At 68.0% G+C, this 55,670-nt stretch carries 51 protein-coding genes and 1 tRNA gene (2 of these 52 cut by a window edge); 29 read left to right on the forward strand and 23 right to left on the reverse strand.

The window, feature by feature from the left end; translation table 11 throughout:
- The 4 genes from JNO53_RS04995 to nadB form a co-directional block, all read right to left on the reverse strand.
- A protein-coding gene (locus JNO53_RS04995; RefSeq protein ID WP_203108302.1) for a hypothetical protein crosses the window boundary here: on the reverse strand, positions 1–490 show its 5' portion. Its footprint begins 452 nt before the window's first position; 490 of the gene's 942 nt are visible here — the first part of the coding sequence; the start codon lies at positions 488–490; its stop codon lies off the left edge, out of view.
- A gap of 247 nt (positions 491–737) precedes the next feature.
- A complete protein-coding gene (locus JNO53_RS05000) occupies positions 738–2,780 on the reverse strand; it encodes a ribonucleoside-diphosphate reductase subunit alpha (protein ID WP_203108304.1) in 2,043 nt (680 codons plus the stop codon).
- Positions 2,781–3,269: 489 nt separating this feature from the next.
- A complete protein-coding gene (locus tag JNO53_RS05005; RefSeq protein ID WP_203108306.1) occupies positions 3,270–4,163 on the reverse strand; it encodes an alpha/beta fold hydrolase in 894 nt (297 codons plus the stop codon).
- A gap of 179 nt (positions 4,164–4,342) precedes the next feature.
- The gene (gene nadB / locus JNO53_RS05010; protein WP_203108308.1) at positions 4,343–5,920 is read right to left on the reverse strand and encodes an L-aspartate oxidase; all 1,578 of its coding nucleotides are present in this window, start codon (positions 5,918–5,920) and stop codon (positions 4,343–4,345) included.
- A 74-nt stretch (positions 5,921–5,994) separates the two neighbouring features.
- Between nadB and JNO53_RS05015 the strand changes: the two genes are divergently transcribed.
- Genes JNO53_RS05015 through JNO53_RS05025 form a run of 3 tightly spaced genes read left to right on the forward strand, consistent with a single transcriptional unit; the run spans position 5,995 to position 7,971 of the window.
- Positions 5,995–6,819 carry an endonuclease/exonuclease/phosphatase family protein gene (locus JNO53_RS05015; RefSeq protein WP_203108310.1) on the forward strand — a complete coding sequence of 275 codons (825 nt, stop codon included), beginning with the start codon at positions 5,995–5,997 and terminating at the stop codon, positions 6,817–6,819.
- A 4-nt stretch (positions 6,820–6,823) separates the two neighbouring features.
- Positions 6,824–7,738 (forward strand): alpha/beta hydrolase family esterase, encoded by a 915-nt coding sequence (locus JNO53_RS05020; RefSeq protein WP_203108312.1) that lies wholly within the window; start codon positions 6,824–6,826, stop codon positions 7,736–7,738.
- A 35-nt stretch (positions 7,739–7,773) separates the two neighbouring features.
- Positions 7,774–7,971 carry a hypothetical protein gene (locus JNO53_RS05025; RefSeq protein ID WP_203108314.1) on the forward strand — a complete coding sequence of 66 codons (198 nt, stop codon included), beginning with the start codon at positions 7,774–7,776 and terminating at the stop codon, positions 7,969–7,971.
- 6 nt (positions 7,972–7,977) lie between these two features.
- Here JNO53_RS05025 and JNO53_RS05030 read toward each other — a convergent pair whose 3' ends face one another.
- Positions 7,978–8,925: an ABC transporter ATP-binding protein gene (locus tag JNO53_RS05030; protein WP_203108315.1), complete on the reverse strand. Its 948-nt coding sequence runs from the start codon at positions 8,923–8,925 to the stop codon at positions 7,978–7,980.
- Positions 8,926–9,021: 96 nt separating this feature from the next.
- Here JNO53_RS05030 and JNO53_RS05035 point away from each other — a divergent pair, with 96 nt between their 5' ends.
- The 5 genes from JNO53_RS05035 to JNO53_RS05055 are packed head-to-tail and all read left to right on the forward strand — an operon-like array spanning position 9,022 to position 12,197.
- Positions 9,022–9,282 (forward strand): zinc-finger domain-containing protein, encoded by a 261-nt coding sequence (locus JNO53_RS05035; protein WP_119514741.1) that lies wholly within the window; start codon positions 9,022–9,024, stop codon positions 9,280–9,282.
- 45 nt (positions 9,283–9,327) lie between these two features.
- Complete coding sequence (gene tldD / locus JNO53_RS05040) at positions 9,328–10,752, forward strand: metalloprotease TldD (protein WP_203108317.1); 1,425 nt, start codon at positions 9,328–9,330, stop codon at positions 10,750–10,752.
- A 56-nt stretch (positions 10,753–10,808) separates the two neighbouring features.
- Positions 10,809–11,237: a hypothetical protein gene (locus tag JNO53_RS05045; RefSeq protein WP_203108319.1), complete on the forward strand. Its 429-nt coding sequence runs from the start codon at positions 10,809–10,811 to the stop codon at positions 11,235–11,237.
- 3 nt (positions 11,238–11,240) lie between these two features.
- Positions 11,241–11,639 carry a hypothetical protein gene (locus tag JNO53_RS05050; RefSeq protein ID WP_203108321.1) on the forward strand — a complete coding sequence of 133 codons (399 nt, stop codon included), beginning with the start codon at positions 11,241–11,243 and terminating at the stop codon, positions 11,637–11,639.
- A 9-nt stretch (positions 11,640–11,648) separates the two neighbouring features.
- Entirely contained in the window at positions 11,649–12,197 is a 549-nt protein-coding gene (locus tag JNO53_RS05055) for a DUF924 family protein (protein WP_203108323.1), read from the forward strand.
- A 4-nt stretch (positions 12,198–12,201) separates the two neighbouring features.
- Here the strand turns inward: JNO53_RS05055 and JNO53_RS05060 are convergent, their stop codons facing one another.
- The 4 genes from JNO53_RS05060 to recQ all read right to left on the reverse strand — a co-directional run bounded on the left by JNO53_RS05060 (position 12,202) and on the right by recQ (position 17,691).
- Positions 12,202–13,176: an NAD(P)H-dependent flavin oxidoreductase gene (locus JNO53_RS05060; protein ID WP_203108325.1), complete on the reverse strand. Its 975-nt coding sequence runs from the start codon at positions 13,174–13,176 to the stop codon at positions 12,202–12,204.
- 59 nt (positions 13,177–13,235) lie between these two features.
- Complete coding sequence (locus JNO53_RS05065; RefSeq protein WP_203108327.1) at positions 13,236–14,660, reverse strand: Na+/H+ antiporter NhaC family protein; 1,425 nt, start codon at positions 14,658–14,660, stop codon at positions 13,236–13,238.
- Positions 14,657–15,808 (reverse strand): trans-sulfuration enzyme family protein, encoded by a 1,152-nt coding sequence (locus JNO53_RS05070; RefSeq protein ID WP_203108329.1) that lies wholly within the window; start codon positions 15,806–15,808, stop codon positions 14,657–14,659. The genes JNO53_RS05065 and JNO53_RS05070 overlap by 4 nt, the downstream gene beginning before the upstream one ends.
- A gap of 89 nt (positions 15,809–15,897) precedes the next feature.
- Complete coding sequence (gene recQ, locus JNO53_RS05075; RefSeq protein WP_203108331.1) at positions 15,898–17,691, reverse strand: DNA helicase RecQ; 1,794 nt, start codon at positions 17,689–17,691, stop codon at positions 15,898–15,900.
- Between the two features lie 137 nt (positions 17,692–17,828).
- Between recQ and JNO53_RS05080 the strand changes: the two genes are divergently transcribed.
- The 5 genes from JNO53_RS05080 to JNO53_RS05100 all read left to right on the forward strand — a co-directional run bounded on the left by JNO53_RS05080 (position 17,829) and on the right by JNO53_RS05100 (position 22,050).
- Positions 17,829–18,128, forward strand: a complete 300-nt coding sequence (locus tag JNO53_RS05080) for a hypothetical protein (RefSeq protein WP_203108333.1) — start codon at positions 17,829–17,831, stop codon at positions 18,126–18,128.
- A 111-nt stretch (positions 18,129–18,239) separates the two neighbouring features.
- Positions 18,240–18,467 (forward strand): hypothetical protein, encoded by a 228-nt coding sequence (locus JNO53_RS05085; protein ID WP_203109077.1) that lies wholly within the window; start codon positions 18,240–18,242, stop codon positions 18,465–18,467.
- A 38-nt stretch (positions 18,468–18,505) separates the two neighbouring features.
- Positions 18,506–19,681 (forward strand): acyl-CoA dehydrogenase family protein, encoded by a 1,176-nt coding sequence (locus JNO53_RS05090; RefSeq protein WP_203108335.1) that lies wholly within the window; start codon positions 18,506–18,508, stop codon positions 19,679–19,681.
- Between the two features lie 187 nt (positions 19,682–19,868).
- Complete coding sequence (locus JNO53_RS05095; RefSeq protein ID WP_203108337.1) at positions 19,869–21,083, forward strand: acetyl-CoA C-acetyltransferase; 1,215 nt, start codon at positions 19,869–19,871, stop codon at positions 21,081–21,083.
- 115 nt (positions 21,084–21,198) lie between these two features.
- Complete coding sequence (locus JNO53_RS05100) at positions 21,199–22,050, forward strand: FAS1-like dehydratase domain-containing protein (protein WP_203108339.1); 852 nt, start codon at positions 21,199–21,201, stop codon at positions 22,048–22,050.
- A 51-nt stretch (positions 22,051–22,101) separates the two neighbouring features.
- Here JNO53_RS05100 and JNO53_RS05105 read toward each other — a convergent pair whose 3' ends face one another.
- The gene (locus JNO53_RS05105; protein ID WP_203108341.1) at positions 22,102–22,395 is read right to left on the reverse strand and encodes a hypothetical protein; all 294 of its coding nucleotides are present in this window, start codon (positions 22,393–22,395) and stop codon (positions 22,102–22,104) included.
- Between the two features lie 210 nt (positions 22,396–22,605).
- Here JNO53_RS05105 and argB point away from each other — a divergent pair, with 210 nt between their 5' ends.
- From argB to JNO53_RS05130, 5 genes are all read left to right on the forward strand, one after another.
- Positions 22,606–23,505, forward strand: a complete 900-nt coding sequence (gene argB, locus JNO53_RS05110; RefSeq protein WP_203108343.1) for an acetylglutamate kinase — start codon at positions 22,606–22,608, stop codon at positions 23,503–23,505.
- 109 nt (positions 23,506–23,614) lie between these two features.
- Positions 23,615–23,872: a YggT family protein gene (locus JNO53_RS05115; protein ID WP_203109027.1), complete on the forward strand. Its 258-nt coding sequence runs from the start codon at positions 23,615–23,617 to the stop codon at positions 23,870–23,872.
- Positions 23,872–24,768, forward strand: a complete 897-nt coding sequence (gene folD / locus JNO53_RS05120) for a bifunctional methylenetetrahydrofolate dehydrogenase/methenyltetrahydrofolate cyclohydrolase FolD (RefSeq protein ID WP_203108345.1) — start codon at positions 23,872–23,874, stop codon at positions 24,766–24,768. Before JNO53_RS05115 ends, folD begins: the two co-directional genes overlap by 1 nt.
- A complete protein-coding gene (locus JNO53_RS05125; protein ID WP_203108347.1) occupies positions 24,765–25,463 on the forward strand; it encodes a hypothetical protein in 699 nt (232 codons plus the stop codon). Before folD ends, JNO53_RS05125 begins: the two co-directional genes overlap by 4 nt.
- A complete protein-coding gene (locus JNO53_RS05130) occupies positions 25,464–26,096 on the forward strand; it encodes a MarC family protein (RefSeq protein ID WP_203108349.1) in 633 nt (210 codons plus the stop codon). It abuts the gene before it with no gap.
- Between the two features lie 117 nt (positions 26,097–26,213).
- Here JNO53_RS05130 and JNO53_RS05135 read toward each other — a convergent pair whose 3' ends face one another.
- Both JNO53_RS05135 and trxA read right to left on the reverse strand, forming a co-directional pair.
- A complete protein-coding gene (locus JNO53_RS05135) occupies positions 26,214–26,861 on the reverse strand; it encodes an LON peptidase substrate-binding domain-containing protein (RefSeq protein WP_238401652.1) in 648 nt (215 codons plus the stop codon).
- Positions 26,862–26,865: 4 nt separating this feature from the next.
- Complete coding sequence (gene trxA, locus JNO53_RS05140) at positions 26,866–27,780, reverse strand: thioredoxin (protein ID WP_203109031.1); 915 nt, start codon at positions 27,778–27,780, stop codon at positions 26,866–26,868.
- A gap of 174 nt (positions 27,781–27,954) precedes the next feature.
- Here trxA and JNO53_RS05145 point away from each other — a divergent pair.
- Positions 27,955–28,029 (forward strand) — tRNA-Gly (locus tag JNO53_RS05145).
- Positions 28,030–28,187: 158 nt separating this feature from the next.
- On the opposite strand, the gene JNO53_RS05150 is transcribed toward JNO53_RS05145, so the two are convergent.
- Genes JNO53_RS05150 through JNO53_RS05170 form a run of 5 tightly spaced genes read right to left on the reverse strand, consistent with a single transcriptional unit; the run spans position 28,188 to position 37,171 of the window.
- Positions 28,188–30,080 (reverse strand): family 43 glycosylhydrolase, encoded by a 1,893-nt coding sequence (locus JNO53_RS05150; RefSeq protein WP_203108351.1) that lies wholly within the window; start codon positions 30,078–30,080, stop codon positions 28,188–28,190.
- Entirely contained in the window at positions 30,080–31,219 is a 1,140-nt protein-coding gene (locus JNO53_RS05155) for a hypothetical protein (RefSeq protein ID WP_203108353.1), read from the reverse strand. Before JNO53_RS05155 ends, JNO53_RS05150 begins: the two co-directional genes overlap by 1 nt.
- Complete coding sequence (locus JNO53_RS05160) at positions 31,216–32,790, reverse strand: sulfatase (protein WP_203108355.1); 1,575 nt, start codon at positions 32,788–32,790, stop codon at positions 31,216–31,218. Before JNO53_RS05160 ends, JNO53_RS05155 begins: the two co-directional genes overlap by 4 nt.
- 52 nt (positions 32,791–32,842) lie before the next feature.
- Positions 32,843–34,414 (reverse strand): sulfatase family protein, encoded by a 1,572-nt coding sequence (locus JNO53_RS05165; RefSeq protein WP_203108357.1) that lies wholly within the window; start codon positions 34,412–34,414, stop codon positions 32,843–32,845.
- A gap of 45 nt (positions 34,415–34,459) precedes the next feature.
- Complete coding sequence (locus tag JNO53_RS05170; RefSeq protein ID WP_203108359.1) at positions 34,460–37,171, reverse strand: TonB-dependent receptor; 2,712 nt, start codon at positions 37,169–37,171, stop codon at positions 34,460–34,462.
- A 374-nt stretch (positions 37,172–37,545) separates the two neighbouring features.
- On the opposite strand from JNO53_RS05170, the gene JNO53_RS05175 reads away from it, so the two are divergent.
- The 7 genes from JNO53_RS05175 to JNO53_RS05205 all read left to right on the forward strand — a co-directional run bounded on the left by JNO53_RS05175 (position 37,546) and on the right by JNO53_RS05205 (position 46,367).
- On the forward strand, positions 37,546–39,252 hold the full coding sequence (locus JNO53_RS05175; RefSeq protein ID WP_203108361.1) for an arylsulfatase: 1,707 nt from the start codon (positions 37,546–37,548) through the stop codon (positions 39,250–39,252).
- 87 nt (positions 39,253–39,339) lie between these two features.
- Positions 39,340–40,758 carry a sulfatase family protein gene (locus tag JNO53_RS05180; RefSeq protein WP_203108363.1) on the forward strand — a complete coding sequence of 473 codons (1,419 nt, stop codon included), beginning with the start codon at positions 39,340–39,342 and terminating at the stop codon, positions 40,756–40,758.
- 1 nt (position 40,759) lies between these two features.
- Entirely contained in the window at positions 40,760–42,274 is a 1,515-nt protein-coding gene (locus JNO53_RS05185) for a sulfatase-like hydrolase/transferase (RefSeq protein ID WP_203108365.1), read from the forward strand.
- A 97-nt stretch (positions 42,275–42,371) separates the two neighbouring features.
- Positions 42,372–43,307 carry a formylglycine-generating enzyme family protein gene (locus tag JNO53_RS05190; protein WP_203109033.1) on the forward strand — a complete coding sequence of 312 codons (936 nt, stop codon included), beginning with the start codon at positions 42,372–42,374 and terminating at the stop codon, positions 43,305–43,307.
- Positions 43,308–43,473: 166 nt separating this feature from the next.
- A complete protein-coding gene (locus JNO53_RS05195) occupies positions 43,474–43,926 on the forward strand; it encodes a hypothetical protein (RefSeq protein WP_203108367.1) in 453 nt (150 codons plus the stop codon).
- A 12-nt stretch (positions 43,927–43,938) separates the two neighbouring features.
- Positions 43,939–44,088, forward strand: a complete 150-nt coding sequence (locus tag JNO53_RS05200; RefSeq protein WP_203108369.1) for a hypothetical protein — start codon at positions 43,939–43,941, stop codon at positions 44,086–44,088.
- Between the two features lie 80 nt (positions 44,089–44,168).
- Entirely contained in the window at positions 44,169–46,367 is a 2,199-nt protein-coding gene (locus JNO53_RS05205; RefSeq protein ID WP_203108371.1) for a TonB-dependent receptor, read from the forward strand.
- 24 nt (positions 46,368–46,391) lie between these two features.
- Here the strand turns inward: JNO53_RS05205 and JNO53_RS05210 are convergent, their stop codons facing one another.
- From JNO53_RS05210 to glpD, 6 genes are all read right to left on the reverse strand, one after another.
- Positions 46,392–46,853, reverse strand: a complete 462-nt coding sequence (locus JNO53_RS05210; protein WP_203108373.1) for a DoxX family protein — start codon at positions 46,851–46,853, stop codon at positions 46,392–46,394.
- Between the two features lie 87 nt (positions 46,854–46,940).
- Entirely contained in the window at positions 46,941–48,116 is a 1,176-nt protein-coding gene (locus JNO53_RS05215; RefSeq protein ID WP_203108375.1) for a saccharopine dehydrogenase family protein, read from the reverse strand.
- Between the two features lie 68 nt (positions 48,117–48,184).
- Positions 48,185–48,739 (reverse strand): dCTP deaminase, encoded by a 555-nt coding sequence (gene dcd, locus JNO53_RS05220; protein ID WP_203108377.1) that lies wholly within the window; start codon positions 48,737–48,739, stop codon positions 48,185–48,187.
- Positions 48,740–48,941: 202 nt separating this feature from the next.
- Complete coding sequence (locus tag JNO53_RS05225; RefSeq protein WP_203108379.1) at positions 48,942–49,472, reverse strand: hypothetical protein; 531 nt, start codon at positions 49,470–49,472, stop codon at positions 48,942–48,944.
- Between the two features lie 52 nt (positions 49,473–49,524).
- Complete coding sequence (gene putA, locus JNO53_RS05230) at positions 49,525–52,653, reverse strand: bifunctional proline dehydrogenase/L-glutamate gamma-semialdehyde dehydrogenase PutA (RefSeq protein WP_203108381.1); 3,129 nt, start codon at positions 52,651–52,653, stop codon at positions 49,525–49,527.
- A gap of 79 nt (positions 52,654–52,732) precedes the next feature.
- The gene (gene glpD, locus JNO53_RS05235; RefSeq protein ID WP_203108383.1) at positions 52,733–54,211 is read right to left on the reverse strand and encodes a glycerol-3-phosphate dehydrogenase; all 1,479 of its coding nucleotides are present in this window, start codon (positions 54,209–54,211) and stop codon (positions 52,733–52,735) included.
- A gap of 114 nt (positions 54,212–54,325) precedes the next feature.
- On the opposite strand from glpD, the gene JNO53_RS05240 reads away from it, so the two are divergent.
- From JNO53_RS05240 to JNO53_RS05250, 3 genes are all read left to right on the forward strand, one after another.
- A complete protein-coding gene (locus JNO53_RS05240) occupies positions 54,326–54,778 on the forward strand; it encodes a MaoC family dehydratase (protein WP_203108385.1) in 453 nt (150 codons plus the stop codon).
- 48 nt (positions 54,779–54,826) lie between these two features.
- Positions 54,827–55,429, forward strand: coding sequence for an exopolysaccharide biosynthesis protein (locus JNO53_RS05245; RefSeq protein WP_203108387.1), 603 nt, complete (start codon positions 54,827–54,829; stop codon positions 55,427–55,429).
- A gap of 83 nt (positions 55,430–55,512) precedes the next feature.
- Positions 55,513–55,670: the beginning of a DUF3604 domain-containing protein gene (locus JNO53_RS05250; protein WP_203108389.1), read on the forward strand. It continues 1,807 nt past the right edge of the window; 158 of the gene's 1,965 nt are visible here — the first part of the coding sequence; the start codon lies at positions 55,513–55,515; its stop codon lies off the right edge, out of view.

Raw genomic sequence — 55,670 nt, forward strand, 5'->3', positions numbered from 1 at the left:
GAAACAACTCTGCTTGGTTTCCAATGGCCTCAAACGCCCATGTACGGGGCGATATTGTCTCTTCAAACGGTAATGCCACCAGAAGGTGTACTTGTGGGCCGCCTCGACCTAGCGGTCGGGTTTTTACGGCGACCCACAAGCCATTTGGATCTTCGAAAGCTAGCGCTTCGTAATGGTGTGCCAGAATTCGAAACTGATCTCCGAAAGCGGTCTCGTGGGCAACGGAGCGGAGGGACTCGGCTTGACGGGCCGGCCCTGGCCGTGTCCGTGCTCGTTGTCCTTTCCGCGGTCCGGCTTCGGATCGGTGCCCGGCGTATGATTGGGAGGCATCCTTCACTTTACCTTTCTGGCCATTGTCTCGGCCGACGAAGCCACCGTCAAAGACGAGCGGTTGCCGCTCAGCATCGATATCGATGCCAAGGTCGCGCAAATGATTGAAAGCACTCTGGGAAAATTTAGTTTTTCCACAGGCTTTGCCCATCTTGCGCACGGCTCCATCCACCCCGCTTGGGGTGGCTTTCGGTTGACCCGAACATCAGCGCGTGCGAGGCAAAGAGTGCACCGTGAGCCTCGAACGCACCAACGTTCAGCTTACGAGGGGGCCAGCCATCGGCTGGTCCCCATTTTTCACATCACACGCGATTCGCATGATGCGATTCATGTAAATAATCGTTCACCTGAACGAATCCGAATCACAGAGCATCGCCGCAGGCGTTTATCCACATTTTCCGCCTTCCTCACTGGCAGGCCAGGCATTCCTCGTAGTCGGTCTGCTCGCCGCCGGCGGTGAGTTCGTACTTGGCCGCGTCGGGGGTGTTGTCGGCCTCGACGCCGCCGGCGAAGCCGGCGCGCTGCACGGACTTCGACCGCAGGTAGTAGAGCGACTTGATGCCCTTCTCCCACGCCTGGAAGTGGAGCATCATCAGGTCCCACTTGTCGACGTCGGCCGGGATGAACAGGTTCAGGCTCTGCGCCTGGTCGATATAGGGCGTGCGGTCGGCCGCGAATTCGAGCAGCCAGCGCTGGTCGATCTCGAAACTGGTCTTGAAGGTCGCTTTCTCCTCCGCCGTCAGGAAGTCGAGGTGCTGGACCGAGCCGCCGCGCTCGAGGATCGAGTTCCACACGTTGGTCGAATCCTTCGACTTCTCGCGCAGAACCTTCTCGAGGTAAGGGTTCTTGACCACGAACGAGCCCGACAGGGTCTTGTGCGTGTAGATGTTCGCCGGGATCGGCTCGATGCACGCGCTGGTGCCGCCGCAGATGATCGAGATCGACGCGGTCGGCGCGATCGCCATCTTGCAGGAGAAGCGCTCCATCGCGCCCATGTCCTCGGCATCGGGGCAGGGGCCGCGCTCTTTCGCCAGCATCATCGAGGCCTCGTTGGCCTTGGCGTTGACGTGCTTGAACATCTTGAGGTTCCACACTTTCGCCATCGGGCTTTCGAAGCCGATGCCCTTCGACTGAAGGAAGGAGTGGAAGCCCATCACGCCCATGCCGACGCTGCGTTCGCGCATGGCCGAATACTTCGCCCGCGCCATTTCCGGCGGCGCGCGGTCGATATAGTCCTGCAGCACGTTGTCGAGGAAGCGCATCACGTCCTCGATGAACAGCTTGTCGCCTTCCCACTCTTCCCACTTTTCCAAGTTGAGCGAGGACAGGCAGCAGACCGCCGTGCGATCGTTGCCGAGGTGGTCGCGGCCGGTCGGCAGGGTGATTTCCGAGCACAGGTTCGAGGTCGAGACCTTGAGACCCAGATCGCGGTGATGCTTGGGCATCATCCGGTTCACCGTGTCGGAGAAAACGATGTAGGGCTCGCCGGTGGCAAGCCGCGTCTCGACCAGCTTCTGGAACAGGCTGCGCGCGTCGATCGTCTTGCGCACACTGCCGTCGCGCGGGGAGACGAGATCGAAGGTCTCGCCGGCGCGCACCGCTTCCATGAAGGTGTCGCTCACCAGCACGCCGTGGTGCAGGTTGAGCGCCTTGCGGTTGAAGTCGCCCGAAGGTTTGCGGATCTCGAGGAATTCCTCGATCTCGGGGTGCGAGATGTCGATGTAGCAGGCGGCCGAGCCGCGCCGCAGCGAGCCCTGGCTGATCGCCAGCGTCAGGCTGTCCATCACGCGCACGAAGGGGATGATGCCGCTGGTCTTGCCGTTGAGGCCGACGGGTTCCCCGATCCCGCGCACCTGGCCCCAGTAGGTGCCGATGCCGCCGCCGCGGCTGGCGAGCCAGACGTTCTCGTTCCAGGTGCCGACGATCCCTTCGAGGCTGTCCTCGACCGAGTTGAGGTAGCAGGAGATCGGCAGGCCGCGGTTGGTGCCGCCATTCGACAGCACCGGCGTCGCGGGCATGAACCACAGCTTGGAGATATAGTCGTAGAGCCGCTGCGCGTGGTCCTGGTCGTCGGCATAGGCGTCGGCGACGCGGGCGAAGAGGTCCTGGAACTTCTCGCCGGGCAGCAGGTAGCGGTCGACCAGGGTTTCCTTGCCGAATTCGGTCAGCAGCGCGTCGCGCGATTCGTCGATCGCGATGTCGAACCGGCGGTCGAGGATCTTCTTCGAATCATGCTGCTCGGCAGACGCCTTGGCCGCTTCGGCCATGGCGCCGGCGATCGCCTCGCCCGCCTTTTCCGCGACGAGCTGCTCGCTGCCCTTGTCCGTCTTGTCCATCTTCATCGCCGCCTTCCCGGGCTTGGCGTCCGCCAGGGTTTCATCACCCTCGAGCGTCATGCCATCCGTCTGATCGAGTCCCATCGCCGCATCGTCCCCGGTTCTGAAATCCATGTTCGCCCCACCCGTTCTCGCGCTATTCGGACAACCGCGCCGCCGGCACGATGTTCCGTTTCCGTTCGATTCGGCGGAAGCCTGCTCCCGCCTAGCATTTCCCGGCGGAAGGGGGGCAATTACTTATCCCCCGATCCGCCCCGGCCCGGCTCTTGCGAGGGTGTTTCCGAGACCGCTCGTCGCCTGCGCCCCAGAGAGACATTGGCTCGGCGGCAACACGATCTAGTGGGTCCCCCCGCGTTCCAGACCACTAGATACTGAATCACCGGCGAGTCGGGTGCAAGGGGGTAAATGCCCCGAAACCGCTACCGGGCGAGGTGTTCTATCCGCCTGCCACACCGCGACGCGTGGGAACTCCTTGGGTCTGCGCGGGTGCAAGCCCCAAAATGAATCCGTGAAAAAATTTATATGCGGAAAGTGGGTATCGCCGGCCTTTGAATCAATCGAATCGGGCCGCGCAATTTCGTGGCGCTGCGCGGCCCTCCGGCGTCATGCCGCGGCGGCCATGCGGGTATGTCCGGCGATGGCGTCTGCGATCGGCTCGACCAGTTCGAGCGGCAGGTCGTGGCCCATGCCGGGGAAGCTCCGCAGCGTCGCACCGGCGATCGATGCCGCGGTGTCCCGCCCGCCCGGGAAGGGGACCAGCGGATCGTCCTCCCCGTGTATCACCAGGGTCGGGGCGGTCACGCCTTTGAGTCGCGCGCGCCGGTCGCCATCGGCGAGGATTGCCGCGAGCTGCCGCGACAGCCCCTCGGGATAATAGCTGCGCCGCACGCCGGCGGTGACATTCGCGCGCAGCCGCGCCTCGTCGGCCGGGTAGCCGGGGCTGCCGATCGTGCGTGCGATCGTCATACCGTGCGCGACCAGCACTTCCTCGTCGCCCGACACGGGGCGCTTGGTCAGGACCTCGATCGCCTGCTTCTGCGCGGACGGCAGACGGCGGTTGCCGGTGGTCGACATGATCGAGGTGAGCGAGAGCACGCGTTCGGGATGGGTGAAGGCGATGTGCTGCGCGATCATCCCGCCCATGCTCGCGCCGACCACGTGCGCCTTGCCGATCCCGAGCGCATCGAGCAGCCCGACGCCGTCCGCCGCCATGTCGGCCAGCGTATAGGGCACGCGCGGGGTCAGGCCGAGGCGGCCGAGCAGCATGAGCTTGAGAATACCGGGCGCCTTCACCCCGTGGAACTTGTGGCTGAGACCGATGTCGCGGTTGTCGTAGCGGATCACCCGGAAACCCCGCGCCACCAGAGCCTCGACCAGCTCCATCGGCCACAAGGTCAATTGCGCGCCGAGCCCCATGACCAGCAGCACCGGCGGATCGCCTGGGTTGCCGTAATCCTCGTATTCCAGCGTGATGCCGTTGGCGGTGATCTGTGTCATTTGTCCCCCTCCTCCCCTTCCGTTCGCGGAAGGTGTGAGGGGGACATAGCGCGCCGGCGCCGAGCTTCAAACTGTGGCGTGGCGCGAGCCCACCCCGCTGCGACTAGGTTCGCTGCGCTCACCAAGTCTCGCTCCCCTCCCGCTTGCGGGAGGGGTTGGCGGTGGGTCTGGAACGTTAGTTACGGCACCAGCACCGTGTCGCGCGCCTCCGTCAGTGTCTCCGGGTAGTCCAGCGTGAAGTGCAGGCCGCGGCTTTCGTGGCGCTTGAGGGCGCTGCGGACGATCAGGTCGGCGCACTGGTGGAGGTTGCGCAGCTCGATCAGGTCGGTCGTGACGCGGAAGGAGCCGTAATAGTCCTCGATCTCCTGCGCGAGCAGTTCGATCCGGTGCTGCGCGCGCTCGAGGCGCTTGGTGGTGCGCACGATGCCGACGTAGTTCCACATCATCCGCCGGATCTCGGTCCAGTTCTGCTTGATGACGACTTCCTCGTCGGAATCGGTCACGCGGCTCTCGTCCCACTCGCGGATCGGTGGCGGGTCGTCGAGCCGGTCCCAGCAGTCCGCGATGTCGCGCGCGGCCGCCTCGCCGAAGACGAAGCATTCGAGCAGGCTGTTGGAGGCGAGGCGATTGGCGCCGTGGAGGCCGGATTCGGTGCATTCGCCCGCGGCCCACAGGCCCGGCAGGTCGGTGCGCGCGTCGAGGCCGACCGGAATGCCGCCGCAAGTGTAGTGCTGCGCGGGCACGACCGGGATCGGCTCCTTCGTCATGTCGATGCCGAGGCCGAGCAGCTTCTCGTGGATCGTCGGGAAGTGCTGGCGGACGAATTCGGGCGGCTTGTGGCTGATGTCGAGGTGCACGCAGTCGAGGCCGTAGCGCTTGATCTGGTCGTCGTTGGCGCGGGCGACGATGTCGCGCGGGGCGAGCTCGGCACGCGGGTCGTAGTCCGGCATGTAGCGGTGGCCGGTCTCCGGGTGGAGCAGATGCCCGCCTTCACCGCGCACGGCCTCGGTGATGAGGAAGTTCTTGACCTCGAGATTGTAGAGGCAGGTCGGGTGGAACTGCATCATCTCCATGTTGGCGACCCGGCACCCCGCGCGCCAGGCCATGGCGATGCCGTCGCCGGTCGCGCCGCGCGGGGCGGTCGAGAACTGGTAGACGCGGCCCGCCCCGCCGGTCGCGAGCACGGTCGCGCGGGCGACATGGGCGACGACCTTGCCGCTGGCCTCGTCCAGCGCGTAGGCGCCCCAGACGCGGCCCGAGCCGGAAAAGGTCTGCTGGTTGCGACCGGTGATCAGGTCGATGCAGGCCTGGCCGGGCACGAGCGTGATGTTGGGATGCGCCTCGGCCGCCTTGAGCAGAGCTTCCTGCACCGCCCAGCCGGTCGCGTCGTCGACGTGGACGATGCGGCGGTGCGAGTGGCCGCCCTCGCGGGTCAGGTGCAGGTCCCCGCTCTCGCGGTTGAAGGGGACGCCCAGTTCGACCAGCCGGTCGATCGCGTGCGGCGCGCGTTCGATCACGAACTCGACCGTCTCGCGCCGGTTGAGGCCAGCACCGGCGACCATCGTGTCGTGGATGTGGTTCTCGAAAGTGTCGCCCGCGTCGAGCACTGCGGCGATCCCGCCCTGCGCCCAGGCGGTGCTGCCGCCGGTCAGCGAACCCTTGGCGAGCACGCGCACTTTCCTGGTTTCCGCCAGCGCGAGTGCGGCGCTGAGCCCGGCCGCGCCCGAGCCGATGACGAGGATATCGGTATCGTTCATGGCACTTCTGTTGCACAGCGCGCCGCGGGGCGACAGAGAGGATTCGATGAGGGTCGCGAAGAGGAATCATCGCCATGGGTGACGCAGGATACGGCCGCCGCGCGGTGCTCGCCGGGATGGCCGCGCTTCCGCTCGCCGCCTGCGCGTCGGGTCTCGCGGCCGGAGCGAAGGGGACCCTGCGCGCCGCGACCTTCAACATCTGGCACGACGCGGGCGGCAACTGGCGGGTACGGCTGGGGCTGCTCGCCGATGCCCTGCGCGCGGCCGATCCCGACGTGATCGCGCTGCAGGAAGTGCTCGAGGATGCAGGCAAGGGGCTGCCCAATCAGGCCGACGCGATCGCAGCGGAACTCGGCTATCCCGAAGTGCATTTCGTCGCCGTCGAGCCCGAGGGGGCGCCCAAGCGCTACGGCAATGCGATCCTCACGCGCTTGCCGGTGATCGAGGTCGCGCGGCGCAAGCTGGAGCCGCTGTCCGACTACCGCACTGCGATCCGCGTCCGGGTGCAGACCGGCGCCGGGCCGGTCGACGTGGTCGGCACGCATCTGGCGTGGAAGCCGGATCAGGGCCCGGTGCGCGCGCAGCAGCTTGCCGACCTGCTCGCCTGGTTGCCCGACGACGGCGTGCCGCTGATCGTGATGGGCGATTTCAACGCGCCGCTCGACGATCCGGGGCTGAAGGCGATGGGGCCGCCGCGGTTCGAGACGGCGCTCCCGCCGGGCGCGGCCGAGACGACGCTGAATCCGGCGCGCGGGCACGAGCCGCGGGTGATCGACCATATTTTCGCCGAACGCGCCGCCTTCGCCGTTGCCGACGCCCATGTGATCGGCGCCCAGCCGGTGGACGGCGAGTATCCTTCCGACCACTTCGGCGTTGCCGCCACCCTGACGAGGCGCTGATCCGATGACGCTTGTCCGCTTTACCGCCTGCCTCGCCTTCCTCCTCGGCCTCGCCGCTCTTGCGCAGCCCGCCGCCGCCGCGCCCGTGTGCGCGATCGGTGCGCCGGGCACGACCCAGCGCGTCGCGATAGGCGAGACGGGCCGGTCCATGCTGATCCACATCCCCGTCGGCGTGGAGCGCGTACGCGAGCTGCCGCTGGTGTTCCTGCTCCACGGCAGCGGCGGCACGGGCGCGGCGATGCTCGACAGTTCGGGGCTGGCCGCGACCTCCGACCATCATGGCTTCCTGCTCGCCGCGCCCGACGCGGGCATTCCGGTGGGCGAGGGCTTCGTATGGAACATCCCCGGCGTGCCGACGATCACCGGCGAAATCCCGACCGCGGAGGATCCCGACGACGTCGCTTTCCTCACCGCCGCGATCGACTGGCTCGCGGAAAGCGGCTGCATCGATCCCGAGCGGGTCTACGCGACCGGTCTTTCGGGCGGCGGGCGGATGACGTCGTGGCTGGGCTGCGTCGCGTCGGATCGTTTCGCGGCGATCGCGCCGGTCGTGGGCCTGCGCGCGGGCAATCCGCTCGCCTCCGATCCGCAGCGCCCCGATCCGGCGACGTGCCAGCCCGAACACCCGATGCCGGTGCTGGCGTTTGCGGGTGAGACCGACACGGTCAATCCGGTCGCCGGCGGCGGCGCGGGATACTGGCAGTATTCGATGGACGCGGCGCTCACCCGCTGGGCCGAGCTCGGCGATTGCCGCGCCGGGCCCGAGACGGCTGCCCTGTCGGAAACGGTCGAGGAGCAGCGCTACGGCCGATGCCGCGACCGAGTGCGGGTGATCGGCCGGGTGACCGAGGGACGGGGCCACGAATGGGTCGCCGACAACGAGGCGATGTGGTATTTCTTCTGGCGTCATCGCCGCTGAGGCACGGCCCGAATCGCGGCAAAGGGGCAGGGGACATGGAAAATTCGAATTCGAAGGCGGAACGGCTTCGCAAGGAACGCGATGAGGCCGAGCATGACAAGGCGATCATGCAGCGCCTGCTGAATCGTGCCGCAGCGGAAATCGAGGAGCTCGCCGACGCCGATTGCGACGAGGATGCGAAGGATCAGGCGCTGGCGGCCGCCAAGCGCTTCCGCCGCGCGGCGACGCCCTGACCGCCCTCAGGGCGCGGCGGTGAGCTGGACGAACACGTCCTCCAGGTCCGGCTCGCGCGTGGTCACGTCCTCGATCGCATAGCCGTGCGACTGGATGCGCGCGAGCACTTGCCCGGCGCTCGCCTTGTCGCGGTCGTAAGTGATCTCCAGCGTGCGCGGATCGAGCGCCTCGGCCTTGACGAAGCCCTCCTCCATCGGCGGTCCGGCGAGATCCTTGTCGAGCGTCACCCGCACGATCTTCTCGCGCGCCATGCCGACCAGTTCGCGAGTCGGCTTGTTGGCGATCAGCTTGCCGCGGTTGATGATCGCGATCCGGTCGCAAAGCTGCTCGGCTTCCTCGAGGTAGTGGGTCGTCAGCACCACGGTGACGCCCTGGCGGTTCAGATCGGTGACGAGTTCCCACAACTGCCGCCGCAGTTCCACGTCGACCCCGGCAGTCGGCTCGTCGAGCACCAGGATCGGCGGCGAATGGACCATCGCCTTGGCGATCAGCAGGCGCCGCTTCATTCCGCCCGACAGGGTGCGCGCATAGGCGTCGCGCTTGTCCGCCAGGTGCACCGCGGCGAGCAGTTCCTCGCTGCGCCGGTCGCGCTTGCCGATGCCGTAGAAGCCGCCCTGGTTCTCGAGCACCTCGAACGGGGTAAAGAACGGGTCGAAGACGATTTCCTGCGGGACGATGCCGATCATCCGCTTGGCGTTGCGCGGATTGCGGTCGATGTCGAAGCCCCAGATCTCGGCGCTGCCACCGGTCTTGGTCACCAGCCCGGCGAGGATGTTGATCAGCGTCGACTTGCCCGCCCCGTTGGGGCCGAGAAGGCCGAAGATCTGCCCCTGCGGCACGTCGAAGCTGACTCCGTCGAGCGCGAGCTTGCCCGGTTTGCCCTTCTCCCCGGCGTAGCGCTTGGTCAGGTCGCGGATGGCGATTGCGGGTTCGGCAGCGGGGGAGGTCGTCATGGCGCCTCACTTGGCGTCCGGCGGGCGATCCGTAAAGGGTGTGACGCTGTGCAGGCCCAGTTGCACGCGGGCGCGCTTCGGATTATCGGCGGGCCCATGGACATTCCACCGCCCGAAGTGACCCTGGTCGACCATCGCCGCGTCAAGTGCGACGGCGCGCAAGCGATCCGCGGCGGCGACCGCTATCGCCCCTCCGCCCTCGGCCATCCCCGCGTCTGGCTCGAGATCGACGAGCACGGCTACGTCGACTGCGGCTATTGCGACCGCCGCTTCGTGCTGCGCGGCGGACCGGCCGACGGCGCGGCGCAGGCCGCGCTGGAGGACATCTCCGCCGGCAGCGATCCCGGGCATCGCTGACGGGTCACGGCTGACATTCGCGCGGGCATGCCTATATCGCATGCCATGACCCCATCGGATCCCCGCGCCTTCCTCTACGGTGAAGGCAAGCTCGACCCCGAACGCGCGCCCGCGCTCGCGGCCGAGATGCTCAAGCGCTGCGACGACGGCGAGCTCTACCTGCAATATACCGCGCGCGAGGCGCTCGCGTTCGAGGACGGCCGGCTCAGGACCGCCGACTACGCGCGCGATTCGGGCTTCGGCCTGCGCGGCGTTTCGGGCGAGACGACCGGCTTCGCCCATGCCAACGAGATCAGCGACGCGGCGATCCGCCGCGCGGGCGAGACGCTGCAACTGCTCGACCCGGCGGCCCGCGCGCTTGCCGCGCCGCCGCGCCGGAGCAACCGCCACCTCTACACCGCCGACAATCCGCTCGATGCAGTGCCCTTCGCGGAAAAGGTCCGGCTGCTGCAGGCGATCGACGCCGCCGCCCGCGCGCGCGATCCGCGAGTCGTGCAGGTCAACGTCAGCCTGCTGGCGAGCTGGAGCGTGGTCGAGATCGTGCGGCCCGACGGCTTCATCGCCACCGACGTGCGGCCGCTGGTGCGGCTCAACGTCGGCGTGGTCGCCGAAGCAAACGGCCGGCGCGAGCGCGGCAGCTTCGGCTTCGGTGGGCGCTACCTCTACGATCCGCTGTTCGAGCCTGCCGGTTGGAGCCGCGCGGTCGACGAAGCGGTGCGCCAGGCGCTGGTCAACCTCGACAGCGTGGACGCCCCGGCGGGCGAGATGACCGTGCTGCTCGGCCCCGGCTGGCCCGGCGTGCTGCTGCACGAGGCGGTCGGCCACGGGCTCGAGGGCGATTTCAATCGCAAGGGCACCAGCGCCTTTTCCGGCCGGATCGGCGAGCGCGTCGCCGCGCCCGGCGTGACGGTGGTCGACGACGGATCGATCCGCGATCGGCGCGGGTCGCTCTCCATCGACGACGAGGGCACGCCGACGGCCGAGACGGTGCTGATCGAGGACGGCATCCTCAAGGGCTACATGCAGGATCGGCTCAACGCGCGGCTGATGGGCGTTGAGGCGACCGGCAACGGCCGCCGCGAAAGCTATCAGCACGCGCCGATGCCGCGCATGACCAATACGTTCATGCGCGCGGGGAACGACGATCCGGCCGAACTGCTCGGGCGGGTGAAGAACGGCATCTACGCCAAGAGCTTCGGTGGCGGACAGGTCGATATCGTCTCGGGCAAGTTCGTGTTCTCGTGCACCGAGGCCTACAAGGTCGAGAACGGCGTGATCGGCGCGCCGATCAAGGGTGCAACGCTGATCGGCGACGGGCCGAGCGTGCTGACGCGCGTCTCGGGCATCGGCAACGATCTCGCGCTCGACGAAGGTGTGGGCGTGTGCGGCAAGGCCGGGCAGAGCGTGCCCGCCGGTGTGGGCCAGCCCACGCTGCTGGTCGACCGGCTTACCGTGGGCGGAACGGCCTGACGCGGCTGCGCCGCCGCTCATCGCGCATTCACCCCCGTTGTGCTATAGGGGCGGGCATGATCGGTACGAAGTCCATCTCTGTCCTGCTGGCCTCGCTCACGCTCGCCGGCGCGGTGTCCGCTTCCGCGGAGGAGCCGCCGCGCGGCGAGGCGAAGCTCGCCGAAATGCTGGAAGGGCGCGTGGCCGGCGAGCCGGCCGAATGCCTGAGCGAGTCGCAGCGCGATTCGATCCAGATCGTCGACGGCACCGCGATCGTGTTCCGCGACGGCGGCACGCTGTGGGTGAACCGCCCGGCCGGCGCGCAGTTTCTCTCGCGCGGCGACCTGCCGGTGTTCCACCAGTTCAGCTCGCAGCTTTGCCGCCTCGATCAGGTCGAACTGCGCGATCGGATCGGCAGCGGCACGATGCCCGGACCAAGGCTGGCGCTCGGTGACTTCGTCCCATACACGAAGGCGGACCATCAGGAGGCCGCCGAAGGAGGCTGACCGATGAAAACAGCAACCCTCATTGCCGCAATCGCCGCGGGCGCCGTGTTCGCAGCGCCGGCCGCGGCCGAGGAAGCCAAGCCCAAGGGTGAGGCCGAGCTCGCCAAGCTGCTCGAAGGCCGCGTCGCCGGCGAACCGCAGAGCTGCGTCCCGACTTTTCCGAACACGCACATGCGCATCATCGACGGCACGGCGCTCGTGATCGAGCGGGGCAGCACGCTCTACGTGAACATCCCGCAGGATCCCGAATCGCTCGACGAGAGCGACGCGATGACGATCCGCCGGACCAGCAACCAGCTCTGCCGGACCGATATCGTGACGACCTTCGATCGCACGGGCGGGTTCTACACCGGCAATATCTTCCTCGGCGATTTCGTCCCGTACAAGAAGGTCGAAGGCTAAGACCGAAGCATGACCGCCGCCCCGCGCCGCTGGGCGGCGGACCTGCTGCATCTCTGGTTCCACACGCTCGGCCCGGCCGACTGGTTCGGCGGCGGCGCCGAAGTCGACGCACTGCTGCGCCGCCGCTTCGCGCGTGGATGGCAGGCGTTGCGGCACCGGCATGCGCGTGAGTTCCTGAGCGACCCGTTGACGGCCCAGGCGGCGGTGCTGCTGTTCGACCAGGTGCCGCGCAATCTCTTCCGCGGCGATCCGCGCGCTTTCGCCTCAGACCGGCTCGCGCTCGCCATCGCCAAAGGCATGATCGCGCGCGGCTGGCACGAGCGACTGCCGCGGCGGATGCGCGCCTTCGCCGGCATGCCGCTGATGCACAGCGAGGCGATCGCGGATCAGCTCGCCTCGCTCGCATTCTTCGCGCGCGAGCCGGGAAATCGCGCTTTCGCGGTGAGCCACCACCGAATGATCGCCCGCTTCGGCCGCTTCCCGCACCGTAATCCGGTGCTCGGCCGGCGCTCGACCCCGGCGGAGGAGCGCGCAGTGGCGCAGGGCTTCGCCTGGTAGCGCCTCAGGCGCGGCGCAGCGTGTCCATCCGGTCGATGATCTCGCTCGCCTGGCGCATGATCCTCTCGATCAGCTCCCGGCAGGTCGGGATATCGTAGACCAGCCCGGCGACCATGCCGCAGCTCCATGCGCCGCGGTCCATCTCGCCCTCGCGCATGATCGAGGGATAGACGCCGGCGACTTCCTCGATGATGTCCTCGAACTTGAGGTCCGCGCCGAGTTCCCGCTCCTTCTCCAGCAGGCGCTCGACCGCAGCGTTGTTGAGCACGCGTTCGGTGTTGCGCAGCGGGCGCATGACGAGCCGCGTGTCGAGCTCGCTCGCGGCGAGGATCGCCTGCTTCACGTTGTCGTGCACCGGCGCTTCCTTCGTGGCGATGAAGCGCGTGCCCATGTTCATGCCCGCCGCGCCGAACGCCAGGCTGGCGACGAGGCTGCGCCCGTCGGCCATGCCGCCGCTGGAGACGAACGGGATCTCAAGCTCGTCCGCCGCGCGGGGCAGGAGGATGAAGTTCGGCACGTCGTCCTCGCCCGGATGGCCGCCGCATTCGAACCCGTCGACCGAGACCGCGTCGCAGCCGATCGACTGTGCCTTCAGCGCGTGGCGCACGCTGGTGCACTTGTGGATCACCCTGATCCCCGCGTCCTTCAGATATGGAAGCACCGCCTGCGGATTGTTGCCGGCGGTCTCGACCACCTTGACCCCGCCCTCGATGATCGCGCGGACGTAGCCCGGATAGTCGGGCGCGTTGACCGTGGGCAGGAAGGTCAGGTTCACGCCGAAGGGCTTGTCGGTCATGTCCCGGCAGCGCGCGATCTCGTTGGCAAGGTCGCCCGGCGTCTTCTGCGTGAGCCCGGTGATGATCCCCAGTCCGCCCGCGTTCGACACCGCCGCGGCCATTTCGGCCAGTCCGACGAAGTGCATCCCGCCCTGGATGATCGGATGCTCGATCCCGAACATTTCGGTAATCGCGGTCTTCATGGTGTCCCTTCCTGCGGATCGTGCCGAGGGGACTGTCGCAATTCGCCGCGGGTGGCAAGTCAGGCGGCGGGCTTCAGCCCCTTGCCGGTCAGGCGGTGACGCAGGGCCATCAGGAGGCCGAACACGGGGCCGAGCCAGCAGAACACCGCCCATGGTGCGTAGGCGAGGGTCGCGACGCCGAGGGTGGAGGCCATGAACAGGCCGGAGACGGTCCACGGCATCAGCGGCTCGGTGATCGTGACCGAATCGGCCAGCGCGCGGCCGAGGTTTTCGGGGGCGAGATCGCGTTCGGCATAGGACGGGCGAAACAGGCCGCCGACGACTAGCGAGGTGACGCCGCCGTGGCTCGTCATCCCGACCATCGTCGCGCCCGCGGCCATGGTCGCGGCCACCAGCCCGAAGGCACCGCGCACCGCGCCCAGCAGCCGCGCCAGCAGCGTGTCGAGCGCACCCGAGACTTCCATGCCGGCGGCCAGCAGGAAGGCGGCGAGGATGAAGACCAGCGTCGGCGCCATGGCATAGAGGCCGCCTCGCTCGACGAGGCCGGTCAGTTGCTCGCTCACGGCCCCGCCCGGCGCCACCTGATCGAGCGTGAAGCCGGCAACGAAGGCGTGGACCGCGGCGGTGGCGGGAAAGCCGTTGACGGTCACCCCGATGACCAGTGCCACCAGCGCGGAGCCGATGATCACCGGCGCCGGCGGCCAGCGCAGCGCGATCCCGCCGATGGCGACGGCGAGCGGCAGCGCGGCCCAGAGGCCCGGCGCGAAGAGGCCGACGAGCTCGGCCCGGATCGCGTCCGCCGGGTTCGCCCCGGTCAGCGCCGCGCCAGGCGCGAGCAGCGCGAAGGCGGCGAGCGCGAGCAGCGCGGGCGGCAGGCTGGTCGGCAGCATGTGGCGGATATGCGCATAGAGCTCCGCCCCCGCGCCGATCGCGGTGATATTGGTCATGTCGGAGATCGGCGAAAGCTTGTCCCCGAAATAGGCGCCCGAAACGACTGCGCCGGCGATCGGCGCGAGCGGCAGGCCCATGGCCTCGGCCGCACCCATCAGCGCCACGCCGATCGTGCCCGCCGAGCCCCACGAGGTGCCCGAGACGACCGACATCACCGCCGTCGCGAGAAAGGCGGTCAGCGCCATCCACTGCGGGCTGATGAGGTCGATCCCGAGCACGACCAGCAGCGGGATGGTGCCCGCGAACATCCAGCTCCCCAGCAGCGCGCCGATGCTGAGCAGGATCAGCACCGCCGGCAGCGCCTCGGCCAGCAGCCGCCCGGCCGCGACCTGGACCTCTGCCCAGCCGTGCCCGCGCATGCGCGCGATCCCGGCAGCGACCGCCGCCGCGAAGAGCAGCGCGAGCAGCAGGGGCTCACCCCCGAAGCCGAAGACGGCCGCGGAGGCGACCACGCCGAGGAACAGCGCGGCGATCGGCGCCAGCGCGAGCAGGAGCGGCAGCGGCGCGCGTTCGGTCTGTTCGATCTCACTCATGCCAGGGCCTGCTCCAGATCGGCGATCAGGGCGTCCGCGCCTTCGAGCCCGACTGAGAAGCGCAACAGCGTGCGCGGCATGCGGCCGTCGTGATCCGGCCCGGGATCGGTCCGGTGCGCGCTCGACACGAGGCTTTCAACGCCGCCCCAGCTTATCGCCTTGCCAAACAGACGCAGGCGGTTGCCGAACGTGAGCGCCGCGGCATGGTCGGGAAAGTCGAACTCGGCGGAGAGGAGCCCGGAATGGCCGCGCATCTGCTTCGCGAACAAGGCCGCCTGCTCCCCTTCGGCCAGCGCCGGATGGAACACGCGGCAGACCTTGGGGTGATCGGCGAGGAAACGCGCCACGGCGAGCGCGTCGGCCTGCTGCCGTGCAAGCCGCGCGGGCAAGGTCGCCAGCCCGCGCAGCAGCAGCCAGGCGTCGAACGGCGCCATCGCCGCGCCCATCAGCATGTAGCCGCGCCGGAACACGCGCTCGACCAGCTCGGCCGAGCCCATGACCGCGCCGCCGAGCGTGTCCGAATGGCCACCGATATACTTGGTCAGCGAATGGAGCACGAGATCGCAGCCCATCGCGAGCGGCTTCTGCAGCAGCGGCGTCGCCACCGTGTTGTCGACCGCGGTCAGAATGCCGCGCCGCTTGGCGAGCGTGCAGATCTCCGCGATCGGCAGAAGCTCGAACCGCATCGAGCCGGGGCTCTCGAAGTAGATCATCTTCGTAGTGGGCGTCAGCGCCGCCTCGATCTCCTCGATACTGGCGGCAAAGCAGCGGCTGTGCGTGACGCCGTAATCCTCCAGCCGCTGGGCGAACTCGATCGTGGGGCCGTAGATGTCGCCGCAGAACAGCAGGTGATCGCCCTGGGCCAGCAGCGCGAAGAGCGTCGCGGAGATCGCGCCCATGCCGCTGGCGAAGCACTTGGCGGCTTCGGCACATTCGAGCCGCGCCAGCGTCTCCTCCAGCTCGCGCACGGTCGGGTTGGTGCCGCGCGAATAGACGCAGATCTCGTTCTCGCGCGCCTGCGCGCCGTGCAGCTCCTCGAGCGTTTCGAAGCGGAACAGCGAGGCCTGCACGATCGGCGGCATGACCGGCCCCGCGGCATCGCCGGCGCGCAGGCAGGTCAGCGCATCCTCCGCATCGATCGGATTCATCGGCGCCAAACTCCCCCTCACCTCGTGCAACGTCGGTCGCGCGACATCGACGAGATCGCGCCGCCATGCAACCCCGACCCGCGGGTCCGTCAATGCCGCCTGATCGCGTCGAGGAAGCGTTCGCCGTAAGCCTGGAGCTTCTTCGCGCCGACGCCGCCGATCTCGCCCAGTTCTGCGAGGGAGGACGGGCGCCGCGCCGCCATCTCGCGCAAGGTCGCATCGTGGAAGATGACGTAGGGGGGCACCTGCGCCTCTATCGCGAGCTCGCGGCGCAGTTCGCGCAGCGCGTCGAACAGCGGATCGCCGACCGGGTTCGGTCCACTGTCGCGGCGGCGACGCTGGCGTTCGCTGCGGGGAGGAACGACGATCTCGACCGTCTGCTCGCCTTTCAGGATTGCGCGTGCATCGCCGGCGAGCGCGAGTCCGCCGTGCTCGGTCGAGACCAGGGCTCCGCGCGCCTGCAACGCGCGGGAAAGCGGCTGGAGCAGGCGCGCCTCCTCGCCATCGACGATCCCGAACACGCTCAACCGGTCGTGGCCCCGCTGGAGCACGCGCTCGTCCTCCGCGCCGGTGAGCACTTTCTGCAAGTGGCCGAAGCCGAAGCTCTGCCCGGTGCGGTAGGCGGCCGAGAGCAGCTTGCGTGCGGTTTCGGTGGCATCGGTGACGCCAGGCGGGGAGAGACAGTTATCGCAGTTGCCGCAGCTCTCGGGCGGGCTTTCGCCGAAGTGGCGCAGCAAAACCGCGCGGCGGCAGCCGGCGGTCTCGACCAGGCCGGCGAGTGCATCGAGCCGTGCGCGTTCGCCGGCGCGCCTCGCCTCGTCCACTTCGCTCAGCCGCTGGCGCGCCTGCGCGAAGTCGCCCGCACCCCACAGCATGACCGCGCGTGCCGGATCGCCGTCGCGCCCGGCGCGGCCGGTTTCCTGATAATAGCCCTCGATCGACTTGGGGATGCCCGCATGGGCGACGAAACGGACATCGGGCTTGTCGATCCCCATGCCGAAAGCGACCGTGGCGACGATCACCATGTCCTCGCTGGCGACGAAAGCGGCCTGGTTGGCGGACCGCACGGCGGGATCGAGACCGGCGTGGTAGGGCAGCACCGCCCGCCCGGTCGTCGCCGCCAGCTTGTCGGCCAGGTCCTCCACTTTGCGGCGGGTCGGGGCGTAGACGATCCCGGGGCCCTGCTCCTCCGCCATCAGCGCGGCGAGCTGGCGCACGGAATTGTCGCGGTGGCGCATCACGTAGCGGATGTTGGGCCGGTCGAACCCGGCCAGCACCAGCCCCTCGGCCGGAATGCCGAGCTGTTCGAGGATATCCGCTCGCGTATGCGCGTCCGCCGTCGCGGTGAGCGCGAGGCGCGGCACCTGCGGAAAGGCGTCCATCAGGGAGCGCAACTGGCGGTAATCGGGGCGGAAATCGTGACCCCATTCGGACACGCAGTGCGCCTCGTCCACCGCGAACAGCGCGAGGCGGGCGGAGGCAAGCAGCTCGCGGAAACCGGGCTGGCTGGCGCGTTCGGGCGCGACGTAGAGCAGGTCGAGTGCACCGGCCCGGAAGCGGTCGAGGGTCTCGCGCCAGTCGGCATCGACGCTGGTGAGCGTCGCCGCCTCGATCCCGTTCGCGCGCGCGGCGCGGAGCTGGTCGTGCATCAGCGCGATCAGCGGCGAGACGACGACGCAAGTGCCCGGCAGCATCGTCGCGGGGAGCTGATAGGTCAGCGACTTGCCCGCGCCGGTCGGCATCACGGCCAGCGTCGATTCGCCGCCGAGCACGCGTTCGACCACGCGCGCCTGAACGCCGCGGAAGTCGTCGTGCCCGAACAGACGGCGCAGTTCCGCGCGCGCCGTGTCGAGCGGCTGAATCCTGTCGTGCCCCGCGTCCATCGCCAAAGGGCATGGCAGATGCGGCGCGGCAGGTGAACGGCCAATCGGATCAATTGCCGTTTGCCGGAGGACTTGTGCGCCGCTAGCGTGCGCGCGCCCTGGCCGTGCCGGGGCGGAAATTCACAGGAGAACAATCGATGAGGAAGATCCTTGCCAGCGCGTTCGCGGCCTCGGCGGCGCTTGCGCTCGCCGCTTGCGGCAGCACCGAAGATGCGTCGGCCGATGCCGAGGCGGACACGGTCGAAATGCCGGCCGACGAGGCGCTCGCGCCCGTGACCGAAGAGCCGGTCGAAGCGCCGGTGGCCGAGCCGACCGCCGAGGAAACGGCGGCCGTCGACGCCAACGCCGCCGCCGACGAAGCGGGTGAAGCCGCCGCCGCCGCGGCCGCCGACGTTGCAGCCGAAGCTGCCGCCGCTTCGGCAGAGACGACCGAGTAAGCCTGTTTGCGCGCCCCTTCGCGGGGTCCCGCAGCAACCGGTGAAGCGGGCGGATCGTTCAGGCGATTCGCCCGCTTTTCCTTTGTCCGCCGTTCGCTATGGTGCGCGGCGATGACGCGCCTCGCCTTTCTCGCCTTCCCGCTCCTGCTCGCCGCCTGCGAGCCGGCCGACAACGAGCCCGGCCCGGGCGGGGTCACGGTGGGCGAGGCCAGGGCGCTCGACGACGCGGCCGAGATGCTCGATCAGCAGCGACTGCGGCCCGCCGCGCTCGACGAGAGCGCCGAAACCCCATCCTCCCCAGCCGCGACCCCGCGGGCGGAGCCGGCACCCGCCGGATAACTCCGCCCGATTCATCACAGCGAGAGGACAAGACACAGATGGTTCAAAGCGGCATGGATGCGGAACTCTTCGAGCAGTTCATCGACCAACTCGAACGCTACGTCCGCGAACGGCTGATCCCGGCCGAACTCGAGGTGATCGAGAACGATTCCATTCCCGAGCCGATCCTGACCGAGATGCGCGACATGGGGTTGTTCGGCCTCACAGTGCCGGAGGAGTACGGCGGCGCCGGCCTCAACACCAGCCAATATGCCCGTGTCGTCAGGACGATGGCCTATGCCGCGCCCGCCTTCCGCTCGATCTTCTCGATCAACGTCGGCATGTTCAATTCGGCGATCAAGAACGGCGCGACCGAGGCGCAGAAGGCGGAATGGTGGCCGCGCATCGCCGCCGGCGAGATCGCCTGTTTCGGCCTGACCGAGCCCGGTTCGGGCAGCGACAGCGCCGCCATGCAGACGACCGCCCGGCCCGATCCCGAGGGCAACGGCTGGATACTCAACGGCACCAAGCGCTACATAACCAATGCACCGCAGGCCAATGTCGGCCTTATCATGGCCCGCACCGAGAAGGAGGCGCTGCCCAAGAACGCGCACGTCTCCGCCTTCATCGTGCCGATGGATGCACCCGGGGTCTCGGTCGGCAGCGCGGACAGGAAGATGGGTCAGTCGGGGGCCCAGATCGCCGACATCATTCTGGAGGATGTGCACGTGCCGGGCGACGCGCTGCTCGGCGGGGAGACCGGCAAGGGCTTCGTGTTCGCGATGAAGAGCCTCGACAACGGGCGTATCTCGGTCGGCGCGGCGTCGACCGGCTACGCGCGGCGGGCGCTCGATTCGGCGCTGCGCTATGCGACCGAGCGCAAGGCGTTCGGCGAGCCGATCGCCAACTTCCAGCTCATCCAGCAGATGCTCGCCGAAAGCGAGACCGAGATCTATGCCGCCGAATGCATGATGGCCGACGTCACCGCGCGCGCCGACCGCGGCGAGAACATCCTGAGGAAAGCGGCCGCGTTCAAGGTCTTCGCGAGCGAGATGTGCGGCCGGGTGGTCGACCGCGTGGTGCAGATCCACGGCGGCGCGGGCTACCTCGCCGAATACGACGCCGAGCGCTTCTTCCGCGATGCGCGGATCTACCGCATCTACGAGGGGACCACGCAGATCCTCCAGCTCCAGATCGCCAAGCACATGCTGCGCGATTTCGCAGCGGGGGTGTGACGAGAGTGCGGGGCAGACCCACCCCATTGCAGCCAGGCTCGCCTGCGGCTCGCCAAGCTTCTTTCCCCTCCCGCATGCGGGAGGGGAGCGAGACTTGCCGCCGGCCGGCTAGTCGCAGCGGGGTGGGCACAGCGCCCGACCTGACTTTATTCGGTTGCTAGACCGACCGGGATTCGGAGATTTGCAGATGACCAAACGCCGCGCCGCCATCGTCAGTCCCTTGCGTACGCCGGTCGGACGCTTTCTCGGCACGCTTGCGCCGCTGACGGCGGGAGATCTCGGGGCGGCGATTCTGAAGGCGCTGATCGAACGCAGCGGGATCGATCCGGCGCGGGTGGACGATGTCGTGTTCAGCCAAGGCTACGGCAACGGCGAGGCGCCGGCGATCGGGCACTGGGCGTGGCTCGCAGCGGGGCTGCCTCTGGAGGTTCCCGGCTATCAGCTCGACCGGCGCTGCGGGTCGGGGCTGCAGGCGGTGGTCAATGCGGCGATGATGATCGAGGCTGGACATGCCGACGTGGTGGTGGCGGGTGGGTGCGAATCGATGTCCAACGTCGAGCATTACACCACGGCGCTGCGCGGCGGGGTCAAGGCGGGCAATGTCGAGCTGTGGGACCGGCTGACGCGCGGGCGGCTGATGAGCCAGCCGGTCGAGCGCTTCGGCGTGATCAGCGGGATGATCGAGACCGCGGAGAACCTCGCAAAAGATTACGGGATCACGCGCGAGGCGGCCGATGCCTTCGCGGTTCGCTCGCACGGGAATGCGGCGGCGGCGTGGGATGCGGGGCGGTTCGACGCGCAGCTCGTTCCGCTCGAGGTGCCGCAGCGCAAGGGTGACCCGATCGTGTTCGACCGCGACGAGGGTTTCCGCGCCGATGCGAGCATGGAGACGCTGGCCAAGCTGCGGCCGATCGAAGGCGGCGTGGTCACCGCCGGCAATGCCAGCCAGCAGAACGACGCGGCGGCCGCGTGCCTGGTCGTGGCCGAGGACAAGCTGGAGGAACTGGGGCTCGAACCGATGCTGTGGTTCGCCGGCTATGCCGCGGCGGGCTGCGACCCGAGCCGGATGGGCATCGGCCCGGTTCCAGCGGTCGAACGCCTGTTCGCGCGCACCGGCAAAGGCTGGGACGACGTCGGCCTGGTCGAACTCAACGAGGCGTTCGCACCGCAAGTGCTGGCCGTGCTCAAGGGCTGGGGCTGGTCGGAGGACGACAGCCGGCGGGAGATTCTCAACGTCAACGGCTCGGGCATCTCGCTCGGCCACCCGATCGGCGCGACGGGCGGGCGTATCCTGGCCGACATGGCCCACGAGATGCACCGGCGCGAGGCGCGCTACGGACTCGAGACCATGTGCGTCGGCGGCGGCCAGGGCCTCGCGGCGCTGTTCGAGCGGGCGGCGTGAGGCGCACGGGCCTTCGTCCGTCATCCCGGCGAAAGCCGGGATCGCGCGCCGCACCGTACGACCTAGCGGACGGCGATCCCAGCTTTCGCTGGGATGACGAATGCAGGAGTGCAGCATGACCGAATGGAACGCCTGGATCGGCCGCGAGCAGCGGAGCACCGACCGGCTCGATCCCTCGTTGGCGGCGCGGTGGTGCGCGACGTTCGACCTGCCGGCGCCCTCGGACGAGGCCATGCCGCAGGGGATTCACTTCTGCCTCTGCACGCCAGAGGCGCCGACGGCGCAGCTCGGCGAGGACGGGCATCCGCGGCGCGATGACAGTGCCGCGAGTTTCCTGCCGCCCGTGTCGCTGCCGCGCCGGATGTGGGCCGCGAGCGAGATCGAGTTTCTCGGCCCCATCGCGGTCGGGGCGGCGGTCGAGCGCGTCTCGCGCGTGGCCGCGATCGCGGCGAAGGACGGGCGCAGCGGGCCGATGACCTTCGTCGAGGTCGTTCATGAGACGTCGGCAGACGGCGCGCTTGCCGTGCGCGAGACGCAGACGCTGGTCTACCGCGAGGCGGCGGCTGGGGACGCGCCGCTCGCGCCGCCGCCCGTCGGTGAAAGCAGGTTCGCCCCGGCGGGCTGGGATGCGCACCGCGTCGTCCACCCCGATCCGCGGCTGCTGTTCCGCTACTCGGCCGTGACCTTCAACACGCACCGCATTCACTACGACGCGCCGTACGCGCGCGAGGTCGAGCGCTATCGCGGGCTGGTGGTCCACGGGCCGCTGACCGCGAGCCTGCTGCTGCAGCTCGCCGCTCGCGAACTCGGCGACAACGTGCTGAAACGTTTCGCCTTCCGCGGCCTTAGCCCGGCGATCGCCGGCGAGCCGCTGCATCTTGTCATGCGCGGAACGGGCGACGCAATCGAGCTTGCCGCCTTCGCGGACGACGGGCGGCAGGTGACCGGGGCCAGCGCGGCCGCATAAGAAAAGGGCGGCAAAATCGCCGCCCTTCCCTTTATTCCAGATCCTGAAACCTTACGCTTCGGGATCGGCGTCCGCGTTGGGATCCGCCTCTACTTCGGCATCCGCCGAGGCATCGGCATCGGCGCTTGCGTCGGCCGCGTCGTCGGCAGCATGCTCGGTGTGGTCGATCGTCTCGTCCACTGCGTCACTGGCCGTGTTCACCGGACCGGTCACGTCGGTCTGCGCTTCGACGCTGGCGTCGACTTCGCCGGTCACCGGGTCGGCCGGATCGGCCGATTGGGCGTAGGCCGCCGAACCGGCAGCACCAAGCGCGAGAGCGAGCGAAAGCGAAATCATCTTCTTCATCGAGTCCATCCTTAATCCCGTTGGCTGGGACCCCTAGGACGCGCTAGCTCTCGCGAAGCTCCCGAATTTGCGGCAATCCGCGCCGCAGGGCCGCCGAGGTGAGCCCGTTAATCGGAGGTTTAGCTTCCGCGGCTCCCCGTCGATCACGCTTTCCAGCGCGCGGCGCAGCGGCTAAGCGTGCCGGGCTTGCGCCAGGCAGGAGGTTTTCGAATGAGCGGCAGCGACGAGACGGCGACGATCGCCAAGGCCCAGGTGCTGATCGAGGCGCTGCCCTATTTCCAGCGATATGCCGGGCGGACCTTCGTGGTCAAATACGGCGGACACGCGATGGGCGATCCCGCTGCCGCGCGCGATTTCGCGGAAGACATCGTGCTGCTGAAGGCGGTCGGGATCAACCCGGTGGTGGTCCATGGCGGCGGGCCGCAGATCGGGGCCATGCTCAAGAAGCTCGGGGTCGAGAGCACTTTCGTCGACGGCCTGCGGGTGACCGACGCGCAGACGGCGCAAGTCGCCGAAATGGTCCTGTCGGGCGCGATCAACAAGGAACTGGTCGGCTGGATCAACCAGGCCGGCGGCAAGGGGCTGGGCATCTCGGGCAAGGACGGGCGGCTCGTCACCGCGAGGAAGGTCCAGCGCACGGTCAAGGATCCGGACAGCAACATCGAGCAGGCGATCGATCTCGGCTTCGTCGGCGAGCCCTCGGCGGTCGACACCGGCGTGATCGACACCGCGGTCGCGGCCGGGATGATCCCGATCGTCGCCCCGATCGGCGCGGGCGAGGACGGGCAGACCTACAACATCAATGCCGACACCATGGCCGGCGCGATCGCCGCCGCGCTGGGCGCGGCCCGCCTGCTGCTGCTGACCGACGTTCCCGGCGTGCTCGACAAGCAGGGCGAACTGCTGACCGACCTCAAGCCGAGCGACATCGAGCGGCTGCGCGAGGACGGGACGATCGGCGGCGGGATGATCCCCAAGCTGGAGACCTGCGTCCACGCGGTCGAGGCGGGCTGCGAAGCGGCGGTCGTGCTCGACGGGCGCGTGCCGCATGCCATGCTGCTCGAATTTTTCACCGCGCGTGGGGCAGGCACGCTGATCCATGCGGAATGAGCCGTCTTAGGCGGTTGATACAGCCGCCACGAAGCGGGTAGGAAGGCGGCCGAACCGCAACGCGGCCAGGAAAGGACAATACGTGGGTCTCATCATCGACATCCTCGGCATGCTGATCAACGTGATCGTGATGCTGGTGATCATCCAGTTCATCATCGGCCTGCTGTTCGCGTTCAACGTGATCAACCAGCGCAACGAGTTCCTCTGGCAGGTCTACAACTCGATCAACTCGCTGCTGGAGCCGGTGCTGGCGCCGATCCGCCGCATCCTGCCGCGGACCGGGACGATCGACTTCTCGCCGCTGGTGCTGATCATCGGCCTGCAGATCTTCATGCGCATCCTGATCTACGTGGTCTACGGCCAGTAATGGCGGCCGAGATCATCGACGGGAAGGCGTTCGCCGCCACCCTGCGCGAGAAAGTCGGCGCACTGGCGGCCGTGTTCGAGGCGCAGGCCGGGCGCAAGGCGGGCCTCGCGGTCGTGCTGGTGGGCGAGGACCCGGCGAGCCAGGTCTATGTCGGCAGCAAGGGCAAGGCGACGCTCGCCGCCAACATGGCGAGCTTCGAGCACCGCCTTCCGGCCGAGACGAGCGCGGCGGAACTGCTGGCGCTGGTCGACCGGCTGAACCGCGATCCGGCCGTCGACGGCATCCTGGTGCAGCTTCCGCTGCCCGGCCACCTCGACGAACAGGCGGTGATCGCGGCGATCGATCCGAGCAAGGACGTCGACGGCTTCCACGTCATCAATGCCGGTCGGCTCGCGGTCGGCCAGCCGGGGTTCGTGCCCTGCACGCCGCTCGGCTGCATCATGCTGCTCGCCGATCGGCTGGGCGATCTCTCGGGGCTTGAGGCGGTCGTGATCGGCCGCTCGAACATCGTCGGCAAGCCGATGGCGCAGCTCCTGCTGGGCGCCAACGCGACCGTTACCATGGCGCACAGCCGCACGAAGAACCTGGCCGATGTGGTGCGGCGGGCGGACATCGTCGTCGCAGCGGTCGGGCGCGCGGAAATGGTGAAGGGCGACTGGCTCAAGCCCGGCGCGACCGTGATCGATGTGGGCATCAACCGGCTGGAGCCGGAGCCGGGCGCGGCGAAAGGCCGCCTGGTGGGCGACGTTGCGTTCGGCGAAGCGAGCCAAGTCGCCGGCGCGATCACCCCGGTGCCCGGCGGGGTCGGGCCGATGACGATCGCGGTCCTGCTCAGGAACACGCTCGTCGCCGCGCACCGCAATGCGGGAATCGCGCTGGCGGAGGACGCGATATGAAGCGCGCGATCGGCGCTGTGCTCCTCGCCAGCCTGCTCGCCTCGTGCGCATCGGGCAGCAGCGATCCGCGCGAACGCTTCTACCGCTCGCTCGCGCCGCGGGCGAACCCGAGCGCGGTGATCGCCACCGAGCTAGCCTTCGCGCGCGAGGCGCGGGAGGAAGGGCAGTGGACCGCCTTCCGCGAATTCGCCGCCGAGGACGCGGTGATGTTCGTCCCCGAAGCGGTGGAGGCGCGCGCCTGGCTGGCGAACCGCGCCGATCCGCCGCAGCCGGTGCAGTGGCAGCCCCATCAGGTCTGGTCGAGCTGCGACGGTTCGCTCTCGGTCACCAGGGGGGCTTGGCAGGGGGCCGATGGCAGCTCCGGCTATTTCACGACCGTGTGGCGCCGCGAGGGCCGCCGGGGCGACGAGGAGTACCGCTGGGTGCTCGACCAGGGGGATACGCTGGCCGAGCCGCTGGCGGAGCCGGACATCATCCGGACGACGGTGGCGGACTGCGGTGGCGACGCGCTGCCGGTCGCAGCCGCAGCCGGGGCCGGCGCCACTGCCGGATCCGGCAGCTCCCGTGACCGCACGCTCACTTATGCATGGGATGTCGCGCCCGATCTCTCGCGGACCATTACCGTGACCATGCTGATCGACGGCGAGGCCGAGGATGTCCTGACGGTCGCGGTCGCCGCGCCGGGCGGTGGCTGAATGGTCGAACTCTTCGTCTCCGCCTTCGTCACGCTGTTCGTGGTGATCGACCCGCCGGGATGCGCGCCGATCTACGCCGGGCTGACCAAGGACGCGAGCGCTGCGCAGCGCCGCAACATGGCGATCCGCGCCACGCTGATCGCGGGCGCGATCCTGCTGTCCTTCGCCTTCTTCGGCGAGGCGCTGCTCGGCGCGTTGCACATCGATCTCGACAGCTTCCGCATCGCGGGCGGCATCATGCTGTTCCTGATCGCGCTCGAAATGGTGTTCGAGAAACGCACCCAGCGGCGCGAGGACCGGGCCGAGAAGATCATCGCGCAGAACGAGGCCACGCCCGAGATCGAGGACGTCTCGGTCTTCCCCATGGCCATGCCGATGCTCGCGGGGCCGGGCGCGATCGCCTCGATCATGCTGCTTACCAGCGGCACCGACATCGACGGCACGCTGACCGTGCTCGCCGCGCTTCTCAGCGTGCTGCTGCTGACGATGCTGGCGCTGATCGCTGCGGGGCCGCTGATGCGGCTGTTCGGCGACCGGGTTGAGGCGGTCATCACGCGCCTGCTCGGCGTGCTCCTCGCCGCCCTGGCATCACAATACGTGATCGACGGGCTGCGCGGCAGCTTCGGGTTCTAGATTTCGCCACCTTGGCAGGCCGCTCGGCATAGCTGAGCGCAAGCGCGACCGCACGCCCGAGCTTATGCGAGGATAGCCAAGCGGGCCGGACGGCCCGCGCCCGGCGCTTGAGGGCCCCTACTGGAGCGTCACCCGGTCCTCATCGCCGTCGCGGCGGCCATAGAACTGCATCAACTGGATCAGCAGCTCGCAGCGTTCGCGCAGCGTATCGACTTCGAGCAGGGCCTGCTTCGATGCGGGATCGAATGGCGCGATCTGCGACACGCCGTTGATCAGCGACATGTCGTCGAGCCGCGCGACCGATTCCCAGTCGACGCTATAGCCCTGGGCGTCGGCGAAGCGGCGCGCCTCGCGCTCGAAACCGGCACGTTCGATGCTGCTCAACACCTCGTCGGCATCGTCGCCGATCAGTTCGGCCTCGACCTTGCGGAACGGCGTGGCGCTCTCGACTTCGCGCACGACGCGAAACCGGGCCTCGCCGTCGAGCACGATGTTGTAACGCCCGTCCTCCAGCGCCTCGACCTCGCCGATCCGGCCGATGCAGCCGATGGCGAACAGCGGTGCGCCTTCCGCGGCGCGATGCGGCTGGATCATCCCGATCCGCCGGTCGCGCGCCAGCGCGTCGCTGACCAGCGCGCGGTAGCGCGGCTCGAAGATGTGGAGCGGCAGTTGCAGCCCCGGGAACAGGATCACGCCCGGCAGCGGGAAGATCGAAAGGCGGGTGGTCATCGGCTCGACCGTTCCGCGCTCCACCGGGCCCGGCATCGCCTCATCCGAACAGGATCCTCGACAATCGCCGCCGCACCACGACGACCCAGGGATCCTCCAGCCCGACCGCCTCGAAGATTTGCAGCAGCTTGGCACGCGCGGCACCATCGTTCCATTCGCGGTCGTGTTCGATCATCGCCAGCAGCGTGTCCACCGCCTCGTCGCGCTGGTTTGCCGCGAATGCCGCCTCGGCGAAGGCGAGCTGCTTGTCCATGTCCGCCGGCGCCTCGGCCGCCGCGGCGCGCAGCGCCTGCAGCTCGCCCTCGTCGACCTGCGTTCCGGCAAGCTCGAGCGCGCTCTTCGCGGTGCGGATCACCGGATCCTCGGCCAGCACCGGATCGAGCGCATCGAGCGTCGCCTGCGCTTCGTCCGGCCGCCCGGCGGCGACCAGCGCGCGGATCAGCCCGGCCTGCGCTGCGGCGTTGTCCGGCATCATCTCGGTCACCTGGGCGAAGATGCCCGCAGCGCGTTCCCCGTCGCCGTCGGCGAGGATCTGCTCGCCCATGGCGACGAACTGCGCGACGTCCTGCTCCTGCCGCTGCGCAGCGCCGCCATCCCCGCCGCTGACCGGAAGCTGCTCCAGCAACTGGTCGAGCATCTGCTTCAGCTGCGATTCGCTGCGGGCATTGGTGAGGTCCGCCACCGGCTGACCCTGGAACATCGCATAGACCGTCGGGATCGAGCGGACCTGGAACTGGCTCGCGATGAACTGCTCCTCGTCGACGTTGAGCTTGGCGAGCACCACGCCCTTGTCCGCATATTCGGCCGCGACTTTCTCCAGCACCGGCGCAAGCGCCTTGCACGGCCCGCACCACTCGGCCCAGAAATCGAGGATGACGAGGTTGGACATCGAGGGTTCGACGACGTCCTTGCGGAACCGGTCGACCGCCTTCTGCTCGTCGAGATTGAGGCCCATGCTAGCCAAGGCGCGCTCCCATTCGTTAGGTGTTCGAACAAGCCGCCAATGTGGGTGTTTTGCCCGAATTGTGAAGGAAAAAGCGCCGCGCGATTTTCCCCTTGCGGCCCCCGGTCACCACTGCTAATCGCGCCGCCTCCAGCCGGAACGCGAGGCGTCCGGCAGCGCCAGTGAGCGGGCGTAGCTCAGGGGTAGAGCACAACCTTGCCAAGGTTGGGGTCGAGAGTTCGAATCTCTTCGCCCGCTCCATTTTCAGCATTCGCGAACCAGATGTAGGGCAGGCTGCGCGCGCGACCCGTCGCCGATCAAGGACGCCACTTCGCGTTCAGCCCGAAGGCCGAACGGTCGGCGGCGCGCGAAGGGGCTCACGCACGGCTAAACGAGGCGAGTCAGCCTCCGCCGGGCCCTCAATCTCGAGCTATGCTGTCGATTCGCGGTATTCCGATCGAGGCCGGATCGCCGATGTCGATCGGGATCAGGCCGAAGTGCATGCGCCAGGGCGCCGTCGGATCGTTGCCGAACATTGTGTACCAGTAGCGCCCTTCCTTGTCCCGGAACGGCGTGCCGTGGCCGCCATGGGGGGCGCCCATCCGCCGCTGGCTGTAGGGGCCGAACAGGGTCTTCGACGTGCCGTACATCATGTCGTAGGTGCCGTGCGTGCGCAGCGGGCCATGCCATTCGGCGCCGGTGAGAAAGTAGACGCCGTTCACCTTGATCAGCGCGTTGCCTTCGTAGCCGACGTGGTCGCCGTCGGTGTCCACCAGCTTCCGCACCGGGCCCTCGAAACCGTCGCGTGCGGCATTGAGCTTGCCGATGCTGCCCCCGCCCCAGAGGAAATAGAGGCCGTCGTCGTCCTCGAACGGGAAGCCGTCGATACCCTCGACGAAATGGCCGTCGGTCACGTTCTCGTACGGACCGGCGGCGGTGCCGCTGGTGGAGCGGTAGAGCCAGGTCTTGCCCCCGACCCCGCGCTCCATGACCGAGAACGCGAGGTAGTAGGTCCGGTCGGCCTCGACCCAGCGGATCTCGGGCGCCCAGAGCTCGGCGACGCGGCCGCCGAAGTCGTAGCCCATGTCCTGCCACTGCCAGACGAAGCCGCGATCCTCCCAGGTTTCCAGGTCGCGCGACCGCCACAGCTTCACCCCGCCCTCGGGCCGGTGATAGCCGTAGCCGTCGAGCGTGCCGACGAGGTAGTAATAGCCGTCGTGGCCCAGCGTGACCGAGGGGTCGCGCATCGTCTCGCTGGTGACGAGCGGGCTGCGTGCCGCGACGGCGCTGTCCTCGGTCAGGATCGATGCTGCCTGACGCAACCGCCCGTCGGGCGCCGTTTCGAGCGGGATGAGACCGACCTGTTCGCAGAACAGCGCGAAGGCGTCGTCGCAATCGGGGTTGTAGCTGGCCGCGAGGCGCCCGTCGGCAAGAGTTACGATCGAACTCTGCCCGGCATGGGGCACCGCCAGCATCCGCATGGAGAACGGCCCGTAGGGCGTCGGGGCGGAGGCGAGGAAGAGGTCGTCGGTCGCGGTCCGCAGCCGGCCGGTGACGTCGCTGGCGGCGAGCCAGTAACGGCCGTCGTGCTTGAACATCGCCGCGCCGCTGCGCCCGACGTGGGTGCGCACCGGCCAGTCCTTGCCGATCGGCGGCGATTTGGCGAACAGTGCCTGATCGGGTTTCAGGAAGCGCGGGGCTTCGGCCAGGCGCGACAGGTCGGGCGCCAGCTTGGCGATCCAGCCGCCGCCCCACAGCAGGTAGCGGGCACCGCCATCGACGAACAGCGAGACGTCGCTTGCGCCGTCGATCAGGCATGGGCTCGCGGCGAAGGCGCCGCCCGGCGATGCGGCCTTGCCCACCGCGACGCGCGCGCAGCCCGTCTTGTCGGAGAATGCGAGGTAGAGCGTGTCGCCCGCCACTGTGACCGAGGGTGCCAGGTAGCGTTCGGATGTGTCGCCGACGCGGATGCCATGGCCCGAGATCTTCGCCGGTCCGTGCGCGGTCCAGTCGCGCCCGTCACTGGACGTCCATAACGAAACGCCGTGCCGCTGGCCGGTGCGGAGCGTCGTGCCGGTCAGGAACCAGCGGCCGTCCTCGGCCCTGGCGAGCGCGGCATCACCGAGCGCGCGGCCGGCGAAGACCGGCGCCACGGGCTGCGCCTCCGGCCGGGGCATGACCGTGGCATTGCGGTCCATCGAGGGGTGGTCGAGGAAGATGTCGTCGGCAACGGTGGGCTTCGCCGCGTCCTGCGCGGCGAGCGGCGCCGCCGCGGCGGTCAGCAACAACGTGGCAAGGGCGGTGCGGCGCATCAGTCTTTCTCCGCCTGGGTCTGCAGGGCACGGAAGGAGTCGATCCAGGCATAATTCGCGGCGGCCGACCCGTCGGGGTTGGGGCGTATGGTGGCCGGGGCGAACACGCTGTTGAGCAGCCACGGCGTCTTGTCCGGGCCGAAACGGCTGCTCATCGAGCTGCCCTGCTTGAAGCCGTAAGTCGCGACGGCCAGCCGCCCGGTGTCGCGGAAGCGCTGCATCTGGTTGGCGACATAGCCCTTGCGGGTTTCGAACCACGGGCTCGACCGCAGGAAATCGTCCCAATGCTCCTTCGCGAATGGCTCCTCGATCGCGGCGCGGATCACCTGCCAGTTGCGGGCGCCGCGCGGCAGGCCGTAGCGCTCGGCGAAAGCAGGAGCCACAGGCTCCCGCATGTGCTGCTTCCACCAGTGGACCAGCGAGAATTCCGTCGCCAGGAACGTCTGATCGGGCCGCAGGCGCGGGAGGACGTAGTCGAGGAACGGCTGCGACGCCTCGATCGAGGGCAGGTGCGGATGGATGTCCACGCCGTCCAGTTCCGGCGTTTCCTGCACGAAGGCCATCCAGCGATCGGTGGACTCGGTGATGTTACGCTTGAGGTCCAGGCGGTTGAGCGCGCCCATGTACAGCCGCGTCGGGCATTCGGCGCCGCAATGCTCGCGCCGCCAGTCTATGACGTGGCGTGCCATCCCCTCGTAGAACCGGTTGAGGTCGAGATCGCGGTCGCGCTCGCGGCTTTCGATGTAGGGCTCGTTGCCGATCACGAGGATGTCGACTTTACCCATGACCGCCGGCAGGAGCTCGTCGAGACGGGCGATCTCGCGCGCGTATGCCGCGCTGCCGGCCTCGGGGAAGTCGCTGTCGTGGTAGGGCCATTTGAGCGACAGGATCGTGCGATAGCCACGCGCCTTTGCCTCGAGCAGCGTTCGCGTGGCGCCGTGCCCCGCGGCGGTATCGCGGTCGATCTGCGGCATGGGCAGGAAGATGCGCAGCCATTCGGCATCCGCTTTTTCGAGATCGCGGTAATCGACGTCCTCGAAATGCTCGTTGAAGTTCGCCCCGAGCGCGCCCTGCGCCGCAAGCGGTGCGGGCAGGATCGCAGCGGCCAGCGCGGCCGGCGTCAGCAGTCGTCCGATCATTGCCCGTTCCCCTTGTGCTGGTGCCGCAGGTCGACCGACTTCGGCTCCGGCTGTGCATCGAGAATCGCCGCCAGCCGCGCCTCCACCTCGGGCATGGTCCCGGCCAGATTGCGCGTCTCGCCCGGATCGGCCTCCAGATCGTAGAATTCGGTGTCGACCTTGCCGGTCTTCTCGTGCGTCCAGCGGACCAGTCGGTAGCGCTCGGTCCGGATCGCCTGACCGATGCGGTCGGGCCGGTTGAAGCTGTGATAGGCGAAATTCTCGAGCCCGGCGGGCTGGCCGCGCAGCACCGGGACGATGCTTTCGCCGTCCACGTGCTGCGCACCGTTCGGCATCGAAATGCCGGCGAGCTCGAGCAGCGTGGGATAGAGATCGACCGTCTCGACCACGTGGTCCGGCGCCCGCGCGGCACCGCCCGTTCCCGGCCCGGCGAGGATCATGGCCTGGCGGACTGCCTGCTCGTAATTGGTGTGCTTGGTCCACAGACCGTGGTCGCCCAGGTGATAGCCATGGTCACCCCACAGCACGACTATCGTATCGTCCCGTAGCCCCTGAGCCTCGAGCGCGTCGAGCAGATAGCCGATCTGCGCATCGACATAGCTGACCCCGGCGTAATAGCCGTGCATGAGACGCCGCTTCAGCGCTTCGGGATAGTCCTTGCCAGGTCCCTCGGGCACCGGCTTGTAAGCCACGATCTCGCCGCCGATCTTGCCCGCGAACTTCGGTGCGCCCTCCGGCAGCACCTCCCGGTCGGGCAGCGGCAGGTGCTGCGGATCGTAGAGGTCCCAGTACTTCTTCGGGACCGAGAACGGGAGGTGCGGACGGGCGAATCCGACCGCGAGGAAGAAGGGCTCCTCCGCATCCTTCAGCCGGGCGAGCCGGTCGGCGGCGTAACGCGCGACGCGGCCATCGGCATAGGCGTCGTCCGGAACGTCCGGCGCCTCGAACGCCGCGCCGCGCTGCAGCGTGCGGGCATAGGCGAAGACATCCTGCCCGTCGGGGATCGGCACTTCGTAAAACAGCGCTTCCTCGCGCGTCGGCTGACCGCCGGTGCTTTCGCGCAGCAGGTATTCGACCACCTTGTCCTTGTGCGAGGGGATCGACCAGCTTGCCGGGTCGTCGTTCGATCCGTGGCCGACATGATAGACCTTGCCGATCGCTTCGGTGTGATAACCGGCCTGCTTGAACCGCTCGGGCAGCGTCACCGCGTTGGGGATGTAGTCGCGCAGGTCCATTCCGAAGTGATAGATGCCGGTCGAGGTCGAGCGCGTGCCCGTCATCAGATTGATCCGGCTGGGGGCGCAGACGGCCTGGTTGGCATAGGCATGCTCGAACCGCGTGCCGCGAGCCGCGAGCGCGTCGATATTGGGGCTGATCGCGTAGGGATCGCCGAACGCACCCAGCGCCGGCTTGAGGTCGTCCACGAGGATGAAGAGCACGTTGGGCCGCTCCGCCGCCGCCTGGGCCGGCGTCGCGCCTGCCGCCTGCGGCAGCGTGGTCTGTGCGCAGCCGGCGAGGGCCGTGGCGGCCATCAGTCCGAACATCCGCTTCGCAAGCTTGGGCAAGTGCATCAGATCTCCCTCCTGCATTTCAGTCTTGGGCGTCCGAGACGCCAGTAAAGCTTCACGGCCGCGTTCGCCCGGCCTGTTCGATTCGATCGAGCATTGCGGCAAGCTCGCGTGTCCGATCGGGCATGTCGGACGCCAGATCGTTCCGCTCTCCCGGGTCGCTGGCCAGGTCGTAGAGCTGGTGGTGCGGCTGAGTGCCGATGACGTTGCCGTGAAATTCGTGCGGTTCGGTGCTCGCCCGGATCAGCTTCCAGTCGCCCGCGCGAAGCGCCAGAACGCGCTCCCCGCTGCTTGCCACCGATTTTCCTGTGGTCACCATGAGTTTGGTGTCCTCGACCACGAAAGCGCGGCCTCGATCGGTCCGGCCCATGAACGCGGGAAGCAGGTTCAGGCTGTCTACCGCGCTGTCATGCGGAAGCGCCTCTCCCACCAGCGCGGCCAGCGAGGCGAGGAGATCGACGTGATCCACCAGTGCGTCCGACACGCGGTCCGCAGGGATCTGTCCCGGCCAGCAGGTGATCATCGGAACGCGGGTGCCGCCTTCGAAGATGCTGTACTTGCCGCTGCGGTAGGGGCCGGAGGGGCGATGCTCGCCCGCCAGTTCGACCGCCTGGTCCTCGTATCCGTCGAACAGCACGGGTCCGTTGTCGCTGCTGAAGACGACCAGCGTATCGTCCGCGATGCCGAGTTCCTCGAGCGTGCGCATCAATTCGCCGACGGTCCAGTCGAGCTGGAGGATCGCATCGCCGCGAGGTCCCATGCCGGATTTGCCGGCGAACCGCGGATGCGGCGCGCGCGGCACATGCGGCTCGTTCATCGCGAAATAGAGGAAGAAGGGGGCATCCCTCCGAGCCGATACGAACGCTTTCGCCTTGCCGAGCAGCTGGTCCGTCAGCTCCTCGTCTTCCCAGCGTGCGGCCCGCCCGCCGGTCATATAGCCGATGCGGCTGATGCCGTTCACGATGGTGTCGGAATGTTCGGGGTCGGCGCCGAACTTCAGCAGTTCCGGATTCGCCACGCCGGTCGGTTCGTCGCCGATCCGGGTCTTGTAGTTCACCTCAATGGGGTCGGCCGGGTCGAGGTTCACGACATGGCGCCCATCGATCAGGACGGTGGGCACGCGATCGAGTGTCGCCGGGATGAAGAACGCCTGGTCGAAACCGACGTCGAGCGGCCCGGGGGCGATCCGGCCGTTCCAGTCGACCTCGCCGTCCCCCAGACCCAGGTGCCATTTGCCGACCAGGCCGGTTGCGTAACCGGCCGCCTTCAGCATGGCTGGCAAGGTGAACTGCCCGGGCCGGATGAGCGCCGGTGCGTCGCCCGGCAGGATCTGTGTGCCCGACGCCCGCCAGGCGTAGTCGCCGGTCAGCAGCGCGTAGCGCGACGGCGTGCATGTCGCCGACGGCGAATGCGCATCCGTGAAGCGCGTGCCCCGCGCTGCCAGCCGATCGATATTGGGCGTGCGGATCCCGGCCGCGCCGTAGCAGCCGAGATCGCCGTAGCCGAGATCGTCGGCATAGATCACGACGATGTTCGGTCGGCGCGGCGACGCTGCCGCCGGCAGCGAGACGGCGCATACCGCCGCCGCGCTGCCGCGCAGCATTCCGCGCCGCGTGATCCTGCTCATGCGGCTCTCTGCCCATTCGGACGGCGAGGGGCACCCACCATCACGTCAGAACTGCACGCGCAGCCCGAGCGTGAAGTTGCGCCCGCGATTGCCGTAGAACTGCAGGATGCGATCGTTGCTGGGATCGCGGCTGTCCTCGGTCAGGCGGTAGAGGCCGCTGCCCAGCACATTGGTCACGGTTCCGATCAGCCGAACGTCCTCCGCAATCCGGGCCCCGAAGTTGAAATCGAGCTGCCCGCCCGGCTGGAGCTGGTACCCGCTGGCGAAGCGCCGCGAATATTCGCTGTAGTAGCGATAGGCGAGCCGCATGTTGAACGGACGCGAATCGTAATAGAGGATCGCGTTGAGCACATGCTTGGAGAGGTTGATCGGCAGAACCTCGACCGTCGTGGAAACGGCCGCCGGCCCGGAGAGCGAGGTGAACACCTCGCGTGCGTCGGTGTCGTTGAAGTTGTAGTTCGCCTGCACACCGAAGTTCGAAAGGAGGCCCGGCAGGAAATCGAAATCCTTGCGAAGCTGCACTTCGACGCCGGCAAAATAGCGCTTCTCCGGGTCGTTCACGAATTCGGTGATGTTCGCCGTTACCGGCGTGCCGTCCGGCAGCACGATGGTGCCGGTGCGCTGTTCGTTGGTGGTGAAGTTGGTGACCGACTTGTAATAGCCCGCGACCGCGATCGACGTGGCGGAGTCGGGATACCATTCCAGACCGAGATCGACGCCGTCGGCGGTGAACGGCGCCAGTTCCGGGTTGCCCCGGACCACGTTGACGGTTCCCGTCTCGAGTTCCTCGACGTTGATCGCGGTGCCGATCCGCATCTGCTCGAACAAGGGACGCGACAGGGTGCGCGCCGCGCCCAGTCTGGCGATGAGATTGGGCGTCAGCTCGTAGCGCAGGTTGAGCGAGGGCAGCAGATAGGAATAGCTGTTGTGCACGCTCTGATCGGCGACATCCGCGGGCGTCGTGCCCACTTGCCCGCGCGAATCGATGTCCGTCAGGACGTAGCGCAGGCCGACGTTGCCCGACAGGCCTCCGGCCTCCAGGTTCGCCTGGCTATAGAGAGCGAACGTGTCCTCCTCGATCTCGAAGCTTGCCCCGAGCTGGTTCTCGAACATGTCGTCGACGATGACGTTGTCCGCCCCGATGCCGAGGGCGTAGATCGCGTCGAAATCGTAGTAAGGGAACGCGACCGCGCTCTGCCCGCCGAACAGGTCCGCTTTCGAAGCGAACGGGTTCGACGAAAGCCCGAGATGGGAATCGTCCAGATCGGGCCGTGCATCGAGATTGGCGAACGTATAGCGCGTCTGATCGACCAGTTGGGCGTGGCGGCGATTGTCGTAGCGCAGCCCGAAGTCGATCGAACGAAGGAGGCCTGCTCCCAACTCGTAGTTGAAGTCGAGCCGCCCCGCCTTGATCGTATCGCTGGATTGCTGGGCGGTGGTGTTCACCTGCTGAATCGCGAAGTCGCCGGCGGCGACGGGTTCGAACCCGAACTGGACATTGCTGCGGTCGCGGATGTCGTAGGAGAAGCCGCGACGCTGGGACGGGGGTGTCGTCCCGTCGGTGTCGAAGGTGACGACGGGCGTGAAGCGGTCGCGGCTCGCCCGGAAGTAGGAAAAGTCCGCGTTCAACGTCAGCGGGCCGCCATCGTCGACCTCGAAATTGATCCCGCCGCCATAAGTGCTGTCGTTGATCGCATTGCCGTTGGCGACGCCGCGATAGAGGGCGGTCTGCCCCTCGAACGCCGTCACGGTGCCGTTCTCGACGGTCGCGTTCGTGGGCGCGCCCAGTTCGCCCCCGAACAGGTTGAAGGCGAAGAACCGGCGGGACTGCACGTCGTTCTTCTCGTCGGAATAGAGGCCGTCGATGCTGACGAGGATCGCGGGGCTCGCCTGCCACTGGATCATGCCCATCCCGGTGTGGCGTTCGGTGTTGAAGAAGCTGGCGATCGGCCCGGCGTTGGAGGGCAGCACGTCGGCCTCGCCATCCCCGTCGACGTCGGTGCGCGGCCCGGTACCCGTGCGCCAGTTCTCGAGCTGAACCCCGCTCAGGACGTTGTCGTCCTTGAGGCCGGCATAGGTAAGCGAGACTGCGAGCGTATCGGTGATGTTGCCGACGAACGTCGCTTCGCCGCGAACGCCGAACGGCTGCGACTCTTCCGCGTCGCTGTAGGCGTCGGTCATGTCGTCGTAGAGGCCCCGCACCACGAGCGTCAGGCCCTTGCGCCGGCTCTCCAGAGGGCGAATCGATTCCAGCGAGAGGATGCCCGCGACTCCGCCTTCGATGGATTCGGCGTCGGGGGTCTTCTGGACGAAGGCGCCGCGCAGACCCTCCGACGGAAGTCCGCCAAGCCCGACACGGCGATTGACGCCGTCCGCCGTCGGCAGGATGCGCCCGTTGTACTCGGTTGAAACGAGATCCGGGCCGAGGCCGCGGATCGCGACCTGATCGGCACCCCGCGGCGTGTCGTTGGCGGTCACGCCACTGATGCGGGTCAGCGATTCCGAGATGGAGACATCCGGGAGCAGGCCGATGTCGTCCGCACTGATTCCGTCGACGACCACATCGGCAGTGCGCTTGCGCTCTTCCGCGCTCCGCAATGCCGCGCGGATGCCGGTGACGACAATCTCCTGCCCCGCATCAGCGGAGTCGGCGGTGGGCTGTTGCTGCGCCGGAGTGTCCGACTGCGCCTGCGCCGGCAAGGCCGCTGCCAGAGCGGCGGCGGACGTGCCCCAGCCGATGAATTTCGTGATCTGCAAAATTGCCTCCCCAATACTTTTTCGTACACCGCCGCGAAGACGAGGCGGTCGATCTGATCTTCCGTGAGGATCCGCCGGCGCGAGAAAATCGGCCGGCGCCGCGAGTGATTCGATGCCGGGCATCGCACCGCGTCCCCTGATGCGCCCCGGGGCGCGTCGCGTTGCCTAGCTTCGAACCTCTCTCGTGACAATATAAATCATACTTATATCATTTAGAGGTATTCGCGGAAAGGCCATCCGGCTGTCGTCTCGAGGCGGAAAATTGGCGCGACTGGAGGCGGTCTGTGAAAGGGGATTGCCCCCGACGCCGGACGCTTGCGCAGTGGCAAATAATCATATTAATATGCAGAAAAATTTAAGCGGGGAGTCGAGATATGTACCGGGCATTCGTCGTCGGAATGATGCTGCTGTTCGCCTCGATGTCGCAGCGCGTTCATGCTCAGGCCGCAGAGCGCCCCAACGTCGTAATCATCCTCGCGGACGACATGGGTTTTTCCGATTTCTCGAGCTACGGGGGAGAAATACCGACCCCCAACATCGATGCACTCGCCGCGGACGGCATCCGCTTCACGCAATTCTACAACAATGCCCGCTGCAGCCCGACCCGCGCAGCGCTGCTAACCGGGCTCAACCCGCATCAAGCGGGCATGGGCTATCTGTCAGGCAAACGCGAACCGCGATCACGGGGCACGTTCGGCCGACTGCACGAGCGTAGCGTGACGATCGCGCAAGTGCTGCGCGATGCCGGCTATCTGACCGCGATGGCGGGCAAGTGGCACCTGGGCAATGCGCCGGGCACGACGCCCGCGACCCGCGGTTTCGACCGGTCCCTGTCTGCGGTCGCGGGCGGCATCTATTTCGCGGATCAGCAGTTCCGCACCCCGAACGGGCGGCGCGACGATCGCCATCTTCTGCTCGATGGCAGGCGGGTCGAACTCGATGATCCGATCCTCGGTCCGGCGGGCTGGTACGGCACCGATCTCTGGACGAACTGGGGCGTTCGTTTCATCGAAGAAGCGCGGACGCAGAACAAACCGTTCTTCCTCTATCTGGCTCATGTCGCGCCGCACTTTCCGCTGATGGCGCCGAAAGCGGACATCGACCGCTTCGTGGGCAGCTATCGCACCGGATGGGAAGCGCTGCGCCGGGCGCGTTTTGCACGGCAGCAGGAAATGGGCCTGATCGGCCCCAACAAGGGACTACCCGAAGAACTCGAATCCGGCGATGACTGGGATGGGCTGAGCGCGAAGGAGAAGGTGCGGTTCGACCGGATGATGGCGGTCTATGCGGCCACCATCCACCGGCTCGACCAATCGGTCGGCCGGCTCGTGACGCACCTGAAATCGACCGGCCAGTTCGACAATACGCTGATCCTGATCCTGTCCGACAATGGCGGAAATGCGGAGTCCGGGCCGCAGGGCCGCACGGGGCGCGAGCCATGGGGCGGTCCGACCAGCAACGTATGGGCGGGCATGAACTGGGCTCAGCTCCAGAATACGCCCTTCCGCTACTTCAAGCATTTTACGCAGGAAGGGGGGATCGCAACTCCGCTGATCGCGCACTGGCCCCAGGGTATCGCCGCGCAGCGCCGGGGGGATCTCGAACGAACGCCGGGCCACGTCATCGACATCATGCCCACCGTGCTTGCGGCTGCCGGTGCGACATATCCGGCTCGATACGACGGTCATGCCATCCTGCCGGTGGAAGGCATCAGCCTCTTCCCGCTGCTCCGCGGCCAGAGCGTGGCGCGCGGGAAGCCGCTGTTCTGGGCACACGAAGGCAACCGCGCGATCCGCGACGGGCAGTGGAAGGCGGTCAAGCGCCTGGGACACCCGTGGCAGCTGTTTGATATTGCGACCGACCGCACGGAAATGGTCGACTTGGCCGCTTCCCAGCCCGATCGGATGCGGACCCTGGCGGCGGCCTGGGACCGCTGGGCCGAACGCACCTTCGTCGATCCCTGGACGGACGACCTGCGACGCACCGACTGGGGAAGCCCGCTCGCGATGGAACGCGAGGAATCCCGGCCAACGAGAGCGCGGACACGCGAGCGTCGGCGCAGCCGTGGCATCGCGGAGTAGTCCCGGGTTCCTTGCCGGACCACGGCCGCGCAGCCGCCTGCGCCCTGCTCAGCGCCTCTTCTTTCAATCACTCCAGGAGCAATTGAGATGGCCGATCTTTCCCGCCGCATGGCGCTTCTCGGGTCTCTGGCGCTGACCCTTGGCCTCGCCGGAACATCGCCGGCAGCCGCGCGGAACAGCGAAGCAGCTAACCGGCCCGACATGGTGATCTTCCTGGCCGATGACCTCAGCCAGGCCGACGTGTCGATCGGCGGCGACAGCAACGTCCGCACCCCGGCGCTCGATCGACTGGCTTCGCAGGGCATGACCTTCGATCGAGCCTTTGTCGCATCGCCCGCCTGCGCACCGAGCCGCGCGGCGCTGCTGACCGGGCTGATGCCGGCGCGCAACGGCGCGGAGGCCAATCACGACCGCGCCGACGCGGCGATCCGCAAGCTTCCGTCCTATCTGCAGGAGCTGGGTTACCAGGTTGTCGCGTTCGGCAAGGTCGCTCACTACGAACATACGGGAGCCTACGGGTTCGACTTCTATGCCAACGACACCTTCCACGATCACAAGGCGATCCCGGCCGCGGTCGAATGGCTGAAGGCGCGCAAGGACAAGCGGCCGCTGGCGATGTTTGTCGGCACCAACTGGCCGCACGTTCCCTGGCCCAGGACGACGGAGGGCTACGATCCCGATGCCCTCGATCTGCCGCCGAAGACGGTCGATACGCCCATCACCCGCGACGCTCGCGCGCGCTTCTACGCGGCGGTCACGCGAATGGATCAGGATCTGGCCGCAACGATGGATGCGGTCGACTCGGTTCTCGGGGACGACACCTTCGTCCTGTATTCGGCCGATCACGGAACACAGTGGCCTTTCGGCAAGTGGAATCTCTACGACACCGGGACGCGCGTGCCGATGGTCGTTCGCTGGAACGGCCATGTGACGGCTGGCGCGCGAACCGACGCGATGGTCAGCTGGATCGATATTCTGCCGACGATGATGCAGATCGCAGGCGGCACGCCACCCGAGAACATCGACGGGCGATCCTTCTCCAGCCTGTTCGGCGTCGGCGGGCAGCCGGCCGGGAGGGAGGAGATCTTCACCACCCACAACAATGACGGCCGGGTCAACGTCTATCCGATGCGCAGCATCCGCACCGATCGATGGAAGTACATCCACAATCTGCATCCCGACTGGACCTATACGACGCATGTCGACCTGAAGGTCATGCGGACCGATTCAGGAGCCTACTTCCCATCGTGGCGCGAGGCCGCCGCTCGCGATCCCGCAGCCAAGGCCATCGTCGACAGCTACTACAGGCGGCCGCCCGAAGAATTATACGATCTTCAGGCCGACCCGGCCGAGAAGGTGAACCTGGCAAACGACCCGCGCTATGCCGGCACGCTGCGCGAACTGCGTGAGAGGCTGGCGAACTGGCGCAAGGAGCAGGGCGACAGCGGTGCGGTGCCGGTCAAGCCGCGCTTCGAGCGCGGCCCCATGGAAGGCGAAGGAAGCTGATATGGCTGCTTCGCTTCCGGCTCCTCGTCCGTTTGCGCGCCGCGCGATGACCGCGGCCGCGATGGCGCTCGCCGCGGCCGCCATGCTGCCGGTGGGCGCCTCGGCGCAAACCCCGCCCAAGGCGCCGGTCTCCGCCGAAGCCGGAAAGCGGCCCAATATCCTGTTTGTCCTGGTCGACGACATGGGCTTCGGGGACTTGTCGGTGATGGGCAACACGAAGGTCGATACGCCTCATCTCGACAAGCTGGCGCGCGAGGGTGTGCTGCTCAACCAATTCTATGATCCCGCCCCGATCTGTTCCTCATCCCGGGCGGGCTTCCTGACCGGCCGCTATCCCGCGAGCGTCGGCTTCGTCGCCATAACCGCCAGCCGCGCGCGCAATGCCGAGCTCGGCCAGGCCGACTGGCTCGACCCTGACCTGCCGACCATCGCGCGCCTGCTCGACGATGCCGGCTACAGCACGGCGCATATCGGCAAGTGGCACCTCGGCGGCGGTCGCGACGTCGGCGATGCACCCCGCCCGACGGCTTACGGCTTCGACCAGAGCTTCACCACTTTCGAGGGGCTCGGCCCGCGCGTACTCGTTTCCGACGAAGAGCGCTTCCTCGCCGAACAATCGGACGCGCTCGGCAACGGGCCGCGCTTCTGGGAGATCAAGACCCGGCTGACCGATCTCTACTGCGACATGACGGTCGATTTCGTCGCGCAGCATGCGGACGAACCCTGGTTCGTGAACCTCTGGCTCAACGACATCCACGACCCCTGGGCGCCCGACGATGAATCGCTGGCGGAGGTCATGGGACGAGGCGAATCCTCGGATGACGATCGCATGCTCGCCTCGCTGGTCAAGATGGACCGCACGCTCGGAAGGCTTTTCGACCGCCTCGACCAGATGGGCGAACTCGACAACACGTTGATCCTCTTCACCTCCGACAACGGCCCCTCGTCGCTCGATCGCTACTATGGTGGCGGCAAGAGCGCGCCGGGCAGCACCACGGGTCTGCGCGGCCGCAAGTTCAGTCTCTACGAGGGCGGCATCCGGCAGCCGCTGATCCTCCATTGGCGCGGGCATATGAAGGGCGGCACCCGCGACCAGACGACGATCGGCCATGGGGTCGACTTCCTGCCGACGATCGCGAGCATCATCGGCGTGAAGGCGCCGGCCGGCAGCGTCGGCATCGACCTTTCGCCCGTGCTGGAGGGCCGGCCTGTGACCGAGCGTCCGCCCGTCTTCTGGAGCTTCGGCCGCGAGGGCTATCCGGCCGTGGCAAAGCCGAGCGAGCCGCATGACGTTTCGCCGCGCTTCGCAGTGCGCGACGGCGACTGGAAGCTGCTTGCGAACGACGGCGGCGCCGATGCCGAGCTCTACAACATCGCGCGGGACCCGGCCGAGTCGACGGACCTGGCGGCAACCGAGCCCGGCCGGCATGCGCGGCTGTTGGCAAAGCTCAAGGCATGGCTCGCGCGCCTGCCCTCGTATCACCGCGCGATGGAAAAGCTCCCGCCCGCCGACTAGAGGCATGGCCGCCGCTCTTCCCCGACAAGGAGTGAACCAAATGCCTGCCCAGTCGCGCCACCGCGCCTTTCGAGCATCCCGGCCCTCGCTCGCCGGCATGCGGCTGATCGAGGGCGGCAGTTTTGCGATGGGTTCAGACCGCTTCTATCCCGAAGAGGCGCCGGTCCGGCGGGTCAAGGTCGACAGCTTCTGGATCGACGAGGCGCCGGTGACCAATGCGGCGTTTGCCGCGTTCGTCGCCGCGACCGGCCATCGCACCTTTGTCGAACGGCCCCCCGATCCCAAGCTCTATCCCGGTGCCGACCTCGATGGCGTGGCGCCGGGATCGCTCGTCTTTCGCCCGCCGGCGGCACTCGTTCCGCTCGACGATCCGTCATGGTGGTGGGACTTCGTCGAAGGCGCGGACTGGCGCCATCCGACCGGGCCCGACAGTTCGATCGAGGGGCTGGACGACCACCCCGTGGTTCACGTCGCCTATGAGGATGCCGCGGCCTATGCCAAGTGGGCCGGCAAAGCGCTGCCGACCGAAGCGGAATGGGAATATGCCGCACGCGGGGGCAGCGACGGACTGGACTATGCCTGGGGCGACGAGCTCGCACCCGGCGGAGCGATTCTCGCCAATTACTGGCAGGGCATGTTTCCCGTCGCGACGACCAAGGCCGACGGCAATTATCGCACCACGCCGGTCGGCCGCTTCCCGGCGAACGATTACGGTCTGGTCGACATGATCGGGAACGTCTGGGAATGGACGCGCGACTGGTACGCCGCGCCGCAGGCGGCGAACACGAAGTCGCCTTGCTGTGCCATTCCCAACCCGCGCGGAGCGACGCGCGCCCAAAGCTATGACAGTGCGATGCCCGAGGTGCGAATAGGCCGCAAGGTGCTGAAGGGCGGGTCGCACCTGTGCGCCGCGAACTATTGCCAGCGCTACCGGCCGGCTGCGCGTCACGCACAGCAGATCGACAGCGCGACGAGCCATATAGGCTTTCGCTGCGTCGTGCGCCGCGGCGCGAGCGGCGCTTCAGGGCGCTGATTTACGCGGCCGGCAGCGTGCTGCCGTGTGCGAGCCCGACGTGCATGCGGCGGAAAGTGGTGCGGGCGCGCCGGAGCGTTGTAGTCTGCTCGCCCGGATTCCCGCGAGGCGGCATGATCGGGCCGGAAGCTGGTTCGGATCGGGCCGGCGGGAGGAGGCGCTCATCATGCGGTATCTGACCCTTTTCCTGGCTTTCGCCTGGATGGCGGCGCTGCTCGGCTACATGGAACTCCAGCACGAGGTCGAACACGTCGCGCCGCGGACCGCGCTCGTCACCGATCATTTCACGGGCGAAGTTCGGCAATGTCGCACGTATCCGAACAGTGACTGGAGCTGCCAGGCGGTCGAGATCGAGCCGCGATCCTGGGTATTCGCGCTGATCCCGTTCTGGCCGGCGCGCGACGATCTGGGCGAGGTGCTGTCGCTGCCCGAACCTTCGGTCGAGCCGGTGCCCTTTACCGAGACCCAGCTTTTCTCCGATCTCGTTTCCAACGGTATCATGGTGGTCGTGATGCTGGTCGTCGGCGTCATCATCATGCGCGCCAGGGATGATGGCGAGGGCGGCAGCGCGGACGGCGGCAGCGACGGGGGAGGCGCCGGCGGGGATGGCGGCCAATGACGGAGCTGCCACATGCATGAGATGGCCGGCCGCCAATCGGCCCCTTCGCTCGCCGAACGCGCCGGCCGGGCCGCCGATGGCGCGCAGCTCATCGCGCGGCGCTGGGGTCTCGCCGAACCGCGCGTCGTTCCGCGGGACCCGGTGACCCCGCTGCTCTGGTGATACGGCGGGCGGCGGTTTTGCCATTTGCCCTGAAAAGCGGCTGTGGACATGGCGGCGGGAATCGTTATGAAGCGCCCGATATGTTGTATCGTCATCTAATCGCGGCGCGGCCGCTCGTCCTTCCGCTCGGCCTCGCTCTCTGCGCCATGGCTGTACCCGTTCACGCTCAGGACCGCGCGCAGGATGCGCGCGAGACGCCCGAGCCCGACGACTTTCACGACCGGCGCGTGGCCCCGAGCGGGGAAATCGTGGTCACCGCCGCGGGCCTCGAGCAGCTCGACGTGCTCGCGGGCACCTCGGTCGTGGAAGGCGTGGAACTGCAGCGCAATCTCGACGGGCAGCTCGGGGAAGTGCTGGCCAAGGTCCCGGGCGTCTCGGCGACGAGCTTCTCGCCCGGCGCCTCGCGCCCGGTTCTGCGCGGCTTCTCGGGCGAGCGGGTCAAGGTGCTGATCGACGGGATCGGCGCGATCGACGTGTCCAACACCTCGGCCGATCATGCGACCTCGATCGACCCGCTGACGGCCGAGCGGATCGAGGTCCTGCGCGGGCCCGCGGTGCTGCTCTACGGCAGCCAGGCGATCGGCGGCGCGGTCAACGTGATCGACAAGCGCATCCCGCTGCGCCGGCTGAACGAGCCGTTCCACATCGATGCCCTCGCCGGCATCGACACCGCGTCCGACTTGCGCGAGGGCGGCGCGTCGCTCGACGTGCCGCTGGGCGACCGTTTCGTCGTCCACGTCGACGGGGCCTACCGCAAGACCGACGATCTCGAGATCGCCGGCTATGCCGCCGCGCCCGGCCTGCGTGAGGACCTGCTCCACGATGCGGAGCACGAGGAGGAAGAGGGCCATCTCGACGAGGCCGAGGAGCTGCGCGAGCTTGCCGGCCAGCGCGGCGTGCTGCCGAACAGCGGGACCGAGACCTGGAGCGTCAACACCGGCTTCGCCTTCTTCGAGGGCGACAGCAATCTCGGCGCGGCGATCGGCTGGTACGACACGACCTACGGCGTGCCCATGCGCCCGGGCACCAGCCACCATCACGGCGAGGAAGAGCACGGCCACGAGGAAGAGCATGAGCACGAGGAAGGCGGGGAGCACGAGCATGGTGACGAGCTCGTCACCATCGGCCTCAGGCAGTTTCGTGCCGACATGCGCGGCCGGCTCGCGCTCGGCGACGGATTCTTCTCTGCGCTGAACACGCGCGTCGGTTTCAGCGACTATACGCACACCGAATTCGAAGGCGACGCGGTCGGGACCGTGTTCGACGTGAAGGGCCTCGAAGCCCGCGCCGAGCTGGAGCAGAACGACCGCGGCGGCTGGGGCGGCTCGACCGGCGTGCAGTACTACTTCCGCGATTTCGACGCCTACGGGGCGGAGGCGTACGTACCGAAGAACCGCACCGACCAGTTCGCCGTGTTCACCCTGCAGGAGATCGCGCTCGATCCGCTCCAGCTCGAGCTGGCGGGACGCTACGAGGCGACCGACGTCGAATCGCAGGTGCTCGGTTTCCAGCGCTCGTTCGACACGTTCTCGGGCGCGCTCGGCCTGGTCTACGAGACCGATGGAGGCTTGCGCTTCGGCGTGACCGGCAGCCGCGCGGAACGCGCGCCGAGCGCCGAGGAGCTGCTGTCGAACGGCCCGCACATCGCGACCCAGGCATTCGAGATCGGCGACCCGAACCTCGAAGTCGAAGGCGCCTGGGGCGTCGAGGCTTTCGCGCGCGGCCCGATCGGCGACGGCACGGTCAGCCTCGCGGTCTTCAACAACTGGTTCGACAACTACATCTACCTCTCCGAGACCGGCCTGGAGGAAGACGGGCTACCGGTGTTCGAATACCTGCAGGGCGACGCGCGCTACTTCGGGGTCGAGGGCGAGGTCAGCTACCCTGTCTATGAAGCCGACGGCTTCACGCTGCTCGCCGACCTGCGCGGCGACTACATCCGCGCCGAGCTGAGCGACGGCACGCCGCTGCCGCGCATCCCCCCGCTGCGGTTGCTCGGCGCGCTGGAGGCGCAGACCGGGCCGTTCGACGCGCGGGTCGAAGCGCAGTGGTTCGGCAAGCAGGACCGTATCGCGCCGTTCGAGACCGAGACCGACAGCTTCACCCACGTCAACGCCTCGCTCGCGTGGAAGCCGATGCGCGGAAACGACAACCTCACGGTCCTGCTGCAGGCGGACAACATCTTCGACGTTGAGGGCCGCCGCCATGCGAGCTTCACGAAGGATTTCGTGCCGCTCGCCGGCCGCAACTTCAAGCTGAGCGTGCGGACGAGTTTCTAGGAATAGCCGCCCGCACGCCGCCGGTCAGTCGGCGGTGGTGTGGGTGGCCAGCCCCTCGGCCTTGCCTTCGGCATGCGCGGCGCGCAGCTCGGCTTTGCGCGTGCGGTTGCGTTCGCGCATGTAATCGAAGCTGCCACGCATCTGGCCGTAGGCGAAAACCAGCAGTAGACCGCCGGCCATGGCGAGGTTCTTGAGCGCAGCGGTGAGCTGGGCCTGGTCGCCCAGCTCGTTATGGAAGAAGAACGCCGCGAGCAGCGTGAAGCCTGCCAGCAGGATCGAGGCGATCCGCGTCATCAGGCCGACCGCGAGCATCAGCCCCAGGACCAGCTCGAACACGCCGGTCGGCAGGGCGAGGCTGCCCGGCAGCGTCGTCGCGCTTTCGATATATTCGGCCGTCCCCGCCGGATCGACGATCTTCCCGATCCCCGACAGGATGAAGATGACGGCCAGCATGATGCGGCCGATGATAGCGGCAATGGCAGACATTGGTTGCTCTCCTCTTCCCCGTGATTTCCTGCCGGGCCAACGCTCGGCACTGGAAAATGGCCATCGCGCCGCGAGCCCGCGGCGCCGTCAATCCTCGGGCGCGAAGGCGATCTCGGCATGCTCCTCCAGCCGCTTCACCAGCGCTTCGCCGAGGAAGTAGCCGGGGGTGCCCACACCGCCCGGCACCTCGCTGCCCGGCAGCGCCATGCCGGTTTCCGCCAGCATGCGGCTGGTCGAGCCGTAGCCCGGATCGTATCTGCCCTTCACGCCGAAGTGGAGCCGCTCCCCGCCGGGCATCTCGCCGATGAAGAGCACGTCGTAGAAGCCGTTCTCCCGCTCTTCCCGGCTCGGGCCTTCCCCCGGCTTCGGGGGTTTGGCGCCGAACGGGTTCTTGAGCATCTCGGCCACCGCGTTCGCGGCGGCCTGGCCGGCCTCGCCCGGGCTGGTCAGCATCATCTCGTCGTAGCGGAAATCCTCGCCATAAGGGAAACCGGCGAGGAAGTTCGTGCGGTGGACATTCTTGGTGTTGATCGTCGCCATGATGAACGGTGCCGCCCATTTGCCGAGATCGTCCTCGTAATGCGGCACGAGGCCCATCGGCTGGTCCGGACCGTCGAAGCCCGGCGTCAACCCGAAGGGGCTCTGCAGAATGGGAACGAGCCTGGGATTCTCCGCCACCGCCTTGACCGTGGCGGAGAGACTGGCGGCGGTGCCGCCCGAGAATGTGCCCTTCATCGCCCGCACGCGGCCGCGCACGCGCGGGGCGGGCCTGCCGAAGCGCTTCACGGCCTCCTTCTGCAGCATCAGCACGCCGAGATCGAAGGGGATCGAATCGAAGCCGCTGGAAAAGCAGATCCGCGCGCCGTTCGCCTTCGCCGCCTCGTGATGCAGGTCGATCTGCTCGCGCATCCAGCCCGGCTCGCCGCACAGGTCGGCATAGTCGGTGCCGGTGCGGACGCAGGCGGCGACCAGCGCATCGCCGTAGAGCTGGTAGGGGCCGACCGTGGTCAGCACCACGCGTGTGCGGCGGCACATGGCATCCAGGCTCGCCGGGTCGTCGGCGTCCGCGACGATCAGCGGCGTATCGGCCGGAGCGCCGATCGCGGCGCGCACGTCCTGCAGCTTGGTCAGGCTTCGCCCGGCCATGGCCCATTTCGGCGCATCCGGCGTGCCGCCATATTCGCGGACGAAATGTTCGGCGACGAGCCGCCCGGTGTAGCCGGTCGCCCCGTAGACGACGATGTCGAATTCCCTGTCGGCCATTCCTGCTCTCCAGCCGCATTCAGCGGGAGCAGGATGCGCCATTTCCGCGAGCGATGCCAGTGCCGGCGCTACAGCCGCGGCAGCGTCACCCCGAGCTGACCCATGTATTTGCCCGCCCGGTCCCGGTAGCTCGTCTCGCAGCGCTCGTTGCCCTGGAGGAAGAGGAACTGGCAGGCGCCTTCGTTGGCGTAGATTTTCGCCGGCAACGGTGTGGTGTTGGAGAATTCCAGCGTCACGTGGCCCTCCCAGCCCGGCTCGAGCGGGGTGACGTTCACGATGATCCCGCAGCGCGCATAGGTGCTCTTGCCGAGGCAGATGACCAGCACGTCCTCCGGCACGCGGAAGTATTCGACCGTGCGGGCAAGGGCGAAGGAGTTGGGCGGGATCACGCAGACATCGGTCTTGCGGTCGACGAAGGAATTGGCGGCGAAATCCTTGGGGTCGACCACCGCGCTGTCGACGTTGGTGAAGATCTTGAACTCGTCCGCCACGCGCGCGTCGTAGCCATAGCTCGACAGGCCGTAGGAGATGCAGCCTTCGCGCCGCTGCGCTTCGACGAAAGGCTCGATCATGCCCTTCTCGGTCGCTTGTTGCCGGATCCACCGGTCGGAAAGAATCGCCATGCGCCGGTGATTCCCGAGCAGAGCGGAGGGGGCAAGGGAATGCATCATCTTTTCCCCCTCCTCTTTAGAGGAGGGGGGCAGGGGGTGGTGGCGACGCGCCAGCGTCGCGCCTGGGGCAAGCACCACCCCCGCTGCGCGACTAGGCTCAGCTTCGCTTCACCAAGTCTCGCTGCCCCTCCTCCGAAGAGGAGGGGGGCGAATGCTAGTCGATCGGTTCGGCGCCGAGCTGCGGGTTCAGCCGGGTAATGTGATTGAGCCACTTCTTCGGCCGACGCAGCATGTCCTCGGGATAGTCCACCCGCAGCCCGGCAATCTGCGCCATGGCGCCGACGAAGTGGATGCAGTTGCGCCTGTCGAGGTCGTAGTACTTGCCCGGCGCATCGCGCCATTTCGCCACTTCGGCGCGCACCTGCCAGTATTGCGCGTCGGTGAGAGTCACCGTGAAATGGCGATTGGTTTCGCGGATGTACTTGTCTTCCTCGGCCAGCACGGCGTGCTCGACCGGCTCGTTGAGAAGGCGCGTCGAGATCGTCTTCGCGGTGAAGCCGTAGTTCTCGTCGATCGGCTGGCCGGTCTTGTCGAGAGTCCCTTCCAGCACGATGAAGGTATGCGGGAAGCGGCCGAAGACGACCGAGCCGTTGAAGCTGTGGAAGCTCATCCGAACCTCGGCCGCCGCCCCGACCGACCAGGCGAGCGCGACGAGCGAGAGGATCAGGGCGGCGAAGCGGCGCATCGCGTCCGCTCTAGCAAACGGGCGCGACGCGCTGCAACACAATGCCTCCGCCTCAGCTTGCCAGCAGGCTCGCGTTGCCGCCGGCCGCGGTGGTGTCGATGCAGACCACGCGCTCGGTCGCGAAGCGCGCGACGTAGTGCGGGCCGCCCGCCTTGGGGCCGGTGCCGGACATGCCCTCGCCGCCGAACGGCTGGCTTTCGACTACCGCGCCGATCTGGTTGCGGTTGACGTAGAAATTGCCGACCCGCGCGCGCGCCTCGACGAAGCGGCGGGTCGCCTCGATCCGGCTGTGGAGGCCGAGCGTGAGGCCGTAGCCGGTGGCGTTGATGTCCTCGATCACCCGGCCGAGCTCGCTCGCCTTGAAGCGCACGACGTGGAGCACCGGGCCGAAGTTCTCGCGCCTGAGGTCGAGGATCGAATCGATCTCGATGATGGTCGGCGCGACGAAGCATCCGGCCGCCGTGCTGCGCGGCATCTTGCGCCGCCAGACCATGCGGCCGTGCTTCTTGCGCCGCGCGACGTGGCGTTCGAGCGCGGCCTTGGCGTCGGGGTCGATCACCGGACCCACGTCGGTCGGCAGTTCTTCGGGATCGCCGATCGTCAGCGCCTCGAACGCGCCCTTGATCATCGCCAGCGTCTCGTCGGCGACATCTTCCTGCAGGTAGAGCACGCGTAGCGCGCTGCAGCGCTGGCCGGCGCTCTGGAAGGCGCTGTTGACCACGTCGCGCGTCACCTGCTCGGGCAGGGCCGAACTGTCGACGATCATCGCGTTCTGCCCGCCGGTCTCGGCGATCAGCGTCGCGATCGGCCCCTCGCGCGCGGCGAGCGTGCGGTTGATCGCCTGCGCGGTCTGGGTCGAGCCGGTGAAGGCGACGCCTGCGAGGCGCGGATCGGAGGTGATGAACTGGCCCACCTCCCCCGCGCCGGGGAGAAGCTGGAAAACGTCCTCGGGAATGCCCGCCTCGTGGCACAGCTTGACCGCCAGCGCGGCGATCAGCGGCGTCTGCTCGGCCGGCTTGGCGATCACCGTGTTGCCGGCGGCCAGCGCCGCGGCGGCTGGGCCGATGAAGATCGCGAGCGGGAAGTTCCACGGGCTGATCGTCGCGAACACGCCGCGCCCGTGCAGGCTCAGCCGGTTCTCCTCGCCGGTCGGGCCGGGTAGGGGGATCGGCGCGGAGAACAGCCGCCGCGCCTCGTTGGCGTAGTAGCGCAGGAAGTCGACCGCTTCGCGCAGTTCGAGAATGGCGTCCATCAGCGTCTTGCCCGCTTCGCGCTGGCACAGGCTGAGGATCTCGTCGGTATGTGCCTCGAACCGGTCCGCGGCGGCTTCGAGCAGCAGCGCGCGCTTCTCGCCGCCGAGCGAGTCCCAGCCGGGCTGGATCGCCATGGCACGGGTGATCGCGACGTCGATCTCCTCCGGCAGCGCATCGCGCCGCGTCCCGACCTCGTGGGTCAGATCCTGCGGCTCGGTGATCGGCGCGACTTCGCCCTGCTCGGGCGAGCGGAAGGTCGGCTCGGCATGCCAGCGGCGTGCGTCGAGCACCGCCAGCCGTTCGAGCAGCGGCTCGCGCACCAGCGGATCCGAGATGTCGATCCCGGCGCTGTTGCGGCGACCGGGGAAGATGTCGGCGGGCAGAGGAATGGCGGGATTGCGGCGGGGTTCGGTCGCGGCGAGTTCGGCTACCGGGTCGCCGGTCAGCTCCTCCACCGGCACTTCCGCGTCGGCCATGCGGTTGACGAAGCTGGAGTTCGCCCCGTTCTCGAGCAGGCGGCGCACAAGATAGGCCAGCAGGTCCTTGTGCGTGCCGACCGGGGCGTAGATCCGCACCGGGGTGCGGCGGTTGCCCTCGACCGCGGCGAGCTCGGCGTAGACTTCCTCGCCCATGCCGTGCAGCCGCTGGAACTCGAACTCGCCTTCACCCCTGCCCGCCAGCGCCTTGACCGCGCCGATCGTGTAGGCGTTGTGCGTAGCGAAAGCCGGATAGAGCACGTCGCGCGCTTCGAGCAGCTTGGCGGCGCAGGCGAGGTAGGACACGTCGGTCGCGACCTTGCGCGTGAAGACCGGGAAATCCTTGAATCCGCCGACCTGGCTCAGCTTGATCTCGGTGTCCCAATAAGCGCCCTTGACCAAGCGCACCATCAGCCGCCGGCCGTGGCGCCGGGCGAGCTTGGCGATCCAGTCGCACAGCGGCACGCCGCGCTTCTGGTAGGCCTGGATGGCGAGGCCGAAGCCCTCCCATGCGCTGCCGTCGCGGCGCGCGAAGAGCGCGTCGTCGGCCACCAGCGCCTCGATGATGTCGAGCGACAGCTCGAGCCGCTCGGCTTCCTCTGCGTCGATCGTGAAATGCATGTCCGCATCGCGCGCCTTGGCCGCGAGATCCTTCAGCATGGGCACGAGCGCCTGCGTCGCCGCCTCGGCATGGAAGTAGTCGTACTTCGGGTAGAGCGCCGAGAGCTTGACCGAGATGCCGGGCGAGCCCGCCATGCCGCCCTCGGTCTCGCGCGACAGCCGCTCGATCGCGCGCTCGTAGGCCAGACGGTAGCGTTCGGCGTCGTGGAAGGTCATCGCCGCTTCGCCGAGCATGTCGAAGCTGTGCGTCAGCCCCTTCGCCCGCTCGGGCGCGGCGCGCTTGAGCGCCTCGTCGATCGTACGGCCGAAGACGAACTGCCCGCCGAGGATGCGCATGGCCTGCAAGGTCGCCTTGCGGATCACCGGCTCCCCCAGGCGGCCGATCGCGCGCCTCACCGTCGCGCCCATGCCCTTCTGGTGCTCCTCGGGCCGTTCGAGCACTTCGCCCGTCAGCATCAGCGAGAAGGTCGCGGCGTTGACGAAAGTGGAGCTCGATTCGCCCAGATGCTCCGACCAGTCGATGTCGCCGATCTTGTCGCGGATCAGCGCATCGGCGGTAGCGTTGTCGGGCACGCGCAGCAGCGCTTCGGCAAGGCACATCAGCGCGATGCCTTCCTCTGTCGCGAGGCCGAACTGCTGCAGGAAGGCGTCGATCCCGCTTGCCTTGCGTCCCCGCGCGCCCTTGATCAGCCGCCCGGCAAGCGCCGCAGCCTCGCCGTGGAGCGCGCCGGCAGGCGCAGCCTGTCGCAGCCGCTCGGCGATGCATGCGCCCTCCTCCTGCCGGTAGGCGACGCGGATGGCGGTACGTTCAAGCGGGGCGGAAACGGGCATTTTCGTGCGACTCGGCTGAAAGGGGAGGGGTTCGAGCGCCCCTTGGACGCGGCGCCCGCGGCAATCAAGCGAAGTCGCTTCAGCGCGCTGCCGCCACGATTTCAGGGGCTTCCGCAGCCATATGTAAGCCGAGTTTGCTGCGCCGCCAGAGCAGGTCCTCGGCCGTGTGCGCAAACTCCTCGCGGCGCAGATAGTCCGCCTCCGCTTCGGTCATCCCGCCGCCGAGATCGCGCCCCAGGTCGGCGAGCGATTGCGCGCGCCCGATGATGCGCTCGATCCGCGTTCCATAGGCGCGGGCGAAGCGTAGCGCGGTCTCTTCCGGGAGCCACGGCCAAATCGCGCGAACCTCCGCCACGAACGCGTCGAAGCCGTGCTCGAAGTCGCCCCCGGGGAGCGCGGCGTCGGCGGTCCACGGCGCGTCGGGCAGGGCGAGGTGCTCTCCGAGCCGTTCCAGCGCATGCTCCGCGAGCTTGCGGTAGGTCGTGATCTTCCCGCCATAGACGCTGAGCAGCGGCGGAGCCCCACCCGTCTCGCTGGCAGGTGCGTCGATGGCGAAGACGTAGTCGCGCGTCACGGTCGCGTTGCTCGCGGCATTGTCTTCGTAGAGCGGACGGATTCCGGCGTAGGTGAAGACGACGTCGCCAGCCTCGACCGGCTCGCGGAAATACTCGCTCGCCGCGGCGCAGAGGTAGTCGCGCTCCTCTTCCGAAATCGCCACCGCATCGGGGTCGCCTTCGAACAGCTGGTCGGTCGTCCCGATCAGCGTGAAGTCGCGCTCGTAGGGAATGGCGAAGACGATCCGGCCGTCCCCGTTCTGGAAGATATAGGCGTGCGGCCCGTCGAACTTGCGGCGGATCACGATATGGCTGCCCTTGACCAGCCGCAGGTGCGCCTCCGCCCGGCCGCCGGTCGCCATGGCCGCCACGCTGTCCACCCAGGGCCCCGCGGCGTTCACCACCGCCCGCGCCCGGACGGTCTTACCCGCGCCGCCGGCGCGCAGCGTCGCGCGCCAGTGCTCGCCGACCCGGTCGAGGGCGATGCATTCGGTGCGGGTCATCACCTCGGCGCCGCGTTCGCGCGCGTCCACGGCGTTCAGAGCCACCAGCCGTGCATCGTCCACCCAGCAGTCGGAGTACTCGAACCCGCGCCGGAAACGGTCCTGCAGGATCGCCTCGTGCGGCGGCTTGCGCAGGTCTATCCCGCGACTGCCCGGCAGGGTTCGCCGCCCGCCGATATGGTCGTAGAGGAACAGCCCGAGCCGCAGCATCCACTTGGGCCGCAGCCCTCTGTCGTGCGGCAGGACGAAGCGCATCGGACGCACGAGATGCGGGGCGATCCTGAGCAGAACCTCCCGCTCGTGCAGTGCCTCGCGCACGAGGCGGAACTCGTAGTGTTCGAGATAGCGCAGGCCGCCGTGAACCAGCTTGGTGCTGGCCGAGGACGTGTGGCTGGCGAGATCGTCCTTCTCGACCAGCGCGACTTTCATCCCCCGCCCGGCGGCGTCGCGTGCGATCCCGGCGCCGTTGATGCCGCCGCCGATAACGAGAAGGTCGAACATGCACGCCGGCCCTATCGGCCCGTGCCGCGCGAGGCGAGCGATTTGCGCCACGTTGTTTGCCTGGCGCTGCCGGGCGGCTATGGCGCTGCCGACGAAGACTTGGGAGCGCAGAGGATGGCAGGCCGCTATTTCGACGAATGGCAGGTGGGCGACCGGATCGAGCACGAGATCCGCCGCACCGTGACCGAGACCGACAATCTGCTGTTCACGACGATGACCCACAACCCGCAGCCGCTCCATCTCGATGCCGAGGCGGCGCGCGAGTCCGAGTTCGGCCAGATCCTCGTCAACGGCACTTTCACCTTTGCGCTGATGGTCGGCGTGAGCGTCGGCGAGACGACGCTGGGCACGCTCGTCGCCAATCTCGGCTACGACAAAGTCGCGATGCCCAAGCCGGTCGCGATCGGCGACACGCTGCGCGCGACCAGCGAGGTCACCGCGCTGCGCGAATCGAAATCGCGGCCCGGCGCTGGAATCGTCACCTTCACCCACGAGATGCTCAACCAGCGCGGCGAGGTCGTCTGCCGCTGCGAGCGCACCGCCCTTCTGAAGAAGAAGCCCGGCTGACGGCGGCGGGAGCCGAACGGCGACCTGCCCGTTCCTGACGGCAGGCCTATGAACCAGGAACCGCACAGCATCGAGGAAGTGCTCGAAGGGATCGAGGATCTCGGCGAGCGGCGCGACGAGGTCTGCGTCGGCGACGCGCTCGACGAGTTCGGGCGGCGCAGCTTCGGCCCGATCCTGCTGCTGCTGCCGCTGATCGAGCTGTCCCCGATCGGCGGGATTCCCGGTGTCCCGAGCCTGCTCGCGCTGTCGATCGGACTGATCGCAGGCCAGCTCCTGCTCGGGCGTGACCATGTCTGGCTGCCGCCGTTCATCGAGCGCAGGGCGGTCAACGGCGACCGGCTGGCGCGGGCGGCGCATCATCTCGACGGCGCAGCGGCGGCGATCGACCGCTGGTTCAGGGGCCGGCTCAAGTGGCTCACCAAAGGGCTCTGGCCCCGGGCTGCCGCTGCGGTGATCCTGCTGCTGTGCTGCATGGTTCCGCCGCTCGAACTGCTGCCCTTCGCGAGCTCGGCGCCGATGATCGCGATCGCCGCCTTCGGCCTCGCGCTCATGGTGCGCGACGGGCTGCTGATGCTGATCGCGTTCACGCTCTCGCTCGGCGCGCTCGGGGTCGTGATCGCGCTCGTCGCCTCGGGCAGCCTCGCCGGCTGATCTCCCCTGCGCTTGACGGCGCGCCCCGCTGTGTCATTGTACCCCCGGGCCGCAGGACGACGCATATCCGGGGGGAGGATGCGATGGCGGGATCGAGGATGGTGGCGACGGGCCTGGCACTGGCGGCGTCGCTGGCGCTGGCCGGATGCGACGGTGCCGAGCGCGAGGCGCAGCGCGCGGCCGACGCGGAGGCGGCGGTCGAGATTGCGGAGTTTCCGCAGCAGGTCCTCTGGGGCGACAC

This window comes from Altererythrobacter sp. C41 (assembly GCF_016803135.1).
In the GTDB taxonomy this organism is placed as follows: Bacteria; Pseudomonadota; Alphaproteobacteria; order Sphingomonadales; family Sphingomonadaceae; genus Pelagerythrobacter.

What these genes read in the sequence shown, in the direction of transcription:
- JNO53_RS05160 (WP_203108355.1), bottom strand. Translation starts at nt 32,790, where the DNA reads ATGCACTTGCCCAAGCTTGCGAAGCGGATGTTCGGACTGATGGCCGCC.
- JNO53_RS05195 (WP_203108367.1), top strand. Translation starts at nt 43,474, where the DNA reads ATGCGGTATCTGACCCTTTTCCTGGCTTTCGCCTGGATGGCGGCGCTG.
- JNO53_RS05095 (WP_203108337.1), top strand. Translation starts at nt 19,869, where the DNA reads ATGACCAAACGCCGCGCCGCCATCGTCAGTCCCTTGCGTACGCCGGTC.
- JNO53_RS05215 (WP_203108375.1), bottom strand. Translation starts at nt 48,116, where the DNA reads ATGGCCGACAGGGAATTCGACATCGTCGTCTACGGGGCGACCGGCTAC.
- JNO53_RS05020 (WP_203108312.1), top strand. Translation starts at nt 6,824, where the DNA reads ATGACGCTTGTCCGCTTTACCGCCTGCCTCGCCTTCCTCCTCGGCCTC.
- recQ (WP_203108331.1), bottom strand. Translation starts at nt 17,691, where the DNA reads ATGGACGCGGGGCACGACAGGATTCAGCCGCTCGACACGGCGCGCGCG.
- JNO53_RS05245 (WP_203108387.1), top strand. Translation starts at nt 54,827, where the DNA reads ATGAACCAGGAACCGCACAGCATCGAGGAAGTGCTCGAAGGGATCGAG.
- JNO53_RS05070 (WP_203108329.1), bottom strand. Translation starts at nt 15,808, where the DNA reads ATGAATCCGATCGATGCGGAGGATGCGCTGACCTGCCTGCGCGCCGGC.
- JNO53_RS05115 (WP_203109027.1), top strand. Translation starts at nt 23,615, where the DNA reads ATGCTGATCAACGTGATCGTGATGCTGGTGATCATCCAGTTCATCATC.
- JNO53_RS05175 (WP_203108361.1), top strand. Translation starts at nt 37,546, where the DNA reads ATGTACCGGGCATTCGTCGTCGGAATGATGCTGCTGTTCGCCTCGATG.
- JNO53_RS05105 (WP_203108341.1), bottom strand. Translation starts at nt 22,395, where the DNA reads ATGAAGAAGATGATTTCGCTTTCGCTCGCTCTCGCGCTTGGTGCTGCC.
- folD (WP_203108345.1), top strand. Translation starts at nt 23,872, where the DNA reads ATGGCGGCCGAGATCATCGACGGGAAGGCGTTCGCCGCCACCCTGCGC.
- JNO53_RS05055 (WP_203108323.1), top strand. Translation starts at nt 11,649, where the DNA reads ATGACCGCCGCCCCGCGCCGCTGGGCGGCGGACCTGCTGCATCTCTGG.
- JNO53_RS05050 (WP_203108321.1), top strand. Translation starts at nt 11,241, where the DNA reads ATGAAAACAGCAACCCTCATTGCCGCAATCGCCGCGGGCGCCGTGTTC.
- JNO53_RS05005 (WP_203108306.1), bottom strand. Translation starts at nt 4,163, where the DNA reads ATGACACAGATCACCGCCAACGGCATCACGCTGGAATACGAGGATTAC.
- JNO53_RS05100 (WP_203108339.1), top strand. Translation starts at nt 21,199, where the DNA reads ATGACCGAATGGAACGCCTGGATCGGCCGCGAGCAGCGGAGCACCGAC.
- JNO53_RS05155 (WP_203108353.1), bottom strand. Translation starts at nt 31,219, where the DNA reads ATGATCGGACGACTGCTGACGCCGGCCGCGCTGGCCGCTGCGATCCTG.
- JNO53_RS05130 (WP_203108349.1), top strand. Translation starts at nt 25,464, where the DNA reads ATGGTCGAACTCTTCGTCTCCGCCTTCGTCACGCTGTTCGTGGTGATC.
- JNO53_RS05085 (WP_203109077.1), top strand. Translation starts at nt 18,240, where the DNA reads ATGACGCGCCTCGCCTTTCTCGCCTTCCCGCTCCTGCTCGCCGCCTGC.
- JNO53_RS05000 (WP_203108304.1), bottom strand. Translation starts at nt 2,780, where the DNA reads ATGGATTTCAGAACCGGGGACGATGCGGCGATGGGACTCGATCAGACG.
- JNO53_RS05125 (WP_203108347.1), top strand. Translation starts at nt 24,765, where the DNA reads ATGAAGCGCGCGATCGGCGCTGTGCTCCTCGCCAGCCTGCTCGCCTCG.
- JNO53_RS05045 (WP_203108319.1), top strand. Translation starts at nt 10,809, where the DNA reads ATGATCGGTACGAAGTCCATCTCTGTCCTGCTGGCCTCGCTCACGCTC.
- JNO53_RS05065 (WP_203108327.1), bottom strand. Translation starts at nt 14,660, where the DNA reads ATGAGTGAGATCGAACAGACCGAACGCGCGCCGCTGCCGCTCCTGCTC.
- JNO53_RS05060 (WP_203108325.1), bottom strand. Translation starts at nt 13,176, where the DNA reads ATGAAGACCGCGATTACCGAAATGTTCGGGATCGAGCATCCGATCATC.
- tldD (WP_203108317.1), top strand. Translation starts at nt 9,328, where the DNA reads ATGACCCCATCGGATCCCCGCGCCTTCCTCTACGGTGAAGGCAAGCTC.
- JNO53_RS05030 (WP_203108315.1), bottom strand. Translation starts at nt 8,925, where the DNA reads ATGACGACCTCCCCCGCTGCCGAACCCGCAATCGCCATCCGCGACCTG.
- JNO53_RS05135 (WP_238401652.1), bottom strand. Translation starts at nt 26,861, where the DNA reads ATGCCGGGCCCGGTGGAGCGCGGAACGGTCGAGCCGATGACCACCCGC.
- nadB (WP_203108308.1), bottom strand. Translation starts at nt 5,920, where the DNA reads ATGAACGATACCGATATCCTCGTCATCGGCTCGGGCGCGGCCGGGCTC.
- putA (WP_203108381.1), bottom strand. Translation starts at nt 52,653, where the DNA reads ATGCCCGTTTCCGCCCCGCTTGAACGTACCGCCATCCGCGTCGCCTAC.
- JNO53_RS05190 (WP_203109033.1), top strand. Translation starts at nt 42,372, where the DNA reads ATGCGGCTGATCGAGGGCGGCAGTTTTGCGATGGGTTCAGACCGCTTC.
- JNO53_RS05090 (WP_203108335.1), top strand. Translation starts at nt 18,506, where the DNA reads ATGGTTCAAAGCGGCATGGATGCGGAACTCTTCGAGCAGTTCATCGAC.
- JNO53_RS05200 (WP_203108369.1), top strand. Translation starts at nt 43,939, where the DNA reads ATGCATGAGATGGCCGGCCGCCAATCGGCCCCTTCGCTCGCCGAACGC.
- JNO53_RS05180 (WP_203108363.1), top strand. Translation starts at nt 39,340, where the DNA reads ATGGCCGATCTTTCCCGCCGCATGGCGCTTCTCGGGTCTCTGGCGCTG.
- JNO53_RS05185 (WP_203108365.1), top strand. Translation starts at nt 40,760, where the DNA reads ATGGCTGCTTCGCTTCCGGCTCCTCGTCCGTTTGCGCGCCGCGCGATG.
- JNO53_RS05025 (WP_203108314.1), top strand. Translation starts at nt 7,774, where the DNA reads ATGGAAAATTCGAATTCGAAGGCGGAACGGCTTCGCAAGGAACGCGAT.
- JNO53_RS05015 (WP_203108310.1), top strand. Translation starts at nt 5,995, where the DNA reads ATGGGTGACGCAGGATACGGCCGCCGCGCGGTGCTCGCCGGGATGGCC.
- dcd (WP_203108377.1), bottom strand. Translation starts at nt 48,739, where the DNA reads ATGGCGATTCTTTCCGACCGGTGGATCCGGCAACAAGCGACCGAGAAG.
- argB (WP_203108343.1), top strand. Translation starts at nt 22,606, where the DNA reads ATGAGCGGCAGCGACGAGACGGCGACGATCGCCAAGGCCCAGGTGCTG.
- JNO53_RS05210 (WP_203108373.1), bottom strand. Translation starts at nt 46,853, where the DNA reads ATGTCTGCCATTGCCGCTATCATCGGCCGCATCATGCTGGCCGTCATC.
- glpD (WP_203108383.1), bottom strand. Translation starts at nt 54,211, where the DNA reads ATGTTCGACCTTCTCGTTATCGGCGGCGGCATCAACGGCGCCGGGATC.
- JNO53_RS05225 (WP_203108379.1), bottom strand. Translation starts at nt 49,472, where the DNA reads ATGCGCCGCTTCGCCGCCCTGATCCTCTCGCTCGTCGCGCTCGCCTGG.
- JNO53_RS05080 (WP_203108333.1), top strand. Translation starts at nt 17,829, where the DNA reads ATGAGGAAGATCCTTGCCAGCGCGTTCGCGGCCTCGGCGGCGCTTGCG.
- JNO53_RS05150 (WP_203108351.1), bottom strand. Translation starts at nt 30,080, where the DNA reads ATGCGCCGCACCGCCCTTGCCACGTTGTTGCTGACCGCCGCGGCGGCG.
- JNO53_RS05035 (WP_119514741.1), top strand. Translation starts at nt 9,022, where the DNA reads ATGGACATTCCACCGCCCGAAGTGACCCTGGTCGACCATCGCCGCGTC.
- JNO53_RS05240 (WP_203108385.1), top strand. Translation starts at nt 54,326, where the DNA reads ATGGCAGGCCGCTATTTCGACGAATGGCAGGTGGGCGACCGGATCGAG.
- JNO53_RS05205 (WP_203108371.1), top strand. Translation starts at nt 44,169, where the DNA reads ATGTTGTATCGTCATCTAATCGCGGCGCGGCCGCTCGTCCTTCCGCTC.
- trxA (WP_203109031.1), bottom strand. Translation starts at nt 27,780, where the DNA reads ATGGGCCTCAATCTCGACGAGCAGAAGGCGGTCGACCGGTTCCGCAAG.
- JNO53_RS05165 (WP_203108357.1), bottom strand. Translation starts at nt 34,414, where the DNA reads ATGAGCAGGATCACGCGGCGCGGAATGCTGCGCGGCAGCGCGGCGGCG.